We start from the raw sequence: 45400 nt of genomic DNA, 5'->3' as shown, positions 1-45400 counted from the left end.
GAACAAATAGGCCGGCGACGCGCTGGACGGCCCGGGTCTTAGGATGCTGTTAACCGGGCCGTCGCATCGTCGGGGCATGGTCTCGCGCTCCCGACTCAAATCCCTGCTCACCGGGCTTGCCCTCTATACGATGGCGGCGGCGATGGTCGGCTATTTCGGCGTCAACGCCTATACCGGCAAATACGGGCTGAACGCGCGGCAGGAACTCGACCAGGAGATCATCGCGCTGACCTCCGAACTGGCGCGGCTGAAACGCGAGCGCCTCGAAGGCGAGCAGCGGGTGTCGCTGCTCCGCTCCGACCGGGTCGACCCCGACATGCTGGACGAGCGCGCGCGCTATCAGCTCGATTACGTCAACCCGCGCGATCTGGTCAAAATCATCAAGCCGAAGTGACGCTCTGGTTTTTTCGTCATGGCCGGGCTTGTCCCGGCCATCCACGTCGTTCTTTGTTGTAGAGAAGCCAAGTCGTGGATGGCCGGGACAAGCCCCGGCTTTGACCGACGCCGACAATCGGGTTGAAGCGGTGTCAGGAGCGGGTTTGTAGCCTGGTTTTCCGGTGCGGTCGATCCAGTCTAGCATGGCGCCAAGTTCGCCTTGCAGGGTGACGGAGAGGTCGCGGCGTGTCGGGCCGGACGTGATGACGATCCGGTCGATGATCTCGCGGATGGCCTCGGCCGCCTCCGCCGCGTCGTCGGGATGGTGGAGCGCGGCGGTCAGGCGCTCCATCCTGCGGCGGTAGGCCTCGGCAATGCCGGGGTGCATGTCAGGAGCGTCCTGCGAGGCGTCCGACGTGCGGGCGGTAAGGCTGTCCTGCCTGGCCTCAAGCTCGGTGAGCCGCTCGGACAGGGCGCGGTGCCAGCCGCCTTGCTCGATGACGCGCACGATCTCAGCAATGGCCTTGGCAGTCTCGGCAAGCTCGCGGCGCGTGGCGTCGGCTGTATTGCGGCGCTCACGATTGAGCCGATTGGTTTCTTGCGTATAGGCGCGCATGGCTTCCGCCGCCATTTCCGGCGTCATCATGCGCTCGCGCAGGCCAGTCAGCACCCGGGCTTCCAGCGCCTCACGGGCGATGGTTCGGGCATTGTCGCAGCCGTTGCCCAATACATGGTTGGTGCAGGCGTAACGGTCCTGCCCGCGTCGGGCATAGGAGCCTCCGCAGCAGCCGCAGAACAACAAACCGGACAGCAGCGTGCGCGGACGGTGGGTGGCGTTCATTGCGCCGTTTCGGGCAAGACTGCGCTTCGTGCCCTCGCGCGATGCCTCGACCCGGTTCTTGTAGCGCGCCGTCAATTCGTCCTGCTGTGCCTTGGCGGCATCCCATAGTTCCTGCGGTACGATGCGAAGCTCGGGAGCCTCGGAGCGAATCCATTCGCTTTCAGGATTGAGCCTATACGCAAAATGGCCCGTGTCGGGGTTCTTGAGCTTTCGCTGTCTGTTCCAGCGGATGACGCCGACATAGAGTTCGCAATTCAGGATGCCGGAACTGATGATCCTGTTGCCCCTGATCGTGGTATCGTTCCAGCGCTTGCCGGTTGGACTCGGGATGCCGTCGCGGTTGAGGTCAGCGGCGATGCGCTGTGGCCCCTTGCCGGCGACATATTCGCGGAAGATGCGCCGCACGATCTCGGCCTGTTCCTCGATGATCGCGCGCTCGCCTCGGATCGGCTCGCCGCGTGCGTCCAGCGTCTTGACGACGCGATAGCCGTAGGCGTTGCCGCCGCCGATCTTGCCAGCCTCCACGCGGCCCCGGATGCCGCGATGGGTCTTGATGGCGAGGTCTTTGAGGAACAGCGCGTTCATCGTACCCTTGAGGCCAACATGAAGCTCGTTGATCTCGCCTTCCGACAGGGTGAAGATCGTCACGCCTGCGAAGCGGAGCCGCTTGAACACACCCGCCACGTCCTCCTGATCGCGGCTGATGCGGTCCAGCGCCTCGGACAGCACAATGTCGAAGTGGCCGGCCTGTGCGTCGGCAAGCAACGACTGAATGCCCGAACGGATGAGCGATGCGCCTGAGATGGCGCGATCGGAATAGCTCTCCACGACGGTCCAGCCCTCGCGGGCGGCACGCTCGCGACACTGGCGCAACTGGTCCTCAATGGAAGCGTCACGCTGATTGTCGGAAGAATAGCGGGCGTAAAGGGCAACGCGGGGCGTCGGATGGGCGGCAGTCATCGGGGACGATCCTTTCACTCGGTGTCGGCCCCGTCCTCCATTCCTTCGGAAGCAACAGGCCGGTTGTCGTTGGCGGCGACACGCGCCGCATAGTCCTCACGCGCCATGCGGCGGCCGATGATGCGGGCCAGCGTCAGCGCCACCCGGTCGATCTTACCCCAAGTCTCCGCGCTCGGCGTCTCAGCGTCCGGCTCGCCGTGCGGGCCGTTGTTGTCATTTGCCGGTTTGAATCGTTCTGGCTCGGTGTCGTCTTCCATGCCGTTGCCCGCACTGTTTTTCGAGACAAACAGGCATGAAGCGGCGGCGAAACCGGAATGAAAAGACCTGATTTCCCCTCGTCGCACGATCGGCGGCAAATACTTGCGAACGGCGGCATTTGCGTAGGTCGCTCCATACGCATCACCTCACTCACGCCGCGCGCTTCAACGGACGTGCGCGCTCGATTCGCTTGCGTTCCTTCGGCGTGTTCATCACCTCCCAAAGATCGCTGCGCCGCTGCACGTTGAGCCAGAAGTCGGCACTATTGCCGAAGACGCGGGCCAGGATCAAGGCCGTCGCGGCGGTCACGTTCCTGCGGTTGCCGCACAACTCGTTGACGTGCTTGCGCTGAACGCCCATCGCCTCGGCGAGCGCGCCCTGCGTCAGGCCCATCGGCTCCATGAACTCTTCAGTCAAGATCTCTCCGACCGTCGCCGGCTTGCGTTTGGTGGTCAGCATGGTTGCCTCGCTCTTATCGGTAGCTGTGATCGTCCAGATAAATCCCGTCCGCCTCGCCGCGCTCACCATCCCAGCGGAAAATCAGCCGCCATTGCTGATTGACACGGATCGAATGAAACCCCGCCAGATTGCCGCGCAGCTTCTCGAAGTGGTTGCTGGGCGGCACGCGCAAGTCCTGGTCTGTCACGGCGTCGTCGATCATCTGGAGTTTTCTGAACAACCGGGCTTCAAGATCGGGCGGGATGTTGCGGGAATGGGCATCGTCCACGAAGAAAGCCCGCAACCAGCCATCCCGAAAGCCGACGATCATTCCGTCACTCCAGCTAAGAGTATTTGTACCACCCTATAACTCATTTTTCAAGGATGATTTCCGCCCTTCGACAGCGCCGCCGCCTCTCTCCCTTTCGGAATGGGAGCGCGACCGTGCTCACAATCCGCCCTGGTCTGCTTGACAAGCCATCACCGGGGCGGCGGCATCCGGTCAATGCTGGCGCGGAGCGCCACCGCGAAGCGGCTCGGCATTGACGGGATGGCGGCGCTCCGGTTTCATATCCGCAAGCAGACGAGGCCGTGCCGCCGCTGCCGCCGGCAAGAAGGAAGTCCCTATCCGATTTTCACCCACGGCTAACCTTGCCGTTGACGAGATCGACGATGAAGCCATTGGCGAGACGCACGCCGATACTCACGTCGTCCAATCGGTAGTTATTGTTGTTGCCTCTGAGGCGGTAGCTTGTGTCCTCTACGACACGTACGTCGAACCATTGATTGGGTGCGGTCTGGCCCCAGTATTTGCTACGTCGCTTGATGCGCGCTACGAGCTGCTGGCCCATCGTGTCAGTCTCCGTTTGGTTGAAAACCGGATAGGCATGGAATAGCAATAGCGCTTCAAGCGGCTCCGATGCTGTAAGGGACCGAACGCGCGGGAGATGGGGCACATTGCCATCCTCGTCGTCATCGGCATGAGTGCCGGCCTTCCAGGAAGTACGTATCGGCCTCAACAGAACTCATCGACCTCGCTTTTCGGACGCCAGGATACCGGATCGGCGACCCAGCGGTTGATGTCGGATTCGCGCCAGCCAGCGCCGTTGGTGCTGATCCTGATCTGGGCGGGGAATGTCCCCTCAGTGATCTTGCGGTAGATGGTGGACCGGGACAGGCCGGTGCGGGCAAGGACGGTTTTGAGGCGGATGATACGGTCTGGCTCACGCATGGTTGCGCCGGCTCCTGCTGGCTCTTTCTGACTGCTGCTGATCCAGACAGAACAAGGAGCGAAGGGCGCGCAAGAGCGTTTTTCGCGTCGTCGTACCGTGGCGTGCAGGCGGCGGAAAATAGGCGGAGTTAAAGTCCGAGGCCCCGGCCCCTGCCAAGGTCGATGCCGTGGCTGAAGGCGAGCTCGAGGCCGAGCCGGCCGCCTGATTCGAACGCGATGCCGAGTTCCTGCTTGCGGTTGGCGAGGATCGATTCCAGTTGCGGATCGCGTTCGAGGCTTTTGGCCATGTCGCCCATCGCCGAGCGCGTGGCCTTGTAGTCGGACATATCGCCAGCCTGATATTGACGCTGGCTGGTGTGGTCGAGCTTCTGCCAGCGCTCCACGAAACGGTCGGCGCGGCGGCTCGGATTGGTCCGCAGCTCGGTTTCCAGTTGCAGGGCGCGGATCGCACGGGCGGTGCGGCCCGTGGCGGCTTCCGAAGCAAGGTCCGGGTTCTTCTTGTAAGCGGCCTCGGCATCGTGGGAACCATAGGGTCGCACGTCTTCGAAGGCTTTGCGGGCCTCCTGCAATTCCTTCACCTGCTCCGGGCCGGCCTTACCGCCCAGCTCCTGCGCTTCGAAGATCGTATCCACGGCGCGGGCATGACGGATGAGCGCCCGTGTGCGGACCTTGCGCAGCGCATCCTCCGGGGCTTCGGCAACCTCCCTCGCGGGCGCGGCGGTTTCGCGCCGCGCCTCTATCCCGGCGCTTCCCCTTTCCGGCTGCGGCACGCCATCTGAACCAGGCACACCGTCTGCGGGCGGCCGCAGACCATCGAACATGCCGCGCAGTTTTTCCGGTACGACTTTCCTGACAATTTCCGCGATGCGCTCGCGGAAATCGATGCCGCGCCGTTTGGCATAGTCCCGCGCAGGGTCAAGCTGTTCGTGGTCCGAGGCCATGTCCTTGGCCCGGTCGCGCGACAGGGTGCGGACGAGCCGGTCCTGACTGGCGAAGTCGTCGCGCCCATAATGCAGGTCCATGCCGTCGCGGTGCCGCGACAGCGCGACATAGCTGCCATGGGCGTCCATCCCCGGCGTCGCCAGCACATGGGTGCGGTCTACCGTCATGCCCTGTGCCTTGTGGATCGTCGCCGCATAGCCATGGTCGATACGGTTATAGTCCTTCAGATCGAAGCCGACGCTGCGTCCGTCATCGACGCGCACGGTCATGCTCTGTGCGCTGACTCGTTCGATGGTGCCGAGTGTGCCATTTTTCACGCTGAGACTACGTTCGTTTTGCAGGAACATGACGCGATCCCCGCTGGCGAAACCGCGCACGCCGCGTTCGACCGTCACACGCACGTCAGCGCCCAAATCGCCAGCTTCCCGCATCCGTTCCCGCGCACCTTCGTTCAAGGCGCGCACCTCGGCATTGGTGTGGGTGAGGATGATCCGACTCTGGTCGGGTGCCACCTGCCGATCGCGGTCCCAACGGTCGATCAGATCGTCGCGCGCCTGCTCGCGTGACGCCGCCTCATGTACCATGTCATGGGAGCGGTAGGCTTCAAGCGCATGGCCAGTTCTGCGATTGGCGAGATCGCGCGTGGCGTCGCGCTGCCAGTGCTCCCGTTGCCGGCGCACTTCGCCGATTTCGACGCCGCCATGACGCTCGTGGATCGAACGGAAGGCCGCGCCGGCTTCAATGGATTGCAACTGTTGCGGATCGCCGACCAGCACCACCTTTGCGCCGGCTTCTGCGACATGGGACAGCACGCGCTCCAACTGGCGTGTGCCGACCATGCCGGCCTCATCGATCACCAGAACATCTTGCGCCGTGAGCAGGTCGCGGCCCTGCTGCCAGGCATGTTCCATGCTGGCGATGGTGCGTGACGCGATGCCCGATCCGCCTTCCAGATTTTCAGCGGCGATGCCCGACAGCGCGACGCCCCGGACCTCGTAACCCGCGGCCTCCCAAGCCTCGCGTGCCACGCCCAGCATCGCGCTCTTTCCCGTCCCGGCATAGCCGACCACGATGCCAAGATCGCGCCTGTCCGTAACATGCGCCAGCGCATAGGCCTGCTCGCTGGACAGGACAAGACCGCGCTGTTCCGCTTGGGCCAAGGCGGTATCACGATCCCTGTCGTTCACCTCATGGCGTTCCCGCTCGGCCATGAGTTCAGCCGCGCGGTGCAGGCGCTGCTCGGCCTCGATCATGCTGCGCGTCGTGAAGCGATCTTCACCACGCCCGTCATTGCCGAGTTCGACCAGATCGGGCGCGTTCTGCATCGTACCCATGACCTCATTGAACTGATCGATGCCGTCGCTGTGCCGGTGCGCGAAGACAGCCATGTCGCGGCGCGTGAAGGTCGATTGCTGATGCGTGATCGCATCCAGTGCGACCGAAGGATCGGCGATGATGCGCTCGCCGTTGTTACGCGCGATCTCGCGGTGGAGTTCGGCGCGATCGGCGGCTTCGATCCCTTCGCCCTCGATCCGCTGTGCGGGCGCACCGATCCGGCTTTGCGGCTCCAGTACGATCCCCTGCGCTTGAAGGCTGCGATGGTCGATCCGGGCGTCGATGTCGAGTTCGGCCAGCCGCTCGTTTGCAATTTCGGCCCAGCGTTCGCGCCAACGCTCGACCATCTCGGTGCGGTTCCAGTCTCGGACCTTCGGACCGAAGCCGTTCTCGCCCACCGAACGCATCGTCAGCATGACATGGGCGTGGGGTTTGGGCATTCCGTCTTCGCCGACATCCCAATGCACATTGAGATCAGCGATCATGCCGCGGTCCACGAACTCCGACTGCGCGAAATCGCGGGCGAGCTCGATGCCCTGTGCCTGCGTTAGTTCGCGCGGGATGGCGAACTCCACCTCGCGGGCCAGTTGCGCATCCTTGCGAACCTCGAACGCCTCGACATCGTTCCAGAGCCGTTCGCGGTCACTCCATGCCTCCGGCGCATTTTCCGGCGGCAGCACCTCGGAATGGACGACGCCGCGCTTGGCGGTAAAGTCCTGGACGCGGCTCTGCCGCTCGTCATGCAACCTCGACCCCGAGCGGTAGGCGGCGGAAGCCACCGCGCTGGAGCCAGACTTGCGGCCAATGACCTTGACGTGAAGATGATAGATCGCCATCGCGATCAGATCATCTACACGGCGAAGCGCACGTCGGAACGACGTATAAGCGCGCCCTCCCTCGAAAAATTCTCGGGCGGGATTACACCGTCTCAAACCGTCCCGGCGACCTTACAGCATTATGCTAAGGGCTCAACTATCATCCCCTCATCAACATGGCTGGAGAACGTGATGCGCAAGCCGCGCGATTTCGACGGGGAACTGAAAGCGCTTCAGGACAAGGCGCGCGACCTCAAGAGCCGCAAGGTGCTTGGGCTCGGCGAACTGGTCATCGCAACCGGGGCAGATAGCCTCAGCGTCGATGAACTGGCCGGCGCGCTGATCATGCTGGCCGAGACGAAGGACAGCGGAAAGAGGGAGACCTGGGCCAGGCGCGGAGCCGCGTTCTTTCAGAGCCGGGCGCGGCGAACTGCACCGGCAGCTGAGCGCCACACTGGCGGCGCTCGGGCGCAACCGGGCGGCGCGCAACCGTCAACAGGCAGCAAGGGCGCGGCATGATATGCGCGCATGGCAAGTCGAGCGCCGCAAGCGCACGCGGCATCTCATTGAACTCGGCGGCCTCGTCGTCAAGGCTCGTGTCGTGGACCTGACCGGCGATGATCGCGCCATTATCCTCGGCGCGCTGCTCTGGATGGCCGACAAGCTGCAAAGCGATCAGAGCGAACAGGCGCGCGAGCTATGGGCCGAAAAGGGGAAGCAAGCGTTCGAGGCGGACCCGGCAACACACAAGGGGACAGATCGAACTGTTCCAGCAGTTCGTCCTTAAGACACGACAATGGCATGTCAGCCGAGCGACTGCGTGCCAACGACCGACGACACGGACGCTCCATGTTGATTTCACTGACTTTTTCCCGGTGTCAGCTTCCGGATATCCGCACGAATACCCTCAGAAAATTGGTGTAGCCAGGACGCAGTATGGAGAGCCAACTGGCAACCGGCCCGCACTCCTCCTATCGGGGATTGATCGTCTGCGTGAACGTATCAATCAGGTGGTCTACCGTCGAATCGGCAATGACCGACGCGTCGGGAACCGGCGTTGCCCGCTCCTGCGGGTATCGCGTGTAGTGGTTTCGATGTAGCTCGTTGAGCACGTGGATATCGGCTGCGACGCTCGGTTCGTCTTGAAGTCCGTATTGCAGCGCAAGGTCGTACCATCCTCGCAAATCATGGTTGGCTGGCTGTCGGCCGCGCGGCTTACCGGCGCTCTCTGAGTGCATGGCGAAAGCCTTCAACGCCAGCTCTATCGCATGCATCAGCAAGGCGTATTTCGGCCAGTACTGTTCACCATTGACGTAATCGACAAGTTCACCCGCAGCGCGTCTGAACATGCGCGCGCGATGCAAGTACTGCTGGACGTCATTTCCGGTTGGCCTGATGGAAAATATGGGAGGCTTCATGGAGCATTGAGCCAAGTGAGCACTTCATTCATCATCTGACGCTTCACGATGCGGCTGAGATAAGTTCGCCTGTGCTGATCGGTAATAGGGTTCGCTCCCATGACCTCGTACGTCATGTGGTCGTGGGTTGAAACGCGAAGCGTACGGCCATCCTGCCGAGTGAGGGTGAGCACATTTTCGCTCCGGCAAATGTTGACCTGAAGCGCCTTTTGGCCAACGTAGTCCTGCAATTCGCCTGCTAGCTCACAGGCATGATCGACGCATGCGTTCTCAATCTCGGCATTCTGGACCAATTGCCAATGCTGCTCGGCTGCCCGCTCTTGTTCTCGCTCTGCGAAACTATTCACCGGATTCGCTCCAAGTTGGGGCAGTATATGACAATCGCGCCCCAGCAGAAAGGCTCGGCCGAAAAGATGGGTGTCGAGAGACCGTCTCGGATTTCGTTTCCCGACCTGATGGAGACTGCGCGGACATTCCCCGATGAAATTCGGGCAGACGCGAACCGGCAGACCTTCACGCTGGCTGCGAGTATTATTCGGCACTTCCTCGGCCAGCCCTGGTACCAGGATCATATCGTCCAAGATGCTGAGAATTCATATCCGCCAGGGTTCCTACGGCTCGACTTCAGCTCCGACTTTGAGCGCGAACGCAAAACAGCCCGCTTCCTCGATTTCGCCGAGATGCTGTTCAACCTCCAGCATATCGAAGGCTTCGACGACCGCATTGACCAGATGCGTGCCGGGCAGATCGAGGCGACGTTTGCAGAATTCGACTTCGGGCGGTTTTTGTATCTGCACGATATTGCGTTCCGGTTCGTCGAAGCGACGGGCGTCAGGGGCAAGGATTATGATTGCGCCATTAAGTACGCCGATGGCCGTGAAGCCTGTGCCGACGCCAAGTGCCGGCTCGAAGAAACCGAAATGCGTGCAGAAACCGTCCGCAATTCGCTAAACAAAGCGCGTACCAACAACCTGCCGTCAGACGCGCCCGGAATCGTGTTCGTGAAAGTGCCGCAGGCGTGGCTGGAGCAACAGGAAGTTCGTCTCGGCATACGCGATGTGGTCAAGAGTTTTCTCCACAACACCGAGCGTATTGTCTCAGTCGTCGTCTATGCGACGCACATGATGGCGGTAGCCGAAAACACGATGATTCTGATGCGTCACCGCTTTGAGGAATATCCGAACCTCAAACACCGATTTGACATGTCAAAGAGCTGGACACTGTTCAAGGATTACAAGGTGCCCGACGAATGGGGCGGTATGCATCCGAAGTGGGTGCGTATATTCTCCCAAGGCTTCGTCATGCGCGACAAGTAGCGATATCGATCAGGACATGGGATATGACCGGAGACGAGCTTAAACAGCGGAATATTGCTGTGATGGGTGATGACCTCGGAAAGCAATATACTGCGTTATTTCAGGAATTCACCGCGCTGTATTTGTACTGGAAGGAATTCCTCGAACTCTTCGGGACCAATGACAAGCGTATCGACCGCTTGAACAAAGCTGCACCCGGCTTTTTCCAGATGCTGCAAGAGCAGCAATTCGAGACGAACGTACTTCACCTGGCTCGGCTGACAGACTCGCCCGAGACGGGCAAAAAACTGAATCTTACAGTTTGCAACCTGCCCAACTTGGTCGCTGATGAATATCTGAAGAAGCAACTGTCTGCTCTTGTAGAGGACGTTAGACAGAAGACTGAGTTTTGCAGAGATTGGCGGAACAGACGCTTTGCGCACCGCGACTTGATGCTAGCGATGCAAGACGGAGGAGCGAAGCCCCTGCCGGCGGCGACGAAAGAAAAGTTCTTTGAAGCCATGCAAGCCGTGTCCGATCTGCTGAACCTAATGGAGCGGTTTTATTTCAAGGGCGGTTGTAGCTTTGCGGATGTCGCCCCACACAACGGAGCAGCAACGCTGCTGTTCATGTTGGGGTTCGGTGTCATGGGGCGCGAACGGATGCAGGAGAAGATCGCTAAAGGCGATTTCACGTCGCTCGATAGACCGGAAAGCATTTAGCGGCACGTCAAACCGTTTTGCGACGTATCACTGACCCCTCCCGGTGCCGGACTTAAGTGCTGAGTATCAGGGAGCACCAGACCAGCACCACCCAGCACCGACAGCACCCGCGAGCACCGCAATCGCGGGTTAAGCCATTGGAACCTCGCCATTTTAAAAATGACCCTGCGTCTACTCGAAATAACGGTTGACTGAGTAGGCAGCAACTGGGAACCTTACAGAGCAAGCTCCCCGGTCGCTTGGGGGGCGACCAGAAATATCTAACGCATTGAAATCGCTGTTGTTTCCACCTAGATTAAGAACTGTTGCTGGTTTCCGCCCTCCCGGCGTCCAAACCCGGAGGGACGGAAACCTACCCTGGCGGGGGTGTCAGCGACAAAGGGCCGGGAATCGGCTGGGTCTCCAAAACCCAGCGCGACCCGGTCCGCACCGTATCGGAGAGAGATATGACCATATTTCCAGGCTTTATTGTGAAAAAACCGCGCAAGAAGATCGCGCAGCGGCAACTCGAACTGCGAACGAAGCTATGGCCCGACGTAGGGCCGGAATGGCTTTGGGACCGGCACGTCAATGATGGCTTCACCACCCTGCCAAGGTGCATGCCGATCATCCTGAGCATTATGGACGACTTGGCAAAGGGCCAGCCCGTTTCCATGACGTATCTAGAGCTGTGGTGCCGATCGTTCGACGAGACGTTCGTCGTGCTGTCCAAACCGCAGGCGACCGCGTTCAACGCCGGATTTTCCGGGCAGCGCGCGGAACGCACATGGCGTACGCGACTAAAGTTGCTCGAAGAGCTGCGCTTCATTCTGCTGAAGGGCGGCTCGTCGGGACCGACAAGCTATGCGCTGATCCTGAACCCGTACAAGATCATCGAATATCACCACCAATCAAAGAGCGATGGTCTGCGCGAGGACAAGTGGAACGCTCTGATCGAGCGGATGTCGGAGGTCGGCGACGAGAGCCTGACACCTCCGCCAGCCGCGCCGGCGGCTCCCGCTGCCGCCGAAACTGCGCCTGCGGCAACTGCGCCAACTCCTGCGACGACAGGCTAACTGAAACATCTGATGGAGGCGCTCCGTCAGATGTTTTCGTGGACCGGCTGGGAGTAGTTCTGATTACGGTGACAATGCACCAATATTGAAAGGCTATCCCATGCTGGGATTTGGCGCGATCGGCGAAGCTCCGCTCGGGGCACTACCAGACAGATTGGTTGAGCAAATCCGCAACGGCAGCAACGTCGCCACGTTGACGGTTTCCGGCCTGATTGTTCCAGAGAAGCAGGGTTCAGAAGGCATCCTTGTGAAATCGTACGGAGCGTTGTGGCTCGAAATCGCACAGCAGCTCGGAACGGATTGGTCAAAAGCATTTCAGCTCTCCCCTCGCCAATGGGAAGAGATGCTGGCGGGCGCGTTCGCAAAAGAAGGCTACCAAGTTACTCTGACGCCATCATCCGGTGACCGGGGGCGCGATGTCATTGCTGTGAGGGATGGTGTCGGCAGCATGCGCATTCTAAGCTCTATGAAACGATATGCTCCCGACAATCTCGTGACGCGGGCGCATGTCCATGAGATGTTCGGCGTAGTCAGCGCCGATCTGGGCGCAACCAAAGGCATCATTGCGACGACATCAGACTTCGCGCCACAGCTTCTCACTGACCCAGGACTCGCGAAGGCAATTCCGTACAGGCTTCAACTCCTGAACGGCGGAGAGCTTCAGGGCTGGTTGAAGGAGCTTGCGAGAACGCCCTAACGTTCGGGCTGCCAACGACGCCAAGAAGTGATTCATGGAAAATAGTGCGCCACGGTCGACGAAGATGGGCACTACGTGTTCGCCGTGGCGCTATGATATGGAGCCCAGACGCAAGCTGAAGCGCAAGAACACGCGACCACTTGCGATCTTGTGCTACGCCTCACAGATTGTGGTTCTCAAGCGCACGAGAAGCCGGCAGGGGTATTCACGCAGACGCCCTTGGTCGGGCCGCGCCAGCGCCTATAGGGCTTGGCCTTGAGGCGGTTGGATCGGCGTGGCTTTCGTTTTTGGGATAGTGGAAGGAAACGCCAGGGATCAGCGCGTCCTGGGCAATCGCCCCTGCTCGTCAAGCATCGATGCATCGACGAGCTCGTAAGTGTCCTCTATAAACTCGACGGTGCAGCTTCCGACGCCGTGTATGCGGCGCTTGTGTGGAAATACGAACATTTCTCCATTTTCCGAATTCCGTCTTTTGCAAGCGGCGACGACAACCATATTCTTAGCGTTCAACATGCTTTTTCGATCCTAAGGTTTTTTATTACAATGCAGAAATCACCTCAAAAACTTCGTGGTGATTCGAATCCAAGCTACACGCAGTGTTCGGGAAAAGTTGCGGCGTAACAGGATCTGCCTGGAAAAGCTTCTCTACGGTCTGCTCTCTTGCGTGGCTGGATTGGACGGCATGTGGAAGCCGTCCCTTGAAAGACCGGCCAACAATTTTACTGTCTCGCTACCCAGAAACGGGGCAGATGCGAAGCATTCGATCGTTCTGAAGTGAGGCCATCCTTCTGGCGGGGGAAATGCGTCTGGATCGATGGTGTAACCAAACGCTAGGTTTTGGCGATAAACATGCACTTTGATCATAAAATATCCCTTTTGTTGAAAACGGCTATTCCGTCAGAAAATGCGCTGACTCCCCGAAATTATTCTCAGAACGCGGCAGAAAAAAGGATGGGGCGCCTTCCTCACTTAAGGCATTTGGACATACTGGCAATCTCGCCGCTCATTGCTTCATCAGCCAAGCCACAAGGCCGATCACGATCAGAGCTCCGGCAGTTATCCATCCTCGAATCCCAATGTCGGAGGAAGAATTGCTTAGAATGGGTGAGGTGAGGCCAGACGTGAGATAATTTGCGAGCGCTCCTGCAGCAGTTACCGACTTGTTTTTCGGCAGATTCGCCTCTGCTCGGATGCTCTCAGCTTTCTTCGAAGCGAGATCATACGTTGGCTGAATACTCAGCCAAATGGGCCAGCTGTTGCCACTACGGTGTACTCCCACTTTGTACCCGCCCAATATCATCGGCAGATATTTGTTCGGCAAGTCTCCGCGGAAATCGACGACGACCTCATCCGCTGTCCTTAAAATCTCTGCTCGTCTCTCGTCATTTGCAGCGAGCGCCAGCGACAGACATTGCACCACGGTCTCATCCACAAAATTATGAAAGAAGCCAATCTCGCCATCGATGAACTTCGACCAATCCTCTTGAGACCAGTCTGGCATGAGATAGCGAGGCAATCGCACGGGTATAGTGATAATGCCGTGGTCCTGAGACGCGTCGACGCCCAGGCTCAGTTCCCGGCGGTGCTCACCGGCTCCAAGCGGAGCCGGGCGCATGGTTTCGCGCACGGTATCTTCAAAGAACTTCGACAAATCCTCTTCGGACGACTCTGGCGTTGGATGCCGAGGCCAGAGTGGTCCAAGCGGAGCCGGGCTCACGGTCCTCGAACTCGTTTCATGGCCGGCGGCCTCAAAACGCGCCACGAGTCCTTTGCCATTCGGGACAAAGCGGACCTTGGAAACGCACTCGTCCAAGTTCTGATCCGTCGAAATCAGGGCCATTACGCTCCCCCATTGCCCGTCGGACTATATCGTCTGAGCGAGCTGCAATTTCTTAGTACAGGTCGTCGCTGCTAAGCTCATCTGGTTCTGTCCTGTCCGGGAAACGTAGCCGATAGGCCTCCCGTCGATTCACAAACCTGTTGGTTGATGTGACGAATCCCTGGTCTTCGCCATTCGGCTGCTCACCCTGGTACCCGTCCATCGCTTGAAGTGCACGGATAGCATCATTGTGCCGGTGGCCCTTAACGACCTTTCCGTTGGAGGCACGAACAGCAGCACAAATAATTATTTCAGGCGGATTGGCACTTGAATTCATGGCAAGCCTTTCTTCGTTGCATCCAATACGGATGCTCCTCGCATGACAAGCCCCGATGAGCGGTGTTTGGTCTGCGCGCTATAGCCATCATGATGACACCGCTCTCGACGGACATGAGGTTGAACCATTCCAATCCCCAGTAACCCAAACGGCCCAGTATCGGATAAGCCTCAAGGGCTCTGTCAACAATGCTCGTGGCCGTGCAGACCTGAGTGGGACGAACCCCGCCATGCTCCTCCGCGTAGCGGTCTGAGAACTCCTTCGGCCACGCACTGCATCGCTTGCCTGCACCACAGTTACGGAGCCGGTCACCACTTTACCTGAACCAAGTGATAATTCTTTCGCGAAAACCTTGAGAGACTTGCTTCGAAAGAAAATCATTCAGCCGTTGGGGATCAGGTTCGTGCCGCGTCGCATCAACGAGCTCCTGCCATGTCTGGTAGTCACTCGGATTTTCCGCAGCGATTACACCAACCCCAACGCGCTTCGCTTCCAAGCAGATTTCGTCCACTATTTCTTGAAGAGAGGTTTGGTGAGCAGCCGGTACGTGGAGAAGTGCATAAGCGCGGGTTGCCGCGCGGCGGTGGGCCAGAGCCTCATAGACGACGGTTACATCAAGACTATCATACGGCTTTATCTCAAATGTAATTATGTCAAAATGCCTTCCGGGAACGTACGGATACGTCTTGTAGCTAGCGACAGTGATGTCAGGACGGGTCCATTTACCATCCGGCCGCCTCCCTCCCTGCGCCGTTATTTCAACCAGCACTGGATCAAGTCCGTTGTCCAATGACCAATCAGCTTTGATGACGTTGAACATTGGTTCATACAAATCGCGCTCCGATTGCGGCGTACCATTTTCTAATGCTACCGGACGAGACTGAAGCGGCACGATTGGCGCAGATCGCACGCGCCGCACACTTCCTCCCTTCCCCTTTCCAAGGTCGAGTTGCCCTTGTTCTATCAGCCGATTGCGTATCGCGAAGTAACGGTCCTTGGCCCACGATTGGTCGTTTATACTGAGTTGGCGGAGCAATGCAGTGTTTCCGATTGTTGCCTCGGACGGGACAAGCTGCATCAGTATCGTTTCGTACTTCGCAATTTCTTCTTTCGAAAGCCCGGTTAACGGCATGATCTTGCCTCCGATTTCGATGGAGCCTCATTCATCGCGAGGCGTGAATCCGCGCGCCCCAATTCATCGGCGACGGTGCACCGGGCAATCTTCCGACAATTGGCTTCAGGGATTTGCATAGGACTTGTCCTCCAAGTCCTAACTCATCTCTACGGATGATTTGGGCTTGTCAAGACCAGAGAGATCCTCCAATGCTCGAACCTCGGCCCTCATCACCGCAAGGGCGAGCTTCCGGCAGTCAGGAAAGCTCGGGTCAAGATTGATGCGAAAGAGCTGCAGAAACTCTTTCAACTCGTATCGGATGGGCAATACTCGTTCGCCGTGGCGCTATGATGCAGAAGCCTTGGTTGCGATCCAACCGGTGAATCTGCGATGGCCTGCGATTTCACGCTATGCCCTGTTGGCGAAAATCTTCCCGATTTCGAAGCATGGTCCCGCCCCCTTCGAGGCTTGGTCGACATCGGGGTTGTCGCCTGCTCATGCATACTCTTTGTGCTGTTGTAGAAGTTTCTTCTGTTCTTTTTCCAGCAAATCAACATGCTCAATAGTCACTGCATCCAAATGGTACTTCTTCCGAAGGGCCTGAGCGAGCCCCCAAGCTTTTACGCCAGCGAAAATGGTCTCAGCAGCGGAAGCGACTTTATTGCCCTCACGCATGCCCTGAAATTGGCACGACATTCCGGCCGATGTGATCTCGTTTGGGAACGACAGAACTTGTCCGGCAAGCTTGGGATCGAGAGACTTCCAGTCCGAATCTTGCGGATAAGAAGCAAGCATTGGCAGGCTATAGTTGAGTTCGACTGTGCCTTCGGTGAGATCGGCATGATCGTGTAATGCCCTGTAAACACGTTTAACGACGAATTCGTCAAGAATTACGGCGAGTCGCATGGCCATGTAAGCGGCCTGCAATTTCCCGTCGCGCCTGTCACGATAGATGGCCAGTAATCTCAAGCGTGCGCCTCGCTTCTTCCCTCCGCCAACCTGAACGCGTGCGCTCAATAGCAATTTGTCACCCGCGAATTGTAGGGGCCGGTCGTTGTGCAATTGACGGGGTGCGGCGGCCGATTGGCTGCTTGGAACGCCGCTAAGCCCTGTAACATTGCGCCATTGCCCTGGGCGGCTGCTGCTTGAGCCTGTGTTTGCGCTATCTGCGTATTGGCAACTGCAAGCCCGCGTCGCTGCTCCTCGGCAGCTATTCGCGTCTGAAGCTCGGCCAGCTGAAAATTGTACTCGGCGACGGTTATCTGGCCCTTGTCGACTTTTTCCGCGCCGACAAGGCGTGCCGCTTCGTACAAATCTACCAGATCCATGTACGGATAGTTGCGCTCTCTGCGAGCTGCCACGACCCTTTGGGTCGAGCACTCAACAGATGCCTTATAGCCGCGGATTTCCTTTTTTAACCGCTTCTCGTTGCACTCCGCCATTATTGAATCGATTTTCGTTGGGTCAACGCATGTGAATTGAACCTCAGCCCTCGGAAAATCCCCGGGCCCAGAGGATTGCCTCGCGTCCTTGATGTTGATCATTACCGCGGATTGGCGCTGATTTGCGCAATACTGATTTGCTTCGTTGATCGCCTCGGGCCGAAGCTCACTGTAGTTGCTAAACCCGCTCGCCGCTTGCCGGGAAACCGTGAACGTATTTTGTCCGGTTTGAACGACACCAGAGTTAATGGCGCAACCGCCCATAATCAGCAGAGCGAGTACCGGGGATGCACCCTGACGAAAGCATTTTTGGGCTCTGCGACGAGGCGCCGCGAACCGCTCAAGGGTCGGTTGGTCGATTTTCATGTGACGCCCCGGAAGAATAGCAGCCGGGGTGATTTTAGCGCCCTATCGGGCTATCGCGCCAGTGCCACAGCACGGACAAACGCCCTCGTAGAGCGGCGCGCCCGAAGAGATTCGAACTCCTTTGTTATGAATCGACGGCCCGCTCCTTTCGGCGAGAACGCGACGAAGTGGCTTCTCTGGGCATTCGCCGTGAGGAGCAGGCCTCCGCACTTCACTCTGAATGCATGAGGAGGGCTGCATGCGGCTGGACCAGCTCCATCGTCCTTATTCCCCAAGATTCGCCCGGCGGTTAGACCGGGGACGGCGAACGAGCTATAACCAAGTGGTTGCGGCGACAGCCTCTAAATCTCCACGGTCAACAAGTGTCGGTTTCGGTCAAAACGTGCCCGGGCATGACGAGCTTGATGATAACAACCGCAAATTTCAAAAAACCACAAAATCGATTTCGAAAATGTCGTTGGTTGCAGTGCGGCATAGCCAAATTTTGCTGCGACCACGCAATCCTTTCATGGCGGTTTGAGTTGGGATAGAGAGGGCTATTCGTTCTCTCATCCGGAAGTGCCATGGCCGCAGCGAAAAAAAGCGTCACGAAGGAAACGGGACAGGAAAAAGGGCAGGACAAAGCGAGCGGCGCCGGCAGTCCTCCTGATTTCACCAGGGAACAGGAACTGCGCGCATTGCGCGACATGCTGCTGATCCGCCGCTTCGAGGAAAAGGCCGGCCAGCTCTACGGCATGGGTGCGATCGGCGGTTTCTGCCATCTCTATATCGGCCAGGAAGCCATCGTGGTCGGGATGCAGATGGCCCTGAAGCAGGGCGACCAGGTCATAACCGGGTACCGCGACCACGGCCACATGCTGGCCTGCGGCATGGAAGCCAACGGCGTGATGGCCGAACTGACCGGGCGCCAGGGCGGCTATTCCAAGGGCAAGGGCGGCTCCATGCACATGTTCAGCAAGGAGAAGAATTTCTTCGGCGGACACGGCATCGTCGGCGCCCAGGTGTCGCTGGGCACCGGGCTGGCCTTCGCCAACCGCTACCGCGGCAATGATTTTGTCAGCCTGGCCTATTTCGGCGACGGCGCCTCCAACCAGGGCCAGGTCTACGAGAGCTTCAACATGGCGGAGCTGTGGAAGCTGCCCGTCATCTACATCATCGAGAACAACCGCTACGCCATGGGCACCTCGGTGACGCGCGCCTCGGCGCAAACCGATTTTTCCAAGCGCGGCATCTCCTTCAACATTCCCGGCGAACAGATCGACGGCATGGATGTCCGCGCGGTGAAGGCCGCCGGCGACCGCGCGGTGGCCTGGTGCCGCGCCGGCAAGGGGCCGTTCATCCTGGAAATGCAGACCTACCGCTACCGCGGCCATTCGATGTCGGATCCGGCGAAGTATCGCACCCGCGAGGAAGTCGACAAGGTCCGCCACGACCAGGATCCGATCGAGCAGGTGCGCAACCGCCTGCTGGCGGCCAAGGTCAGCGAACAGGAACTGAAGGCGATCGACGCCGAGGTGCGCGAGATCGTCAACGCATCGGCCGACTTCGCGCAACGCGATCCCGAGCCTGATGCGTCCGAACTTTATACCGATATCTACCGCTGAGCCTGAGCCGCGCGCCTTCCAGCCTGACGAGTGAATTTTTCGGAGCTACCATGCCAATTCAAGTGCTGATGCCCGCGCTGTCGCCGACCATGGAGAAGGGCAACCTTTCGAAATGGCTGAAGAAGGAGGGCGAAGCGATCAAGTCGGGCGATGTCATCGCCGAGATCGAAACCGACAAGGCGACGATGGAAGTCGAGGCCACCGATGAGGGCACCCTCGGCAAGATCCTGATTCCAGAGGGCACCGCCGACGTCGCGGTCAACACCCCGATCGCCACCATCCTGTCGGACGGCGAAAGTGCCGATGATTTGGGCAAGGCTCCGGCCGCTCCGAAGGCGGCTGCCGTCGCGCCTGACGTCGCGCAGGAAGTCGCGGAATCACGCTCACCGGTGGGCGAAGGCAAGCCGATGATCTCGGCGCCGGCAGCACCTGGCGCTCCGAAAGCCGCCGCCGAACCCGATCCCGAGGTGCCCGAAGGCACCGAGATGGTCACCATGACCATCCGCGAGGCGCTGCGCGACGCCATGGCCGAGGAAATGCGTCGGGACCCTGATGTGTTCGTGATGGGCGAGGAGGTCGCCGAATATCAGGGCGCCTACAAGGTCACGCAGGGCCTGCTGCAGGAATTCGGCGCCAAGCGCGTGATCGATACGCCGATCACCGAGCACGGCTTTGCCGGCATCGGCGTTGGTGCGGCGATGGCGGGGCTGAAGCCGATCGTCGAATTCATGACCTTCAACTTCGCCATGCAGGCGATGGACCAGATCATCAATTCCGCGGCCAAGACGTTGTACATGTCGGGCGGACAGATGGGCGCTTCGATCGTGTTCCGCGGACCGAACGGCGCCGCAGCGAGGGTCGGCGCCCAGCACAGCCAGGATTACTCGGCCTGGTACTCGCAGGTCCCGGGCCTCAAGGTGATCGCGCCATATTCGGCGGCCGACTACAAGGGCCTGCTGAAGGCAGCGATCCGCGATCCCAATCCGGTGATCTTCCTCGAAAACGAAATGCTGTACGGCCATTCCGGCGAGGTGCCGAAGCTCGATGATTACGTGATCCCGATCGGCAAGGCGCGGATTGTGCGGTCAGGCGCTCACGTCACCATCGTGTCGTGGTCGAACGGCATGACCTACGCGCTGAAAGCCGCCGACGAACTGGCGAAGGAAGGCATCGAGGCCGAGGTGATCGACCTGCGCACGCTGCGCCCGATGGACACCGATACCATCGTCGCCTCCGTGAAGAAGACCGGCCGTGCCGTGACGGTGGAGGAAGGCTGGCAGCAGAACGGCGTCGGCGCCGAAATCGCGACGCGGATCATGGAGCACGCCTTCGATTATCTCGATGCGCCGGTGGGAAGGGTGTCGGGCAAGGACGTGCCGATGCCGTATGCGGCTAATCTTGAAAAGCTGGCGTTGCCTTCGGTGGCCGAAGTGGTCGCCGCCGCCAAAGCCGTTTGTTATCGGTGAGCCATGGCCCGTCCCAAGGAGCAGCCATTGCCGCCTGACGTCATCGGCCGCGATGACGCCACGGAGGTGTTGCGCGCGTTCGTCGTCGACGGCGGATTGTCGATCGCGTTCCAGCGCGCGTTCGAGGAGCCGGATATGTGGGGCATGCTGCTGGTCGATATCGCCCGCCATGCCGCCCGTGTCTATGCCCGCGAGGGCGACTACACCGAGGAGGATGCGCTGAGGCGCATCGTCGACATGTTCGAAGCCGAAATCGCGCGGCCGACCGACCTCGGCAACACCACGCCACGGTCGCAACAGGGTCACTGACAATGCCAATCAACATTCTGATGCCCGCGCTCTCGCCGACGATGGAAAAGGGCAACTTGGCCAAGTGGCTCAAGAAGGAGGGCGACAAGGTCAAGTCCGGCGACGTCATCGCCGAGATCGAGACCGACAAGGCGACCATGGAAGTCGAGGCGGTCGACGAGGGCACCATCGCGAAGATCCTGGTGCCCGAGGGTACCCAGGATGTCGCCGTCAATGACGTGATCGCCGTGTTGGCCGGCGACGGAGAGGACGTGAAGGCGGCGGGGGCAGGGGCGGCCAATGCGCCCAAGGCCGCTCCGGCGGCTGAAGTGCCTGCCGCTGCGAAATCCGCCCCGACGGCTGCACCCGCTGCGGCTCCGGCGGCGAAGGCCGCGGCACCGGCTGCCGCTGCGCCGCAGGCAGCGCCCGCGCAACCAACCAACGGCCATGCCCGGACGTTTTCGTCGCCGCTGGCCCGTCGGCTTGCAAAAGAGGCCGGCATCGAACTCGCCCGTGTCAACGGTTCAGGCCCGCATGGCCGCGTCATCGCGCGCGACGTCGAACAAGCAAAATCCGGCAAGGGGCTGAAGGCGCCGGCTGCTGCTCCCGGTGCCGCGCCGTCGATCGCGCCGTCAATGTCCGACAAGCAGGTCCTCGCGCTGTATGAGCCCGGCAGCTACGAGGTGATCCCGCATGACGGCATGCGCCGCACCATCGCGCAGCGCCTCACCGCGTCGGTGCAGACGGTTCCGCATTTTTATCTGACGATGGACTGCGACATCGGAAAACTGCTCGCCGCCCGCGAGGAGATCAACGCGGCAGCGCCCAAGGACAAGGAAAAGAAGCCGCTCTACAAGCTCTCGGTCAACGACTTCGTCATCAAGGCGATGGCGATCGCGCTGCAGCGGATTCCGAACGCCAATGTCAGCTGGACCGAAGGCGGCATGCTGAAGCACAAGCATTCCGACATCGGCGTCGCCGTCGCGATGCCGGGCGGCCTGATCACGCCGATCATCCGCAAGGCCGAGACCAAATCGCTGTCGACCATCTCGGCCGAAATGAAGGATTTCGCCGCCCGCGCGCGGGCGCGCAAGCTCAAGCCCGAAGAATATCAGGGCGGCACCACCGCGGTGTCCAACCTCGGCATGTACGGCATCAAGGATTTCACCGCCGTGATCAATCCGCCGCACGCCACCATCCTGGCGGTCGGCACCAGCGAGGAGCGCGCAGTGGTGCGGGCGGGCAAGATCGAGGCCGCCCACATCATGAGCGTGACATTGTCCTGCGATCACCGCGCCGTCGACGGGGCGCTGGGCGCCGAGCTGATCGGTGCCTTCAAGATGCTGATCGAGAACCCCGTGATGATGATGGTGTAGGAAAAAACGAGAGGTGCCAAACGCACCTCTTTCTTCCCTCTCCCCCTGTGGGAGAGGGTGGCCGCCGAAGGCGGACGGGTGAGGGGGATGCGTCACCGGGTACCGAAGCAGGAGCGAGCCTTCGCCAAGACTCTACGCGCCAATGCGACGGACGCCGAGATTGCGCTCTGGAGGCTGCTTCGTTCGCGCCGCCTGGCAAGTATGAAGTTTCGTCGCCAAGTTCCTATCGGGCCATGGATCGTGGATTTTGTTTCGTTTGAGCAGCGCTTGATTGTCGAGGCAGATGGTAGCCAGCACGCGGAAAGTGAAGATGACAAGCGGCGTGATTTCAATTTGCCGGAACGCGGATTTCGTATCCTGCGCTTCTGGAATAACGACATTCTGTTGCGGTCGCAGTCGGTGCTGGAAATGATCTTCGAGTCGGCTGCGCCATCCCCCTCACCCGTCTGCGCGCCTGACGGCGCGCATCCACCCTCTCCCACAAGGGGAGAGGGGAAGGAAGAAAAGAGCGAGTAAGACGCATGGCCGACACTTCCTTCGACGTCATCATCATCGGCGCCGGTCCCGGCGGCTACGTTACCGCGATCCGGGCCGCGCAGCTCGGTCTCAAGACCGCCGTGGTCGAGAAGGCCTATTTCGGCGGCATCTGCAACAACTGGGGATGTATTCCGACCAAGGCGCTGCTTCGCTCGGCGGAGGTGTATCATCTGATGCAGCACGCCAGGGATTATGGTCTGGCGGCGGAGAAAATCTCGTTCGACCTGCAGGCCGTGGTGAAGCGCTCGCGCGGCGTGGTGAAGCGGCTGAACGACGGCGTCGGCTATCTCTTCAACAAGAACAAGGTCACGGTGATCTGGGGCGAGGCGACGCTTGATGCGCCGGGCAAGCTGACCGTGAAGAAATCTTCCGTCGAGGCGCCGAAGGGCGCGCTCGGCGAGGGGACGTATCAGGCCAAACACATCATCGTCGCGACAGGCGCGCGGCCGCGCGTGTTGCCCGGACTGGAGCCCGACAAGAAACTGGTCTGGACCTATTTCGAGGCGATGGTGCCCGACAAGATGCCGAAGTCGTTGCTGGTGGTCGGCTCCGGCGCGATCGGCATCGAATTCGCCTCGTTCTACCGCACCATGGGCGCGGAAGTGACCGTGGTGGAGGTGCTGCCGCAGATATTGCCGGTGGAAGACGCCGATATTTCGAAATTCGCGCACAAGGCGTTCGAGAAGCAGGGCATCAAGCTGCTCACCAATACCAAGGTGACAAAACTCGAGAAGAAGAGCGACAGCGTGGTCGCCACCATCGACGACGGCAAGAAGCCGCAAGCGGTCGAGTTCGACCGGGTGATTTCCGCCGTCGGCGTGGTCGGCAATATCGAAAACCTCGGACTGGAAAAGCTCGGCGTCAAGACCGACCGCGGCTGCATCGTGATCGACGGCTACGGCAAGACCAACGTGCCCGGCATCTACGCCATCGGCGACGTCGCGGGCCCGCCGATGCTGGCGCACAAGGCCGAGCACGAGGGCGTGATCTGCGTCGAGGCCATCAAGGGCCTGCATCCGCATCCGATGGACAAAAACCTCATTCCCGGCTGCACCTATTGCCATCCGCAGGTCGCCTCCGTCGGGCTCACCGAGGCGAAAGCGAAAGAGGGCGGCCGTGAAATCCGCGTCGGCCGCTTCCCTTTCGTCGGCAACGGCAAGGCCATTGCGCTCGGCGAAGACCAGGGTCTGGCCAAGGTGATCTTCGACAAGAAGACCGGCCAGCTGCTCGGCGCGCACATGATCGGTGCCGAAGTCACCGAGCTGATCCAGGGCTATGTGGTGGCGATGAACCTCGAAACCACTGAAGAAGAACTGATGCACAGCATCTTCCCGCATCCGACCCTGTCGGAGATGATGAAGGAGGCGGTGCTCGATGCCTATGGCCGCGTATTGAACATGTAGCCCGTCAGGTGCAAGCGGGGCCCCCAAACCTCATCCTGAGGAGCTTGCGAAGCAAGCGTCTCGAAGGATGGGCAACGAAGGAACTCTTGTCCCATCCTTCGAGACGCGCGCAAGCGCGCGCTCCTCAGGATGAGGTCGGAGAAAAACAAGCGAGAGACCAATCCCGTGAAAGACAATGACAATCTGACGATCGAACGGCCGAACTTCGTCACCCATCTCGAATGCGCGATGGAAGGCGATCACTATCCGGCCGACCAGGTCCACAACCTCTCCAGGGCCGGCAAGCCGCTGCTGGTCCGTTACGATCTCGCCGGCGTCAAGAAAGCCCTGACAAAGGACGCGCTGGCGCAGCGGCCGGCCGATCTGTGGCGCTACCGCGAGATGCTGCCGGTGCGCAAGGTGGCCGACATCGTCAGCCTCGGCGAAGTCACCACGCCGCTGATCCGGCTGCCGAAGCTGGCGAAGAAAATCGGCGGCGGCGAAATCATCGTCAAGGACGAGGGCCGGCTGCCGACCGGCTCGTTCAAGGCGCGCGGCCTCGTGATGGCGGTGTCGATGGGCAAGGCGCTCGGCATCAAGCACATGGCGATGCCGACCAACGGCAATGCCGGAGCGGCGCTCGCCGCCTATGCGACGTCGTGTGGCATCAGGACCACGATCTTCTGTCCGGCCGATACGCCGGAAGTGAATGTCAGCGAGATCGAGCTGCAGGGCGCCACGGTCTATCGCGTCAACGGGTTGATCGACGACTGCGGCAAAATCGTCGGCGAGGGCAAGGTCAAAGCCGGCTGGTTCGATACCTCCACGCTGAAGGAGCCCTACCGGATCGAGGGCAAGAAGACGATGGGGCTGGAGCTGTCGGAACAGCTCGGCTGGGACGTGCCGGACGTGATCTTCTATCCGACCGGCGGCGGCACCGGCCTGATCGGGATGTGGAAGGCGTTTGCCGAGCTCGAAGCCATCGGCTTCATCGGATCGAAGCGGCCGCGCATGATCGCGGTGCAGGCGTCGGGCTGCGCGCCGATGGTGCGGGCCTATGAGGCCGGCACCGAGCACGCGACTCGCTGGGAGGACGCCCACACCATCGCCTCGGGGATCCGGGTGCCGCAGGCGATCGGGGATTTTCTGATCCTGCGCGCGGTGCGCGAGAGCAAGGGATTCGCCATTGCGGTCGATGACGAGAAGATTTCTGCTGCGCTCAACGAAGTCGCGCGCGAGGAAGGCTTGCTCTTGTGTCCGGAAGGGGCGGCGACCTATGCTGCCTACAAGGAAAGCCTGGCGGACGGCCGTGTGACGAAGAACGATCGCGTGATGCTGTTCAACTGCGCGACGGGGTTGAAATACCCGCTGCCGCCGGTGACGCGCACGCTCGATCGTCACCAGCCGATCGACTACGCCGGGCTGTAGTCCATCGTTTCAGGCCGCAATACATCGTCAGAATGGTGCGGCACAAGGGGGAGGATAGCATGCGAAGAACGATCCTGGCTGCGCTGACTGCGATGCTCGCATTCGGTGGCATCGCACATGCGCAGAATTTCCCGTCGCGACCCATCACCATCGTGGTGCCGTTCGCCGCCGGCGGGCCGTCCGACGTCATGGCGCGGATCCTGGCCGAGCGCATGAAGACCACGCTCGGCGAAACCGTGCTGATTGAGAACGTGACCGGAGCGGGCGGATCGATCGGGGTCGGACGGGCATTGCGCTCGTCGCCGGACGGTTACACCATCAGCTTCGGTCATCTCGGTACCCACGTCGCCAACGGCGCAGTGTACAAGCTCGGCTACGACCTCGTGACCGATCTCGAGCCGGTGGTTCTACTGCCGAGCAATCCAATGATCGTCGTCAGCAAGAACGCGATTCCGGCCAAATCGCTCAAGGAACTGATCGCATGGCTGAAGGAGAGGGGTGCGCCGGCCGCGACTGGCACTGCCGGCGCTGGCTCGGGTAGTCACATTGCCGGGCTCTACTTCGAGAACGCCACCGGCATCAAACTGCAGTATGTGCCGTATCGCGGCACCGGACCCGCGATGAACGATCTCGTCGCCGGCCAGATCGATGTCATGTTCGATCAGCTTTCCAATTCCATCAACCAGGTGCGCGCCGGCAAGATTCGTGGCTACGCCGTCACCGACACCAAGCGCGCTGACTCCGCGCCTGATATTCCGACCACCGACGAAGCGGGGTTGCCCGGGTTTCACATGACGCTGTGGTCCGGCCTGTGGGTGCCGAAGGGCACGCCGAAGGACATCGTCGCCAAGCTCAACACCGCCGCCGTCGATGCACTGAACGATGCCGCGGTGCGCACGCAGCTGGAAAAACTCGGCCTGGCGAAGCCCCCAAAGGACAGACTGTCGCCGCAGGCGCTCGGCGACTGGCAGAAGGCCGAGATCGCAAAGTGGTGGCCGATGATCAAGGCCGCCAATGTGAAGGTGGATTAGGCCCGCGCTTCAACCGTGACGATTGATCGTTAGGTGGCGGGCGTGGACGGACAAATCGGAAGTGGCAGATCAATTCGACGAGCGACCTGACCAGAACGGGCAGCCTGCTTTCGACGCGATCTTAGATAGAACAAATTTTCGGATATTTTGGGAGGAAGTGTTCAGGGATTCGAGCGAGGCTGGCGCGTACCGAGTGATTCAGTTCGTTTTGAGCAGGAGGCAAGGAGCAGACGATGAGGCGCTGTGTTGCACTGATTCTTTTTTTCCTGGGACCGTGGTCCGCGGCCGAAGCCGAGCCGATTTCCATTCGCTGTGCCGACGATAAGACGCCAAAGCCTTACTTTGCTACATTTGATCTAGACTCAAAGCGGGTGGTGTTCGAGAGTTCCATGAGGAGCTTCCATGCCGGGCAAATCAAAAGCGCCAACGACGATCAAATCGAGTTCTCTATTAAAGCTGATTACGGGAACATTGATCTGGTCTGGGAACGGCAGAGAAGGAGGATGACTTGGGCTGGAATTTCGGCAGATCCAATCCGCCCTTTCCTGATTCATCGCTGTGCAATAGTCGAGCCAAGAACCTTGCTGTCGGAATCTGACGACCTGTCGCCAACGACGGAGCAAGGCGCAGGGCTGTTCTCGTTACGTTGCGCCACGGACCCCTCGAATTCTCTGACCGCTTTTTTCACGCTGGATCGTAAAACTAGAAAGGTCGTTATGCTGACCCTGGAAAGTCAAAGCGTGCATCCCGGAGAAATCCAAAGCGCGAGCGAGTATCGCACCGAGTTTTCTGTCGGCATTGCTCCGAAGTTCCATCTGGTATGGGATAGCCGCGACGGGACAGTAACTTGGAAAAGCGTACCCAACGACAGTAGTAGGCCCACGAAAGTCTATCAATGCAAGCGAGTCGAGGCCGGATCGGTGCTGATGCTCTACGAAGGTTTATAGCAAGAAGCGCCCCTTCGCGTCGCGCGCCAGCATACAAAGTCGGGCCATGCTGCTGATTTCCGAATTTGTTCGCGATCTCAACCGTTTTCGTCGGCATGGTTCGCTTTCCACCGTATTTGTCCGCCGGGAACTTGCGGTCTGGGCCATCACAATGGCCGCTATCACCTATTGGTGCAAGGATGCACTTTCCTGGATGTTGTGGGGAATAATTTCACTCATATTTCTGCGCATTATTCTGGTGTCACTCACGGTGCAGTTTTTGTCACCGATCTATTTTGGTCGATTTTCTTACGGACGCTTGCAGCACATCGAATATGTCGGCGTGCCCACTCGCCGCATCGAGCTTGAATTTATCGAGCTGCCATCGGGCATGCCGCTGCCCGTTGGCATTACGAGCGTGAAGCTCACGGCCGAGGTTGGAAAAACCTACCTGCTACTCATGCATCCGGCGAACGGGCATATCGCGCTGCCCGTGCTGGACAGCGATCGCGTATTCTTGACTACATATTGAGGCTTGCGAATGACGCGCGCCGACTTGAAATTCTCGAAAAGATCAGTCGGCTGAGAAAAACGTCGTCGCCTAATTTGTAAATATTGAACTAGTTTTCTTGCATCATTTTCATTTTTTGGGGCTGGACGGAGAGTTGTCGTGGAAATCTTGCAGACGCAAATATTCGCCTTGTAGTTGATAACAAGTTCTGAAACACCGCATTCGATGTTGTGTGAGAGGAATGTTCTATGCCGGCTACACCTGAATTTTATATCGCTACTCCTCGCACCGTTGAAGAAACCCACCCCTACATTCTACAGCTCCTCGATCAGGCCTTCAAAGACATCTACGACAACGGTACAACTTCCCGCACGTTGAGGTTTGCCTTCCTGCCATTTGGGGCAGCGAGTACGGCGCAAGAGCTGCACGAGATTATTATCGTTCGCGACGGTGACTTTGTCTTTCTGGACGGAGTTAGATTTTTAGTATCGAATGTGTCGCAGGCGGGCATGGGCGCCTTTTTTTTGCCGGTTGTAGCAACACTCCTGGCTCCTTTCATCGGAACAACAGCGGCCGTCGCAGTGGGTACCGTCGTCGGCCTTACGGGCGCTGTTTTTCTATGGGAGAATTTCGTCGGGCCCGCGTTTTACGAGGCTCAGGCCTACTTTGACATTGCTCCCACTAGACTCGAGATCGTCAATTCCAGCGGAGTTGCGTCATCCGGGATTATGTACCGTGACGGGCTTCAAGGTCAGGGACTGACCGAAATCGAGGCTGTGAATACACTCGTGGGGCGAGCCAATGCGGAAGCGCCGGTGAAACCGGATGTCGGATCGCGCGCGAATATTTACGTCAACAAGGTGCTGGTCACGAGTTACGACATTCTTCAGCCGGATGTGACGGAACTGATTGCCGTGACACTTGGAGTTACCGCCGAGACGGTGGGCAACTGGTCCGGCGCCGAGACCGGGAGCGGACAGAGCGCGGTCAACAAAGACGTTCTCGCGCCGTATTTCGATCAGTTCACGATTCTGCAGACCAGTGCGAAGATTGCGTTGAAGCTGCCAGTCGGTTCCGGGACGATTACGATCGCTCTGCCGAAAAGCGCGATCATCATCGACGGAAAGATGGTCAACATCGAACCGGGAGCGCCTGTGGTGGCTGCCTTTGGCAGCACCGGCGTTGACCATCTGGATCTCGGCTCGTTTGGAAAGGTCTACGCGTATGGCGGGTTGGGAGCGGATAACATCCGTGCTGGAAATGGCGACGACGTGCTGTGGGGGGATATAGGCAACAATGCGCCCCTCGGCGATGCCGACGAAATTTTTGGTGGCCAGGGAAAAGACAGGATCTTTGGCGGTGGCGGCGGAGATCAGCTGCACGGCGAAAACGGCGATGACTATATTTATGGTCATGACGGAGACGACGTTATCAACGGCGGGATAGGCAAGGATAACCTTACGGGCGGACTTGGCGAGGATACGATCCGGGGCGGCGAGAACGATGACGTCATTACCGCTGGATCAGACGTTCCCGGAGAGAATGACGTCGGTCAGAATTTTCTGTACGGCGACGCCGGCAACGATACGATCCACGGGGCTCTCGGTCAGGACACGATCATAGGGGGATTCGGCAAGGACACCATTTTCGGCGGAGACGGTGCAGACGATCTGACGGGAGGAAACCGAAGCAACGGTGCACTCAATGATCAATACTATCGCGCGTGGAACGATGGCGTTTCAGATGTGCTGAGTGGCGGCGCCGGGTCCGACACGTACAATATATCAGGTTTTCAGGGTCAACACGGCGCATTCGTCCCTTTGGCTTCCCGTGATTTTAGTTACTACAAGAACAGCCTGAATCTCGTCGATATCGTCAAAGATTCCGATGGCAATGGGAATCTCAATGTTTGGTATCAATGGACCGGATCATCGTATTTTTCCACCTCTTATGCAGGCGGATGGTCGGGGCCGACAAACATCAATGACGTATTGGTTTGGGGAAACAGCAACAGCTCGATGGCTGCCCTCATTGAGGTAATGGAAGAGGGCGTGGCCCATCAATACCTGGTCGTGACCGCTGTTTACCCCTACCGGGACGTACTGTTTGCGATCAAGGATTTCAAATCCGGGGATTTCGGTATTAATCTTGCTGTCCCGGGAGCTCCCGATGGGAATAACGGCGACGATGATAATTGGCGCGGCGGCGGCGGCGACGATGTTATGGAAATGGGCGATGGGAACGACACAGCCTTCTCCATGGGTGGATCGGATACGATACGCGGAGGGAGTGGTAGCGACTTCCTCGACGGCGGCAGCGGCAACGATTTTGTTTCTGGAAATGGCGACAATGATGAACTGTTTGGCCAGACAGGCGACGATCACCTCGACGGAGGCCAGGGAGAGGACCAGCTGGACGGCGGAGCCGGCTCCGACATCCTCGAAGGAGGACAAGGCGACGATTCGCTGGGGGGCGGGTCTGAGAACGATACGTACGTCTTCAATCAAGGGGACGGAAGTGATGACATTTCAGAGTTCGGCAATGCTGCCGATATAGACACTATCGTCTTTGGCGCGGACATCACGGCATCTGACGTAACGGTCTCTGTCAACGGCAGGAACGTAAACCTCGCGGTCGGTGCCAATGGCGACTCTATCCATCTGTCAAATCAGCTCCTTGGGAGTGAATATGGGATAGAAACGATCGAGTTTTCCAATGGTGTGACCTGGACCAGCACCATCCTGCAGGACCTGATTCTTGCTGCGCAAATTACGGCCGGCGACGACTATGTGCTAGGCACGGTGTGGGGCGACGTCGTCAATCTCGGCGATGGAAGCGACTTCGTTATGGGGGGCCTTGGGAACGACGTGCTCCACGGAGGCTCCGGGTCCGATACGCTGATGGGAGAAGACGGTTCTGACACGCTGCAGGGTGGCCTGGATGCGGATCAACTCAGTGGTGGCAGCGGCAATGATGTCTACGTGTTCAACATTGGAGACGGAGCGGATCAAATTTCCGATTCCGGAAGCCTCGAAGACGTAGACATTCTAGTGTTTGGGGCGGGCATCGCGGCCGAGGACGTAACGATAAGCGGCGTGGGCAGCGATGTCATTCTGCTGATTGGGAGCAACGGCGACTCCATCCAGCTCTCGGGACAGATGTGGAGCAAAGCGCAGGCAGTCGAGGAATTCCATTTCTCTAACGGAGTGGTGTGGGCAGCAGAAGCTATCGCGGCACAACTTGTCGCGGCGCAAATCTCTAACGGAGATGACATTATCTCCGGCTCCGGCTTTAACGACATCATCAGTGCCGCCGATGGAAACGATACGGTTTATGGCAGCGAGGGCAACGACCTCGTTTACGGAGGTTCCGGCAACGATATGCTGGAGGGCGGTTCCGGCTCTGACACACTGCAGGGGGGCGAGGCGACGACTATCTGTCCGGCCAACAGGGCGACGATATCTATCTGTTCGGATTTGGCGATGGCGTCGATCAAATCGCCGACTTCGGAAATGCGGATGATGTGGACGCGGTCCAGTTCGGCTCAGGCGTCAATGCCGGCGACGTCGCGATCACGCGGGATGGCGACGATGTCATTCTGACGGTTGGTGTCGGCGGCGATTCAATCCGGTTGTCGGGTCAGCTGAACTCGGACTGGCAGGCGGTCGAAGAGTTTCGCTTTGCAAATAATGCGCTCTGGACCGGACAGGCGATCAGAGAGCAACTCATTGCCGCGGAAATCACCTCGGGTGACGATTCAATTGCGGGGACGGGTTTCAATGACACTATCGCCGCCGGTGACGGCAACGATGTCATCGATGGAGGATACGGCGACGATATTCTGTACGGTGGCAGCGGCAACGATCACATAACCGACGAGGACGGCGCGAACATCATAGACGGCGGCGCGGGCGACGATCTGCTCTCGAGTAGTTCGTTCTATACGGATCGCTTCGTATTCAGCGGCGACTTCGGCCACGACCTCGTCGAGGGCTTCGACGTTTTAAATTACTACAGCGATGTCATCGAATTCGGCAACACCATCAACGGATTTTCGTCCTTTGCGCATGTTCTGGCTGCGAGCCAGCAGGACGGCTCGGATGTTCTGATCACCATCGATAGCGAGCGTTCTATCCGGCTTGAGGAAATGAACCTCGGCGATCTACAGGAGCATAACTTCAAATTTGCCGTCGACGATGTCACCGGCACTGAAGGGGCGGATGCGCTGTCGGGAGCTTCGGGCGCGGATACACTTCGTGGTCTTGGCGGCGATGATGTGCTGGACGGGGGCGCCGACGCGGATATTCTCGACGGTGGAACTGGTGTGGATACCGCGACCGGCTATGGCGTCGGGTGGACGGTCTTGTTCCAGGATGGGAAGTGGACCGTCACGGATGGCACGACCACCGACAATCTGCAGGGGATCGAGAAGGTCGTCGTCGAAGGTGTCAACTATCTGCTGGTAGACCAGCTCGGGGCGAACATCGGCGGATTCCAGTCAGTCCAGTCTGCCGTCGATGCGGCGGCAAGCGGCGATGTCGTGTTGCTCGCTTCGGGCGAGTTCAACGAGAATCTGTCCATCAACGGCAAGTCGCTTACCCTGGATGGAGCCGGACGTTCGGGCGCGTCCGCGACGACGTTGAATGGCCAGATTACGGTCGCTGGTGTACTTAACGGCGCCCTGACGCTGCAGGATCTGGCCGTAGACGCAACGGGTCGGCAGTACGGCGTCTTTGTTTCTGCCAGCTCTGACTCGCTTGCCGGCGAAGTAGCGCTCGACAACGTTCTGATATCCAATGCCGGGGTCAACGGCTTTGCCTATATCCGTGCCGGCAACGGCTCCACTCCGGTTCTGACAGATACAATCGGCGCGGTTTCAATCCTGAATTCCGAATTCTTGGGCAATGCGACCCAGGCAACAGGGGCGAACGGCCGCGGCGACGTATTGTTGTATGGCTTCAACGGCGATCTGACGCTTGATCGCGTGTCGATCCACGACGCGGGCGTTGGCGCGCAGAAGGCGATCCAATTGCGCGGGTTGCAAAATGCCGGGGACACCGCCGGTGTCGGGCCTTATAGTGCAGCGGGTACGGTGACGCTAAGCGCTTTGACCATCACTGGCGCGTATCTTCAGGATCTCATCGCATTCTATCGCATCGCGTCTTTTGAATCGTTCGCGGCGAACGACGTGGAGCTCGACGTGTCGGCCCCCTGGGGCGTGCTCAACCTCGATAGTGTCGGCGGTGCAATCGACCTGTCGACCGGCTTGACCGCGCAAAACTCCTCTGGTGGGTTGATTACGGTTCAGCAGGGTCTTGCCACGGCGGATACCTTGGTCGGAACGAGCTCGATGGATTTACTGGATGGACGAGACGGTGCGGATTCCCTCGATGGCGGCGCTGGCAATGATATTTTTGTCATTTCGAACGCCGATTTTCACGATCCCGGCGAGACCATCAATGGTGGCGCAGACAGCGACGTGATCCGGTTCACGACGACGACTGCGAACCAAACGCTGATCCTGACGCCGACGATATCGAATATCGAAGAGATCGAAATTTCGAATGCCGCCGGTGTGAATACCGGAACGACAGCCCTAAGTCTCGATGCCTCAGCGGTCGGAGGCACCTACACGTTGACCGGTAATAATGGAGCGAACACGCTGGTCGCCGGTACCGGATCCAATACAATCGTGGCCGGCGGTGGTGATGATATTCTGATCGGTGGAGCCGGCGACGATTCACTCACAACTGGCGCCGGCAACGACCACATCGTATTCGCCGCCAATTTCGGTCAGGACCTTATCGTGGATTTCACGGCCGGAGCCGGCGTCGGCGACGTCATTGAATTTCACGACGGTATCTTTGCCGATTTTGCTGCGGTACAGGCGGCTTCCGCGCAGGTTGGAGCCGATGTTCAGATCACCCTCGATGCCTCCAATAGCATTCTCTTGAAGAACGTCTCGCTGGCCAATCTGAACCAGGACGATTTCTATCTTGTGTAGGTCGATTGAAGTGGTGCCGCACCTGCGACAAATTAACCCGTCGGGTAAAATTTCGCTTTTCCAGAAGGGCAAATCACTCGTACAAATTTACCCGTCTCACCCGACAAGAGGGGCGGCTCGCGATCGTCACGAAACGCGCGGTGGGATGCGGTGGACGCGGATGCGCCTTTGACGAACGGCGCGGGTGCGGATGGCGAAATCGTGTGGTCCTGACACCCCCAGGCTGGTGTCACGTTCGCGGTTCTTGAACCGCGAGCAACGGTGGCAAGAGTGCAAGGCTCGCCGAGGAGAGCACCTATAAGCCTTAAACCACTGCGCAGGGAAGGCCGGAGTGTTTCCGCTGAACCTGTATGCTCGTGTGCGGTTTTTCTAGTGCATTTTGCACACGAGACCGTGGGTGCAGCGCGCACCCGGTCTTCCCTGCGTCCTCTTTTCCCAGGAGGGACAGAATTCGATCCATACCTCGGGCGCACCGCGCCGCGGGAACGCGAACGCATATTTGAATGCGGTATGACATCGAAGATGCGGAGGTGGGGCCGAAGTCAGTTGACGTCAGCGTTCCTCGGTCGGTGTGTCCCGTTCATGGCCTTCCGCGGCCCGTGCGGCACATTCATCGATCCCGTGACACTTGCTGCGGTAGTTGAAATACCAAGTCAGGGCGATCGCGCCGATCAGGATGAGACCGATCAACAAAGCCCAACGTCGCATCGACATAACAGGCACGTCAGTATCCAACAGCGATGATGAGAACCTTGCGCATTGCGACCTCAAATACAGGCGCGATAGGGCAGCGCCATCGCGAAGGCTAGGCAAAAAAGATTAAAGAGCGTTTCACCCTGTTTGCCTTGGGGCTTGAGCGCGGGCGCTTTTAAACGAGGAGTGGCAGGCATCGGTTACTGTACATGGGGTTGTTTTCGACATTCTTGTTGTCCGGTCACGGAAGCCCTCGTCCAAGGCGCGTGGGGATGCGTTACGCGTCGTAGCGGTAGCCGACTAACGTCTCGGCAGCTTCGGCGAGTGCATGCGACGCACCGGGAATGATGGTTGCCGAAGCGCCACGATTGTTGCGGATGCGCAACACTCGGCGAAGATTTAACTGTCATTGCAGCAAGCCCTTGCGCGCGCCGCTATTTAGCCACACCCCTCAATGAAATCATTCCTTCGTAGGCTATCAGCCACGGCGCTCGCGAAGGCGAAGGGAACCTGATTTCCCGGGTCCAACAAGAGCAGGCTGGGGAAACAGGTTCGCGATGGACGCCAAGACCAGCATCAAGGGCAGGCTGCCGAGCCGTCACGTGACGGAGGGCCCGGAACGGGCGCCGCATCGCTCGTATCTCTATGCCATGGGCCTGACCACCCAGCAGATTCACCAGCCGTTCGTCGGCGTGGCGTCGTGCTGGAACGAGGCGGCGCCCTGCAACATCTCGCTGATGCGACAGGCCCAGGCGGTCAAGAAGGGCGTTGCTTCCGCCGGCGGCACCCCGCGCGAATTCTGCACCATCACCGTCACCGACGGCATCGCCATGGGCCATGACGGCATGCGATCGTCGCTGCCGTCGCGCGAATGCATCGCCGATTCCGTCGAATTGACCATGCGCGGCCACGCCTATGACGCGCTGGTCGGGCTCGCCGGCTGCGACAAGTCGCTGCCGGGCATGATGATGGCGATGGTCCGGCTCAACGTGCCCTCGATCTTCATCTATGGCGGCTCGATCCTGCCCGGCAATTTCCGCGGCCAGCAGGTCACGGTGCAGGACATGTTCGAGGCCGTCGGCAAGCATTCGGTCGGCGAGATGTCGGACGCCGACCTCGACGAAATCGAGCGGGTGGCGTGCCCGTCGGCCGGCGCGTGCGGTGCACAATTCACCGCCAACACCATGGCGACGGTATCGGAAGCCATTGGGCTCGCGCTGCCATACTCGGCCGGGGCGCCGGCGCCTTACGAAATCCGCGATTCGTTCTGCATGACCGCCGGCGAGAAGGTGATGGAGCTGATCGCCCTCAACATCCGGCCGCGCGACATCGTCACCCGCAAGGCGCTGGAAAACGCCGCGGCAGTGGTCGCCGCCTCCGGCGGATCGACCAATGCTGCGCTGCACTTGCCGGCCATCGCGCATGAATGCGGCATCAAGTTCGACCTGTTCGACGTGGCCGAAATCTTCAAAAAAACACCGTATGTCGCGGATTTGAAACCGGGCGGCCGTTATGTCGCCAAAGACATGTTCGAGGTTGGCGGCATACCGCTTCTGATGAAGACGCTGCTCGACAATGGCTATCTGCACGGGGATTGCTTGACCGTGACGGGCCGGACGATCGCCGAAAACCTCAAAAGCGTGAAATGGAATCCGCACCAGGACGTGGTGCGGCCCGCCGACAAGCCGATCACCGTCACCGGCGGTGTGGTCGGCTTGAAGGGGAATCTCGCGCCTGAAGGCGCGATCGTGAAGGTCGCGGGCATGTCGAATTTGAAATTTACCGGTCCTGCCCGCTGCTTCGATCGCGAAGAGGATGCCTTCGAGTCGGTCCAGAAAAAGACCTACAAAGAGGGCGAGGTCATCGTGATCCGCTATGAGGGGCCGCGCGGCGGTCCCGGCATGCGGGAAATGCTTTCGACCACGGCGGCGCTGACCGGGCAGGGCATGGGCGGCAAGATCGCCCTGATCACCGACGGCCGGTTCTCCGGCGCGACCCGCGGCTTCTGCATCGGCCATGTCGGGCCGGAGGCGGCGATCGGCGGGCCGATCGCGCTGCTGCAGGACGGCGATATCATCGAAATCGACGCCGACATCGGGACTCTTAACGTAAAGTTGACCGATGCCGAGCTGGCTGAACGCAAGACCAAATGGAAGCCCCGGGCGACCAATCATACATCGGGTGCGCTCTGGAAATATGCCCAACAGGTTGGGCCGGCGGTGGATGGTGCCGTAACCCATCCGGGTGGTGCGCACGAGAAACAGTGTTATGCGGACATCTAGGCGTATCCTTTTTGCGTTGCTTTTGGGGGCCGTTCCCGCGGCTCCGGCCTTCGGATTCGACGGTTCGCCGGTTAATTCGGATGCGGCCATTCCGGTGGCTTCGCCTCAGCCCGGCACCGCGGCGCCCCTGAAGAAGCTGGTTCCGCCGGCGTCGGTGCCGACAGCCGCCTCGACCAACTCGCTGACTTCGCTGCAATACGCCGCCGAAGGCGGCCACCCGATCGCGCAATGGAAGCTCGGCCGGATGTATGCCGATGGCGAAGGCGTCGCCCAGGACGATCTGCGTGCCTTCGATTATTTCAGCCGGATCGCCAACCAGCATGCGGAAGACAGCCCGTCGGCGCCGCAGGCCGGCGTGGTCGCCAACGCCTTCGTGGCGCTGGGCCGCTACTACCTCAAGGGCATTCCCAATTCGAAGGTCAAGTCCGATCCGGACCGGGCGCGGGAGATGTTCTCCTATGCCGCGTCCTATTTCGGCAACGCCGATGCCCAGTACGACTTGGCCCGGCTCTATCTGAAGAGCGCCGGCTCGTCGCGGGACGACTTCCGCTATGGCGCGCGCTGGCTCGGCCTCGCCGCCCAGAAGGGCCAGCATCAGGCCCAGGCCATGCTCGGCCAGATGCTGTTCAACGGCGAGCGGCTGCCGCGCCAGGCTGCCCGCGGGCTGATGTGGCTGACGCTGGCGCGCGACAGCGCCACGCCGGAAGAGACCTGGATCAAGGAAAGCTACAACAAGGCGATCGCCAAGGCTTCCGAGGACGACCGGGCGATGGCACTGCAGATGCTCGAGCACTGGGTGCAGGGCCGCAAGGACTGATCGGGGCGCGTTTGATCACCCGACGACGACGGCCTCAAGCCGCCTCCAGATCCAGATCGATCCAGACCGGCACATGGTCGGACGGCTTTTCCCAGGCTCGCACATAGCTGTCGATTCCGACCCCGCGCAGGCGGTCGCTGGCCTGCGGCGACAGCAACAGATGATCGATGCGAATGCCGTGGTTCTTCTGCCAGGCACCCGCCTGATAATCCCAGAAGGTATACTGGCCGGGGGCATCGGTGACCGCGCGCAGCGCGTCGGTGAGCCCGAGCCCGAGCAGGGATTGAAAGCTCTCCCTGGTGGCGGGGCGGAACAGGGCGTCGTTGACCCATGCCGCCGGATTATGAACGTCCGCAGCCTGCGGAATGACGTTGAAGTCGCCCGCCAGCACCAGCGGCTCTTCCGCTTTAAGCCGCTGCTTCGAATATTCAAGAAGTCGTGACATCCACCTGAGTTTATAAGGATATTTCTCGGTTTCCGGCGGGTTCCCGTTGGGCAGATACAGGCAGGCGATCCGCAGCACGCCATGTTTGAGCGGGACCACGCCCTCCAGGAACCGGGCGTGGGCGTCCTCGTCGTCGCCGGCCAGACCCGATCTGGTTTCCTCGAACGGCAGCTTCGACAGCAGCGCAACGCCGTTGAAGGTCTTCTGGCCGTGGGTGACGACGTTGTAGCCGAGCGCCTCGATGGCCTCCCGGGGGAACGCCTCATCGACGCATTTGATCTCCTGCAGACAGACGATGTCGGGCGCGCAATCCTTCAGCCAGACCAGCAGGTGATCGATCCGTTGCCGGACTGAATTGACGTTCCACGTTGCAATACGCATCAAGGGGTTCCGTTGGCTTACCGCAATTTTAGTTTCGCTGGCATACCATGCGCGGCGGGGGTGTGATATCCGTTTAGACAAAGGCGTAGAGGCGGCCTCAAGGCAGGTAATTGGACCGTCCCGGTCGTCGTGGACCGGCTGACGTGAAATGCGATGAAAAAACGTAATCTGATGATTCTGGCAGGCGCGCTGGTTGCTGCGGCGCTGACTGCCTACAGTACCCGCGCTGCATGGCTTGGCGGCGGCGCCAGTGTCCAGGGGCCGCCGCGCGCGCGTGTGGTCTCGGTTGAAGTGGCCAAAGCCGAGCGCAAGCCGGTGCCGGTGGACGTCGACTCGATCGGAACAGTAACGCCGATTTCCAGCGTGGCGCTGAAATCGCGGATCGAAACCACCATCGTCTCGGTGCACTTCGAAGACGGCGCCAGGGTCAACAAGGGCGATCTGCTGTTTACGCTCGATGCACGCCAGATCGATGCCCAGATAGAACAGGCCGAGGGCGTGCTCGCCCGGGATCGGGCGCAACTCGAGGCGGCGCAGCGCGACGTCCGGCGCTTCGCCGACCTGATCGGCAAGGGCGCCACCACGCAGGTCAATGTCGATAATGCCAAGACCCAGGCCGATATCCTGACCGGCACGATCAGGGCAGACCAGTCCGCACTGGACAATCTGAAGGTTCAGAAGAGCTTCACCACCATCCGCGCGCCGTTTTCGGGACGGATCAGCGTTGCCAACGTGAAGGTCGGCAATTTCGTGCGGCCCGCGGATACCGCGCCGCTCGCCGTCATCAACCAGATGGCGCCGGTGTACGTGACTTTCGCCATTCCGCAGCGGACGCTGGTCGACCTGCGCGAAGCCATGGCGGCGGGCGCCCCCAGGGTGATTGCGACCATCCCGGGCCACCGGCGGTCTGAAGACGGCAAGGTCGCGATGGTCGAAAACGCGGTCGATGCCACCACCGGCATGGTCACCGTGCGCGGTATCATGAACAACGAGAACGAAACCCTGTGGCCGGGGACGCTGGTGAACGCCAAGCTCATCATTCGCACCGAGGAGGCCGTTACGGTGCCCACCGCCGCCGTGCAGCGCAGCCAGGACGGCAACTATGTTTTCGTCATTCAGGACGGCAAGGCCCACCGGCTGAACGTAACGGTCAGTCGCACCTTCCAGGGATTGTCCGCGGTCGCGAGCGGACTGACCGGCGGCGAGGATGTCATCGTCGACGGGCAGTTGCTGTTGTCGGAGGGCACTCCGGTCGCGCCGCGCGGCGCCAAAGCGGGGGCCTGATCGATGACCCTGTCGGAGCTTTGCATCCGCCGCCCGGTCATGACCATCCTGATGACGGCGACGATCATCGCTTTCGGCGTGTTTGGATTTCGGCTGCTGCCGGTCTCCGCGCTTCCCAAGGTCGATTTTCCGACCATTGCCGTGACCGCGACCCTGCCGGGCGCCAGCGCCGACACCATGGCGGCGTCGGTCGCCGGCCCGATCGAACGCCAGCTCTCGACCGTCGCCGGGATCTCGTCGATGTCCTCGATCTCCTCGCAGGGCACCACCGCGATCACCATTCAGTTCAATCTCAACCGCAACATCGACTCCGCCGCGCTGGACGTGCAGACCGCGCTCTCCATCGCGCAGCGCCGGCTGCCGGTCGAGATGATCATTCCGCCGACTTTCCGGAAGGTCAATCCGTCGGAATTCGCGGTGCTGTTCGTCTCGCTGCGGTCGGAAACGCTGCCGCTGTCCACGGTCAACGAGTATGGCGACATCACCATCGCACAGGCGCTGTCGCAGATTCAGGGCGTCGCCCAGGTCGTGATCTTCGGCAGCCAGAAATTCGCCGTCCGCGTACAGGCGGATCCCGAGGCGGCCGCCGCGCGCGGCTTGACGCTGGACGATATCAGGACCGCGGTAGCGCGCGCCAACTCTTCCACGCCGGTCGGCACGCTGAACGGGCCGAAACAGGACGTGGCGCTTCAGGCCTCGGGCCAGATGACCAGGGCGGCCGATTATCGGCACGTGATCGTCGCCTGGCGCAACGGTTCGCCGGTGCGGCTCGACGAGGTGGCGCGCGTTTACGACAGCGTCGAGAACGAGAGGATCGCAAGCTGGTTCAACGGCACCCGCTCGATCATTCTGGCGATCTACAAACAGCCTGACGCCAATACGGTAGCCGTCGTGGACGGCGTGCTGGCGAAGCTGCCGTCGCTGCGTGCGCAGGTTCCGCCATCGGTGACGATCCAGGTCGCGATGGATCGTTCGCAGTCGATCCGGCAATCCGTCGCCGATGTCGAGGAAACGCTGCTGATCGCCATCGGCCTCGTGATTCTGGTGATCTTCCTGTTCCTGCGCTCGGCGTCCGCGACCTTCATTCCGGCACTGGCGGTGCCTATCTCGCTCTGCGGCACCTTCGCCGTCATGTATGTTCTCGACTTCTCCATCAACAACATGACGCTGCTGGCGCTGACCCTGTCGGTCGGCTTCGTGGTCGACGACGCCATTGTCATGCTGGAGAACATCGTTCGTCACATCGAACGTGGCATGGCGCCCTTTGAAGCGGCCCTGAAGGGCGCGCGCGAAGTCGGCTTTACCATTATTTCGATCACCTTCTCGCTGATTGCGGTATTCATTCCGGTGCTGCTGATGGGTGGCATTGTCGGCCGCGTGTTCCGCGAATTCGCGGTCACGATCGCGGTCGCGATCCTGGTCTCCGGCTTCGTTTCGCTGACGCTGACGCCGATGCTGTGCGCGCGCGTGCTGAAGGCCCATGACGCCACCAGGAAGCCGAACATCCTGCTGCGGGGGTTCGAGCGAATGTTCGATTCCTGGCTTCGCGCCTACGAATGGTCGCTCGACCGGGTGCTGGCACGCAAGGCGTTGATGCTGGTGGTGACGCTGGCAACGCTCGCCGGCACCGTCGCGCTCTATATCGTCGTGCCCAAGGGATTCTTTCCCCAGGAGGACACCGGCTTTCTGTTCGGCACGACCGAAGCAGCGACAGATACGTCGTTCGACGCCATGGCGGCACGGCAGAAGGAGCTGACCGATATTCTCAGCAAGGATCCAGCGGTCGAATACATCAACAGCACGGTTGGCGCAGGTGGCCCGAACACGACCACGAATTATGCGCGGCTGTTCATTGCCCTGAAACCGCGGAAGGAACGGGACGCGGCGCCGGTGGTGATGGCGCGTCTGCGCCAGAAGGCCATGGCAGTGCCGGGGATGCAGGCGTTTTTCCAGAGCGTCCAGAACCTCAACATCGGCGGACGGCTGTCCAAGAGCCAGTATCAGTACAGCCTGCAGAGCGGCGATACCGAATCGCTCTATCGTGTCGCACCGGAAATGCGCGACCGGATCGCCGAGGTGCCCGGGCTGCTCGACGTCACCACGGATCTCTACATCAAGAACCCGCAGATGACGGTCGAGATCGACCGCGAAAAGGCCGCGGTCTACGGCATTACCGTCGATCAGGTTCGCAACCAGCTCTACAACGCCTATGGCGGGCGGCAGATAGGCACCATCTACACGCCATCGAACGATTATCAGCTCATTCTGGAGGTGCAGCCGCAGTTTCGCTCCGATCCAGCGGATCTGTCCAAGCTCTACATGAAGACCGCCAACAACCAGACCATCCCGCTGGAAGCGGTGGCCAAGCTGGTGCCGACGGTCGGTCCGCTGCAGATCAATCACCAGGGCCAGCAGCCCGCGGTGACGATTTCGTTCAACCTCGCTCCGAATTACTCGCTCGGCTATGCTGTCAACCAGATCACCAGGATCGAACAGAGTTCGAACCTTCCCGCCACCATTGCGACAGGGTTCTCCGGCACCGCGCAGGTGTTCCAGGATTCGCTGCGCGGGCAGGGTGTGCTGATCCTGGCGGCGGTGTTCGCGGCCTTCGTGATCCTCGGCATCCTGTACGAGAGCTTCATCCACCCCATCACGATCATTTCCGGCCTGCCGTCGGCGGGCATCGGCGCCATCCTGGCGCTGATGGCATTCAGGATGGAGCTATCGGTCATCGCCATGATCGGCATCGTGATGCTGGTCGGCATCGTCAAGAAGAACGCCATCATGATGGTGGACTTCGCGCTGGAGCGTCGCCGCGTCGGGTTGAGCGCCGAACATGCCATTCGCGAAGCCGCCTTGCTGCGTTTCCGCCCCATCATGATGACGACATTCGCGGCGATTTTCGGCACGCTGCCGATCGCTCTCGGCACCGGCGCCGGCGCCGAACTGCGCCAGCCGCTCGGCATTGCCGTGGTCGGAGGTCTGCTCGTCTCGCAACTGCTGACGCTGTTCATTACGCCGGTGATCTACATCTATCTCGATCGCATCGACCGCCGCCTCAAGCGCCGGCTCGAACCGCAGGAAGACGAGGGCGACAATGTCGAGCGACCGCATGTCGTCGCGGCCGAGTAACGCCGCCGCGCCTGGAATGATGTCGCGTCGCGGATGCATCGCGGCGCTGATCGCGGCTTGCCTGCTGACCGTCGGCAGCCTTCGCGCGCGCGCGGACGAGCCGATCGAAATTTTCGACGCGCACCTGCATTACAATTGGGAACCCAAGCCGTTCTATCAGCTCGACGAGGTGCTGGCGCTGTTCAAGAAGCATCGCGTGACCGGCATTCTCGCGACCAGCCGGCCGAACAGCGGCACCCATGCGCTGGTGGGTGCGAAGGCCGACGGCCTGCAGGTCGTGCCGTTCATCAGGCCGTACCGGGTTCGCCCGGATATCCAGACCTGGTTCAAGGACCCCGTCATTTTCGATCTGGTGCAGGAGGAATTCAAGCGCGGCTATTATCGCGGCATCGGCGAGTTTCATCTATCGAGCGGCGACGCCGAAAATGAATGGGTCAGGAAGACCGTCGACTTCGCCGTGGCCAACAATCTCTATCTGCACGCCCATGCCGATGATGTCGCGATCGAAATCCTGATGCGGCACAATCCGAAAGCTCAGATCATCTGGGCGCATACCGGCTTCGGCCTGTCGGGCGATCGCGTTGCCGCGATGCTGGCGAAGTATCCGAAGCTGTGGGGCGAATTGTCGTACCGCAGCGGCATCACCGAGGGGGGAGGGAAACTGACGCCGGAATGGCGCACGCTGTTCGAGCGGTATCCCGACAGGTTCCTGCTCGGTTCGGACACCTGGGTGCCGGAGCGCTGGGCGAGTTACGGTGAAATCATGGCCGGCTATCGCGCCTGGCTGGCGCAGCTGCCGCCGAAGGCCGCCGCACAAATCGCGCATGGCAACGCCAGGGCGTTGTTCGCGGATAGACGTTAAACGGGTTGAGCGGCCGTCAGCCGAGTTCGTCAGATCGAAAAACTGGTGCCGCAGCCGCAGGAGGCGGTGGCGTTCGGGTTGACCACCCGGAACGAGGCGCCGATCAGATCGTCGACGAAGTCCACTTCCGAGCCGGCCAGAAAGGGCACCGAGGCCGGATCGACCAGCACCACGGCGCTGTCGCGCGCGATCACGAGGTCATCTTCGGCCTGGGCGCGCTCGACGTCGAATTTGTACTGAAAGCCCGAGCATCCGCCGCCTTCGACGCTGATCCGGAGCATGGCGCCATCGCCCTCGGTTTTGAGGATCTCCCCGATGCGGCGGGCGGCCCGCTCGCTGATGGTGACGGCTGTCGTCATGTGAGAAGTCTCCGGTCGCCGCTGCCATAGCCAAATTATTTGGTATCCGGCACGCTCCATAGTTAAGTGCGCAAGCCAGCGGAATCAATTGGATAAGGATTAAAACACCGTGTCGGTCGGAATGGCAGCCCCACGCGCGATCTATGCCTGCGACCCCGAGCGCAGCCGGGGGCGGCTGTTTGCGGAGCCGCCGAGCAAGACCCGCAGCCCGTTTCGGCGGGATTGCGACCGGGTGATCCATTCCACCGCCTTTCGCCGCCTCAAACACAAGACCCAGGTCTTCGTGTTCCATGAGGGCGATCATTACCGGACCCGGCTCACCCACAGCCTCGAAGTGGCGCAGATCGCCCGGGCGTTGGCCCGGCAGCTCGGCCTCGACGAGGATCTCACGGAAACCCTGGCGCTGGCGCATGATCTCGGCCATCCGCCGTTCGGCCATGCCGGCGAGCGGGCGCTCGACGCCTGCCTGCAGGCCCATGGCGGCTTCGACCACAATGCCCAGACCCTGCGCGTCGTCACCTCGCTGGAACATCGCTATCCCGAGTTCGACGGGCTCAACCTGACCTGGGAAGCGCTGGAGGGTATCGTCAAGCACAACGGTCCGCTGACCGGGCGCAACGGCGCCGCGGTCGGACGTCACGCCGACCACGGCATTCCCGCCGGGATATCCGACTACATGGCGGCCTATGACCTGGAATTGTGGAGCTTTGCCTCGCTGGAAGCCCAGGTCGCGGCGATCGCCGACGACATCGCCTATGACGCCCACGACATCGACGATGGTCTTCGGGCCGACCTGTTCACGGTCGACGACCTCAAGGTCATGCCGCTGACGGCCGAAATGATCGCGGAGATCGGACGGCACTATCCCGGTCTCGACGACGTCAGGCGCGGCGCGGAGCTGGTGCGCGAACTGATTTCGTACCTGATCGGCGCTGTCGTCACCGAAGCGCGCCGCCGGCTCGATATCGCCAGGCCGTCGTCGGTCGAGGACGTGCGCAACTTGGGCGATGTCCTGATCACGTTTCCGCCCGAGGTGGCGCAGGCGGAAGCCGGGATCAAGGCGTTCCTGAAGTTCAGGATGTACCGCCATCCCAGGGTGATGCGGGTAATGGGCGAGGCCGAACAGATCCTG

At 60.3% G+C, this 45400-nt stretch carries 40 protein-coding genes and 1 pseudogene; 25 read left to right on the top strand and 16 right to left on the bottom strand.

Features of this window, described 5'->3' with window-relative positions:
* Nucleotides 1-76 precede the first annotated feature (76 nt).
* The gene (locus tag Q7U29_RS22330) at nt 77-394 is read left to right on the top strand and encodes a septum formation initiator family protein (RefSeq protein ID WP_304744886.1); all 318 of its coding nucleotides are present in this window, start codon (nt 77-79) and stop codon (nt 392-394) included.
* A 648-nt stretch (nt 395-1042) separates the two neighbouring features.
* Here the strand turns inward: Q7U29_RS22330 and Q7U29_RS22325 are convergent.
* From Q7U29_RS22325 to traA, 7 genes and pseudogenes are all read right to left on the bottom strand, one after another.
* Nucleotides 1043-2176: pseudogene (locus Q7U29_RS22325) on the bottom strand (recombinase family protein); the annotation flags it as partial.
* 14 nt (nt 2177-2190) lie between these two features.
* On the bottom strand, nt 2191-2532 hold the full coding sequence (locus Q7U29_RS22320; RefSeq protein ID WP_304744882.1) for a hypothetical protein: 342 nt from the start codon (nt 2530-2532) through the stop codon (nt 2191-2193).
* Between the two features lie 52 nt (nt 2533-2584).
* Nucleotides 2585-2893 carry a HigA family addiction module antitoxin gene (locus Q7U29_RS22315; protein WP_304744880.1) on the bottom strand — a complete coding sequence of 103 codons (309 nt, stop codon included), beginning with the start codon at nt 2891-2893 and terminating at the stop codon, nt 2585-2587.
* 13 nt (nt 2894-2906) lie between these two features.
* On the bottom strand, nt 2907-3203 hold the full coding sequence (locus tag Q7U29_RS22310) for a type II toxin-antitoxin system RelE/ParE family toxin (RefSeq protein ID WP_304744878.1): 297 nt from the start codon (nt 3201-3203) through the stop codon (nt 2907-2909).
* Nucleotides 3204-3507: 304 nt separating this feature from the next.
* On the bottom strand, nt 3508-3723 hold the full coding sequence (locus tag Q7U29_RS22305; protein WP_304744876.1) for a hypothetical protein: 216 nt from the start codon (nt 3721-3723) through the stop codon (nt 3508-3510).
* A 164-nt stretch (nt 3724-3887) separates the two neighbouring features.
* Complete coding sequence (locus Q7U29_RS22300; RefSeq protein WP_304744874.1) at nt 3888-4103, bottom strand: AlpA family transcriptional regulator; 216 nt, start codon at nt 4101-4103, stop codon at nt 3888-3890.
* 128 nt (nt 4104-4231) lie between these two features.
* Nucleotides 4232-7216: a Ti-type conjugative transfer relaxase TraA gene (gene traA, locus Q7U29_RS22295; RefSeq protein ID WP_304744873.1), complete on the bottom strand. Its 2985-nt coding sequence runs from the start codon at nt 7214-7216 to the stop codon at nt 4232-4234.
* A gap of 171 nt (nt 7217-7387) precedes the next feature.
* On the opposite strand from traA, the gene Q7U29_RS22290 reads away from it, so the two are divergent.
* A complete protein-coding gene (locus Q7U29_RS22290) occupies nt 7388-7714 on the top strand; it encodes a conjugal transfer protein TraD (RefSeq protein WP_304744884.1) in 327 nt (108 codons plus the stop codon).
* Between the two features lies 1 nt (nt 7715).
* Nucleotides 7716-7982, top strand: a complete 267-nt coding sequence (locus Q7U29_RS22285) for a conjugal transfer protein TraD (RefSeq protein ID WP_304744871.1) — start codon at nt 7716-7718, stop codon at nt 7980-7982.
* Nucleotides 7983-8166: 184 nt separating this feature from the next.
* On the opposite strand, the gene Q7U29_RS22280 is transcribed toward Q7U29_RS22285, so the two are convergent.
* Together Q7U29_RS22280 and Q7U29_RS22275 are read right to left on the bottom strand one after the other, a co-directional pair.
* Complete coding sequence (locus Q7U29_RS22280) at nt 8167-8613, bottom strand: hypothetical protein (RefSeq protein ID WP_304744869.1); 447 nt, start codon at nt 8611-8613, stop codon at nt 8167-8169.
* Nucleotides 8610-8960 (bottom strand): hypothetical protein, encoded by a 351-nt coding sequence (locus tag Q7U29_RS22275; RefSeq protein ID WP_304744868.1) that lies wholly within the window; start codon nt 8958-8960, stop codon nt 8610-8612. Before Q7U29_RS22275 ends, Q7U29_RS22280 begins: the two co-directional genes overlap by 4 nt.
* Nucleotides 8961-8987: 27 nt before the next feature.
* Between Q7U29_RS22275 and Q7U29_RS22270 the strand changes: the two genes are divergently transcribed.
* From Q7U29_RS22270 to Q7U29_RS22255, 4 genes are all read left to right on the top strand, one after another.
* Nucleotides 8988-9929: a hypothetical protein gene (locus Q7U29_RS22270; RefSeq protein WP_304744866.1), complete on the top strand. Its 942-nt coding sequence runs from the start codon at nt 8988-8990 to the stop codon at nt 9927-9929.
* Between the two features lie 23 nt (nt 9930-9952).
* Nucleotides 9953-10630: a hypothetical protein gene (locus Q7U29_RS22265; protein WP_304744864.1), complete on the top strand. Its 678-nt coding sequence runs from the start codon at nt 9953-9955 to the stop codon at nt 10628-10630.
* A gap of 446 nt (nt 10631-11076) precedes the next feature.
* Nucleotides 11077-11685: a hypothetical protein gene (locus Q7U29_RS22260; RefSeq protein ID WP_304744863.1), complete on the top strand. Its 609-nt coding sequence runs from the start codon at nt 11077-11079 to the stop codon at nt 11683-11685.
* Nucleotides 11686-11785: 100 nt separating this feature from the next.
* Complete coding sequence (locus tag Q7U29_RS22255) at nt 11786-12382, top strand: restriction endonuclease (RefSeq protein ID WP_304744861.1); 597 nt, start codon at nt 11786-11788, stop codon at nt 12380-12382.
* Between the two features lie 1003 nt (nt 12383-13385).
* Here the strand turns inward: Q7U29_RS22255 and Q7U29_RS22250 are convergent.
* From Q7U29_RS22250 to Q7U29_RS22235, 4 genes are all read right to left on the bottom strand, one after another.
* Nucleotides 13386-14222: a hypothetical protein gene (locus Q7U29_RS22250; protein WP_304744859.1), complete on the bottom strand. Its 837-nt coding sequence runs from the start codon at nt 14220-14222 to the stop codon at nt 13386-13388.
* Between the two features lie 632 nt (nt 14223-14854).
* Nucleotides 14855-15670, bottom strand: a complete 816-nt coding sequence (locus tag Q7U29_RS22245) for a hypothetical protein (protein WP_304744857.1) — start codon at nt 15668-15670, stop codon at nt 14855-14857.
* Between the two features lie 477 nt (nt 15671-16147).
* Nucleotides 16148-16621: a hypothetical protein gene (locus Q7U29_RS22240; protein WP_304744855.1), complete on the bottom strand. Its 474-nt coding sequence runs from the start codon at nt 16619-16621 to the stop codon at nt 16148-16150.
* 44 nt (nt 16622-16665) lie between these two features.
* A complete protein-coding gene (locus Q7U29_RS22235) occupies nt 16666-17460 on the bottom strand; it encodes a hypothetical protein (protein ID WP_304744853.1) in 795 nt (264 codons plus the stop codon).
* Nucleotides 17461-18023: 563 nt separating this feature from the next.
* Here Q7U29_RS22235 and pdhA point away from each other — a divergent pair.
* The 12 genes from pdhA to Q7U29_RS22175 all read left to right on the top strand — a co-directional run bounded on the left by pdhA (nt 18024) and on the right by Q7U29_RS22175 (nt 34013).
* Nucleotides 18024-19064, top strand: a complete 1041-nt coding sequence (gene pdhA / locus Q7U29_RS22230; RefSeq protein ID WP_304744851.1) for a pyruvate dehydrogenase (acetyl-transferring) E1 component subunit alpha — start codon at nt 18024-18026, stop codon at nt 19062-19064.
* Between the two features lie 50 nt (nt 19065-19114).
* On the top strand, nt 19115-20530 hold the full coding sequence (locus Q7U29_RS22225; RefSeq protein WP_304744849.1) for a pyruvate dehydrogenase complex E1 component subunit beta: 1416 nt from the start codon (nt 19115-19117) through the stop codon (nt 20528-20530).
* Between the two features lie 3 nt (nt 20531-20533).
* Nucleotides 20534-20839 carry a DUF5076 domain-containing protein gene (locus Q7U29_RS22220; RefSeq protein WP_304744847.1) on the top strand — a complete coding sequence of 102 codons (306 nt, stop codon included), beginning with the start codon at nt 20534-20536 and terminating at the stop codon, nt 20837-20839.
* 2 nt (nt 20840-20841) lie between these two features.
* Nucleotides 20842-22194: a pyruvate dehydrogenase complex dihydrolipoamide acetyltransferase gene (locus Q7U29_RS22215; protein WP_304744845.1), complete on the top strand. Its 1353-nt coding sequence runs from the start codon at nt 20842-20844 to the stop codon at nt 22192-22194.
* A gap of 57 nt (nt 22195-22251) precedes the next feature.
* Nucleotides 22252-22710, top strand: a complete 459-nt coding sequence (locus Q7U29_RS22210; protein WP_304744843.1) for an endonuclease domain-containing protein — start codon at nt 22252-22254, stop codon at nt 22708-22710.
* A gap of 5 nt (nt 22711-22715) precedes the next feature.
* Complete coding sequence (gene lpdA / locus Q7U29_RS22205; RefSeq protein ID WP_304744841.1) at nt 22716-24134, top strand: dihydrolipoyl dehydrogenase; 1419 nt, start codon at nt 22716-22718, stop codon at nt 24132-24134.
* 165 nt (nt 24135-24299) lie between these two features.
* Nucleotides 24300-25541 carry a threonine synthase gene (locus Q7U29_RS22200; protein ID WP_304744839.1) on the top strand — a complete coding sequence of 414 codons (1242 nt, stop codon included), beginning with the start codon at nt 24300-24302 and terminating at the stop codon, nt 25539-25541.
* Nucleotides 25542-25600: 59 nt separating this feature from the next.
* Entirely contained in the window at nt 25601-26572 is a 972-nt protein-coding gene (locus Q7U29_RS22195; RefSeq protein WP_304744837.1) for a tripartite tricarboxylate transporter substrate binding protein BugD, read from the top strand.
* Between the two features lie 233 nt (nt 26573-26805).
* Nucleotides 26806-27519: a hypothetical protein gene (locus tag Q7U29_RS22190; RefSeq protein WP_304744836.1), complete on the top strand. Its 714-nt coding sequence runs from the start codon at nt 26806-26808 to the stop codon at nt 27517-27519.
* A gap of 46 nt (nt 27520-27565) precedes the next feature.
* Entirely contained in the window at nt 27566-28030 is a 465-nt protein-coding gene (locus Q7U29_RS22185) for a hypothetical protein (RefSeq protein ID WP_304744834.1), read from the top strand.
* A gap of 227 nt (nt 28031-28257) precedes the next feature.
* Nucleotides 28258-31611, top strand: coding sequence for a calcium-binding protein (locus Q7U29_RS22180; RefSeq protein WP_304744832.1), 3354 nt, complete (start codon nt 28258-28260; stop codon nt 31609-31611).
* On the top strand, nt 31533-34013 hold the full coding sequence (locus tag Q7U29_RS22175; RefSeq protein ID WP_304744830.1) for an S-layer family protein: 2481 nt from the start codon (nt 31533-31535) through the stop codon (nt 34011-34013). Before Q7U29_RS22180 ends, Q7U29_RS22175 begins: the two co-directional genes overlap by 79 nt.
* A gap of 552 nt (nt 34014-34565) precedes the next feature.
* Here Q7U29_RS22175 and Q7U29_RS22170 read toward each other — a convergent pair.
* Nucleotides 34566-34736: a hypothetical protein gene (locus tag Q7U29_RS22170; protein WP_304744829.1), complete on the bottom strand. Its 171-nt coding sequence runs from the start codon at nt 34734-34736 to the stop codon at nt 34566-34568.
* A 527-nt stretch (nt 34737-35263) separates the two neighbouring features.
* On the opposite strand from Q7U29_RS22170, the gene ilvD reads away from it, so the two are divergent.
* Both ilvD and Q7U29_RS22160 read left to right on the top strand, forming a co-directional pair.
* Nucleotides 35264-36988, top strand: a complete 1725-nt coding sequence (gene ilvD / locus Q7U29_RS22165) for a dihydroxy-acid dehydratase (RefSeq protein WP_304744828.1) — start codon at nt 35264-35266, stop codon at nt 36986-36988.
* Nucleotides 36975-37805, top strand: coding sequence for a tetratricopeptide repeat protein (locus tag Q7U29_RS22160; protein WP_304744826.1), 831 nt, complete (start codon nt 36975-36977; stop codon nt 37803-37805). The genes ilvD and Q7U29_RS22160 overlap by 14 nt, the downstream gene beginning before the upstream one ends.
* Before the next feature lie 34 nt (nt 37806-37839).
* Here the strand turns inward: Q7U29_RS22160 and xth are convergent, their stop codons facing one another.
* The gene (gene xth / locus Q7U29_RS22155; RefSeq protein ID WP_304744825.1) at nt 37840-38631 is read right to left on the bottom strand and encodes an exodeoxyribonuclease III; all 792 of its coding nucleotides are present in this window, start codon (nt 38629-38631) and stop codon (nt 37840-37842) included.
* A 153-nt stretch (nt 38632-38784) separates the two neighbouring features.
* Here xth and Q7U29_RS22150 point away from each other — a divergent pair, with 153 nt between their 5' ends.
* The 3 genes from Q7U29_RS22150 to Q7U29_RS22140 are packed head-to-tail and all read left to right on the top strand — an operon-like array spanning nt 38785 to nt 43909.
* A complete protein-coding gene (locus Q7U29_RS22150; protein ID WP_304744823.1) occupies nt 38785-39915 on the top strand; it encodes an efflux RND transporter periplasmic adaptor subunit in 1131 nt (376 codons plus the stop codon).
* Nucleotides 39916-39918: 3 nt separating this feature from the next.
* On the top strand, nt 39919-43047 hold the full coding sequence (locus Q7U29_RS22145; protein ID WP_304744821.1) for an efflux RND transporter permease subunit: 3129 nt from the start codon (nt 39919-39921) through the stop codon (nt 43045-43047).
* Nucleotides 43013-43909 (top strand): amidohydrolase family protein, encoded by an 897-nt coding sequence (locus tag Q7U29_RS22140; RefSeq protein WP_304744819.1) that lies wholly within the window; start codon nt 43013-43015, stop codon nt 43907-43909. Before Q7U29_RS22145 ends, Q7U29_RS22140 begins: the two co-directional genes overlap by 35 nt.
* Nucleotides 43910-43938: 29 nt before the next feature.
* Here Q7U29_RS22140 and erpA read toward each other — a convergent pair whose 3' ends face one another.
* Nucleotides 43939-44268 (bottom strand): iron-sulfur cluster insertion protein ErpA, encoded by a 330-nt coding sequence (erpA, locus tag Q7U29_RS22135; protein WP_213741797.1) that lies wholly within the window; start codon nt 44266-44268, stop codon nt 43939-43941.
* Nucleotides 44269-44377: 109 nt separating this feature from the next.
* On the opposite strand from erpA, the gene Q7U29_RS22130 reads away from it, so the two are divergent.
* On the top strand, nt 44378-45400 hold a 1023-nt coding region (locus Q7U29_RS22130; RefSeq protein WP_304744817.1), incomplete at its 3' end, for a deoxyguanosinetriphosphate triphosphohydrolase.

This window comes from Bradyrhizobium sp. (genome assembly GCF_030654605.1).
GTDB lineage: Bacteria > Pseudomonadota > Alphaproteobacteria > Rhizobiales > Xanthobacteraceae > Bradyrhizobium.
Note: the sequence above shows the minus strand (reverse complement) of the source record. Positions and strands in the feature narration are given on the sequence as shown.

Coding starts and splice junctions, on each gene's coding strand:
- Q7U29_RS22290 (WP_304744884.1), top strand. CDS start 7,388: ATGCGCAAGCCGCGCGATTTCGACGGGGAACTGAAAGCGCTTCAGGAC.
- Q7U29_RS22220 (WP_304744847.1), top strand. CDS start 20,534: ATGGCCCGTCCCAAGGAGCAGCCATTGCCGCCTGACGTCATCGGCCGC.
- Q7U29_RS22225 (WP_304744849.1), top strand. CDS start 19,115: ATGCCAATTCAAGTGCTGATGCCCGCGCTGTCGCCGACCATGGAGAAG.
- Q7U29_RS22255 (WP_304744861.1), top strand. CDS start 11,786: ATGCTGGGATTTGGCGCGATCGGCGAAGCTCCGCTCGGGGCACTACCA.
- Q7U29_RS22185 (WP_304744834.1), top strand. CDS start 27,566: ATGCTGCTGATTTCCGAATTTGTTCGCGATCTCAACCGTTTTCGTCGG.
- lpdA (WP_304744841.1), top strand. CDS start 22,716: ATGGCCGACACTTCCTTCGACGTCATCATCATCGGCGCCGGTCCCGGC.
- Q7U29_RS22265 (WP_304744864.1), top strand. CDS start 9,953: ATGACCGGAGACGAGCTTAAACAGCGGAATATTGCTGTGATGGGTGAT.
- Q7U29_RS22190 (WP_304744836.1), top strand. CDS start 26,806: ATGAGGCGCTGTGTTGCACTGATTCTTTTTTTCCTGGGACCGTGGTCC.
- traA (WP_304744873.1), bottom strand. CDS start 7,216: ATGGCGATCTATCATCTTCACGTCAAGGTCATTGGCCGCAAGTCTGGC.
- Q7U29_RS22280 (WP_304744869.1), bottom strand. CDS start 8,613: ATGAAGCCTCCCATATTTTCCATCAGGCCAACCGGAAATGACGTCCAG.
- Q7U29_RS22300 (WP_304744874.1), bottom strand. CDS start 4,103: ATGCGTGAGCCAGACCGTATCATCCGCCTCAAAACCGTCCTTGCCCGC.
- Q7U29_RS22145 (WP_304744821.1), top strand. CDS start 39,919: ATGACCCTGTCGGAGCTTTGCATCCGCCGCCCGGTCATGACCATCCTG.
- xth (WP_304744825.1), bottom strand. CDS start 38,631: ATGCGTATTGCAACGTGGAACGTCAATTCAGTCCGGCAACGGATCGAT.
- Q7U29_RS22140 (WP_304744819.1), top strand. CDS start 43,013: ATGTCGAGCGACCGCATGTCGTCGCGGCCGAGTAACGCCGCCGCGCCT.
- Q7U29_RS22245 (WP_304744857.1), bottom strand. CDS start 15,670: ATGCCGTTAACCGGGCTTTCGAAAGAAGAAATTGCGAAGTACGAAACG.
- Q7U29_RS22160 (WP_304744826.1), top strand. CDS start 36,975: ATGCGGACATCTAGGCGTATCCTTTTTGCGTTGCTTTTGGGGGCCGTT.
- erpA (WP_213741797.1), bottom strand. CDS start 44,268: ATGACGACAGCCGTCACCATCAGCGAGCGGGCCGCCCGCCGCATCGGG.
- Q7U29_RS22195 (WP_304744837.1), top strand. CDS start 25,601: ATGCGAAGAACGATCCTGGCTGCGCTGACTGCGATGCTCGCATTCGGT.
- Q7U29_RS22315 (WP_304744880.1), bottom strand. CDS start 2,893: ATGCTGACCACCAAACGCAAGCCGGCGACGGTCGGAGAGATCTTGACT.
- Q7U29_RS22270 (WP_304744866.1), top strand. CDS start 8,988: ATGACAATCGCGCCCCAGCAGAAAGGCTCGGCCGAAAAGATGGGTGTC.
- Q7U29_RS22330 (WP_304744886.1), top strand. CDS start 77: ATGGTCTCGCGCTCCCGACTCAAATCCCTGCTCACCGGGCTTGCCCTC.
- Q7U29_RS22215 (WP_304744845.1), top strand. CDS start 20,842: ATGCCAATCAACATTCTGATGCCCGCGCTCTCGCCGACGATGGAAAAG.
- pdhA (WP_304744851.1), top strand. CDS start 18,024: ATGGCCGCAGCGAAAAAAAGCGTCACGAAGGAAACGGGACAGGAAAAA.
- Q7U29_RS22150 (WP_304744823.1), top strand. CDS start 38,785: ATGAAAAAACGTAATCTGATGATTCTGGCAGGCGCGCTGGTTGCTGCG.
- Q7U29_RS22250 (WP_304744859.1), bottom strand. CDS start 14,222: ATGGCCCTGATTTCGACGGATCAGAACTTGGACGAGTGCGTTTCCAAG.
- Q7U29_RS22305 (WP_304744876.1), bottom strand. CDS start 3,723: ATGGGCCAGCAGCTCGTAGCGCGCATCAAGCGACGTAGCAAATACTGG.
- Q7U29_RS22180 (WP_304744832.1), top strand. CDS start 28,258: ATGCCGGCTACACCTGAATTTTATATCGCTACTCCTCGCACCGTTGAA.
- Q7U29_RS22235 (WP_304744853.1), bottom strand. CDS start 17,460: ATGAAAATCGACCAACCGACCCTTGAGCGGTTCGCGGCGCCTCGTCGC.
- Q7U29_RS22260 (WP_304744863.1), top strand. CDS start 11,077: ATGACCATATTTCCAGGCTTTATTGTGAAAAAACCGCGCAAGAAGATC.
- ilvD (WP_304744828.1), top strand. CDS start 35,264: ATGGACGCCAAGACCAGCATCAAGGGCAGGCTGCCGAGCCGTCACGTG.
- Q7U29_RS22285 (WP_304744871.1), top strand. CDS start 7,716: ATGCGCGCATGGCAAGTCGAGCGCCGCAAGCGCACGCGGCATCTCATT.
- Q7U29_RS22310 (WP_304744878.1), bottom strand. CDS start 3,203: ATGATCGTCGGCTTTCGGGATGGCTGGTTGCGGGCTTTCTTCGTGGAC.